General features: G+C 74.7%; 23 protein-coding genes, 1 tRNA gene and 1 pseudogene (1 of these 25 running past the window's edge). 20 read left to right on the forward strand and 5 right to left on the reverse strand.

Features of this window, described 5'->3' with window-relative positions:
• Positions 1-17 precede the first annotated feature (17 nt).
• From AB0J08_RS26930 to AB0J08_RS26990, 13 genes are all read left to right on the forward strand, one after another.
• Complete coding sequence (locus AB0J08_RS26930; RefSeq protein WP_360639500.1) at positions 18-5993, forward strand: SDR family NAD(P)-dependent oxidoreductase; 5976 nt, start codon at positions 18-20, stop codon at positions 5991-5993.
• 11 nt (positions 5994-6004) lie between these two features.
• Entirely contained in the window at positions 6005-15472 is a 9468-nt protein-coding gene (locus tag AB0J08_RS26935; RefSeq protein ID WP_360639503.1) for a type I polyketide synthase, read from the forward strand.
• 45 nt (positions 15473-15517) lie between these two features.
• Positions 15518-35944: a type I polyketide synthase gene (locus AB0J08_RS26940; protein WP_360639506.1), complete on the forward strand. Its 20427-nt coding sequence runs from the start codon at positions 15518-15520 to the stop codon at positions 35942-35944.
• Between the two features lie 16 nt (positions 35945-35960).
• Positions 35961-37295 carry a SidA/IucD/PvdA family monooxygenase gene (locus AB0J08_RS26945; RefSeq protein WP_360639509.1) on the forward strand — a complete coding sequence of 445 codons (1335 nt, stop codon included), beginning with the start codon at positions 35961-35963 and terminating at the stop codon, positions 37293-37295.
• Between the two features lie 56 nt (positions 37296-37351).
• Entirely contained in the window at positions 37352-38173 is an 822-nt protein-coding gene (locus AB0J08_RS26950) for a methyltransferase domain-containing protein (protein WP_360639512.1), read from the forward strand.
• A gap of 207 nt (positions 38174-38380) precedes the next feature.
• The gene (locus AB0J08_RS26955; RefSeq protein WP_360639515.1) at positions 38381-39631 is read left to right on the forward strand and encodes a pyruvate carboxyltransferase; all 1251 of its coding nucleotides are present in this window, start codon (positions 38381-38383) and stop codon (positions 39629-39631) included.
• A gap of 20 nt (positions 39632-39651) precedes the next feature.
• Complete coding sequence (leuC, locus tag AB0J08_RS26960; protein ID WP_360639594.1) at positions 39652-41085, forward strand: 3-isopropylmalate dehydratase large subunit; 1434 nt, start codon at positions 39652-39654, stop codon at positions 41083-41085.
• Between the two features lie 25 nt (positions 41086-41110).
• On the forward strand, positions 41111-41716 hold the full coding sequence (gene leuD / locus AB0J08_RS26965; RefSeq protein ID WP_360639518.1) for a 3-isopropylmalate dehydratase small subunit: 606 nt from the start codon (positions 41111-41113) through the stop codon (positions 41714-41716).
• Between the two features lie 5 nt (positions 41717-41721).
• Positions 41722-42750, forward strand: a complete 1029-nt coding sequence (locus tag AB0J08_RS26970) for an isocitrate/isopropylmalate family dehydrogenase (protein WP_360639521.1) — start codon at positions 41722-41724, stop codon at positions 42748-42750.
• A gap of 54 nt (positions 42751-42804) precedes the next feature.
• Positions 42805-43971, forward strand: coding sequence for a pyridoxal phosphate-dependent aminotransferase (locus AB0J08_RS26975; RefSeq protein ID WP_360639524.1), 1167 nt, complete (start codon positions 42805-42807; stop codon positions 43969-43971).
• Between the two features lie 142 nt (positions 43972-44113).
• Positions 44114-45169, forward strand: coding sequence for a methyltransferase domain-containing protein (locus tag AB0J08_RS26980; RefSeq protein ID WP_360639527.1), 1056 nt, complete (start codon positions 44114-44116; stop codon positions 45167-45169).
• 39 nt (positions 45170-45208) lie between these two features.
• A complete protein-coding gene (locus tag AB0J08_RS26985) occupies positions 45209-46384 on the forward strand; it encodes a cytochrome P450 (protein WP_360639530.1) in 1176 nt (391 codons plus the stop codon).
• Between the two features lie 49 nt (positions 46385-46433).
• Positions 46434-46658, forward strand: coding sequence for an MbtH family NRPS accessory protein (locus tag AB0J08_RS26990; RefSeq protein ID WP_360639533.1), 225 nt, complete (start codon positions 46434-46436; stop codon positions 46656-46658).
• 68 nt (positions 46659-46726) lie between these two features.
• Here the strand turns inward: AB0J08_RS26990 and AB0J08_RS26995 are convergent, their stop codons facing one another.
• Positions 46727-47218, reverse strand: coding sequence for a peptidylprolyl isomerase (locus tag AB0J08_RS26995; RefSeq protein ID WP_360639536.1), 492 nt, complete (start codon positions 47216-47218; stop codon positions 46727-46729).
• Between the two features lie 405 nt (positions 47219-47623).
• On the opposite strand from AB0J08_RS26995, the gene AB0J08_RS27000 reads away from it, so the two are divergent.
• From AB0J08_RS27000 to AB0J08_RS27010, 3 genes are all read left to right on the forward strand, one after another.
• Positions 47624-48559, forward strand: a complete 936-nt coding sequence (locus AB0J08_RS27000) for a GNAT family protein (protein ID WP_360639539.1) — start codon at positions 47624-47626, stop codon at positions 48557-48559.
• A 109-nt stretch (positions 48560-48668) separates the two neighbouring features.
• On the forward strand, positions 48669-49064 hold the full coding sequence (locus tag AB0J08_RS27005) for a hypothetical protein (protein WP_360639542.1): 396 nt from the start codon (positions 48669-48671) through the stop codon (positions 49062-49064).
• Between the two features lie 165 nt (positions 49065-49229).
• Entirely contained in the window at positions 49230-50453 is a 1224-nt protein-coding gene (locus AB0J08_RS27010; RefSeq protein ID WP_360639545.1) for a cytochrome P450, read from the forward strand.
• Positions 50454-50547: 94 nt separating this feature from the next.
• Here AB0J08_RS27010 and AB0J08_RS27015 read toward each other — a convergent pair whose 3' ends face one another.
• Positions 50548-50997, reverse strand: a complete 450-nt coding sequence (locus tag AB0J08_RS27015; RefSeq protein ID WP_360639548.1) for an RICIN domain-containing protein — start codon at positions 50995-50997, stop codon at positions 50548-50550.
• A 1941-nt stretch (positions 50998-52938) separates the two neighbouring features.
• Between AB0J08_RS27015 and AB0J08_RS27020 the strand changes: the two genes are divergently transcribed.
• Positions 52939-53367, forward strand: coding sequence for a peptidase inhibitor family I36 protein (locus AB0J08_RS27020; protein WP_360639551.1), 429 nt, complete (start codon positions 52939-52941; stop codon positions 53365-53367).
• Positions 53368-53524: 157 nt separating this feature from the next.
• Here AB0J08_RS27020 and AB0J08_RS27025 read toward each other — a convergent pair whose 3' ends face one another.
• Positions 53525-53911: a VOC family protein gene (locus tag AB0J08_RS27025; protein WP_360639554.1), complete on the reverse strand. Its 387-nt coding sequence runs from the start codon at positions 53909-53911 to the stop codon at positions 53525-53527.
• Between the two features lie 622 nt (positions 53912-54533).
• Here AB0J08_RS27025 and AB0J08_RS27030 point away from each other — a divergent pair.
• Both AB0J08_RS27030 and AB0J08_RS27035 read left to right on the forward strand, forming a co-directional pair.
• Complete coding sequence (locus AB0J08_RS27030; RefSeq protein ID WP_360639557.1) at positions 54534-55730, forward strand: MFS transporter; 1197 nt, start codon at positions 54534-54536, stop codon at positions 55728-55730.
• A pseudogene (locus AB0J08_RS27035) lies at positions 55730-55875 on the forward strand (antibiotic acetyltransferase); the annotation flags it as partial. The gene AB0J08_RS27030 and the pseudogene AB0J08_RS27035, both read left to right, overlap by 1 nt.
• A 61-nt stretch (positions 55876-55936) precedes the next feature.
• Here AB0J08_RS27035 and AB0J08_RS27040 read toward each other — a convergent pair.
• Entirely contained in the window at positions 55937-56662 is a 726-nt protein-coding gene (locus AB0J08_RS27040; RefSeq protein ID WP_360639560.1) for a hypothetical protein, read from the reverse strand.
• 399 nt (positions 56663-57061) lie between these two features.
• Positions 57062-57135 (reverse strand) — tRNA-Met (locus AB0J08_RS27045).
• Positions 57136-57632: 497 nt separating this feature from the next.
• Between AB0J08_RS27045 and AB0J08_RS27050 the strand changes: the two genes are divergently transcribed.
• On the forward strand, positions 57633-57671 hold the beginning of the coding sequence (locus AB0J08_RS27050; protein WP_360639563.1) for an MFS transporter. It continues 1338 nt past the right edge of the window; 39 of the gene's 1377 nt are visible here — the first part of the coding sequence; it begins with the start codon at positions 57633-57635; its stop codon lies beyond the right edge, outside the window.

Below are 57671 nucleotides of genomic sequence, written 5' to 3' on the forward strand. Positions count from 1 at the left end.
GTCAGGGTGTGCTGGCGTTGGAGACCCGGGACGCCCTGCACCTCCTCGACACCGCACTCGCGACCAAGGAACCGAACCTCGTGGCCGCGCGCCTGGACGCCGCCGTGCTGCGGACCGAGGCGGAGAACGACTCGCTCGCGCCCTTGATGAGGGAGCTCGTACCAGCGTGGGCACGGACGGAACTGCGCGGCAGCCGGCCGGATTCGGGGTATCGGCAGAGGCTGGCGGCGCTGCCGGAGGCCGAGCGCGCTGGCGTGCTGTTGTCGCTCGTGCGGACGGAGATCGCCGGTGTCCTGGGCCATGGAACGGCGGGCGAGGTTCCGGCCGGCCGGGCGTTCACGGAGCTGGGCTTCGATTCGTTGACCGCTGTGGACCTGCGCAATCGGCTCAACAAGGTCACGGGCCTGTCGCTCCCGACAACGCTGATCTTCGACTACCCCAGTCCGGCCGAGCTCGCCGGCTTCCTGCTCCCGCAGCTTGTCGAGGTAGAGACGGAACAGCCGCGGGCCGTGCTCGATTCGGCGTCCTCGCCGGTGAATCCGGCAGCGGACGAGCCGATCGCCATCGTCGGGATGGCCTGCCGCTACCCGGGCGGAATCTCCTCGCCGGAGGACCTCTGGCGCATGGTCGTGGCCGGTGACGAGGGCATCTCGCTGTTCCCGGAGAACCGTGACTGGGATCTCGACGCGCTCTACAGCCCGGACGCCGACCAGCTCGGCACCTTCTACACCAAGGAGGGCGGGTTCCTGCACGACGCGGGCGAGTTCGATGCGGAGTTCTTCGGGATCTCGCCGCGTGAGGCGTTGGCGATGGACCCGCAGCAGCGGTTGTTGCTGGAGACGTCGTGGGAGGTGTTCGAGCGTGCGGGCATCGATCCGACCACGTTGCGCGGCACCGACACCGGTGTCTTCGCGGGGGTGATGTACCACGACTACGCGTCGCGGCTGTCCACCGTGCCGGAGGAGCTGGAGGGATATCTCGGCAACGGCAGCGCGGGCAGCATCGCGTCCGGGCGGTTGTCCTACACGTTCGGTCTCGAAGGTCCCGCGGTCACCGTCGACACGGCGTGTTCGTCGTCGTTGGTGGCGTTGCATCTGGCGGCGCAGTCGTTGCGGCAGGGTGAGTGTTCGCTGGCGTTGGTCGGTGGTGTGACGGTGATGTCGACGCCGGGGGCGTTCGTGGAGTTCAGCCGTCAGCGGGGCCTGGCGGAGGACGGCCGGTGCAAGTCGTACGCGCAGGCGGCGGACGGCACGGGTTGGTCCGAGGGTGTGGGCGTGCTGTTGGTGGAGCGGTTGTCGGACGCGGTGCGCAACGGGCATCGGGTGTTGGCGGTGGTGCGTGGCACTGCGGTGAATCAGGACGGTGCGTCGAACGGTTTGACGGCGCCGAACGGGCCGTCGCAGCAGCGGGTGATCCGGCAGGCGTTGGCGAACGCCCGGTTGTCCGCCGCCGAGGTGGACGCGGTGGAGGGGCACGGGACGGGTACCACGTTGGGTGACCCGATCGAGGCGCAGGCGTTGCTGGCGACCTACGGGCAGGAGCGGCACGAGCCGTTGTGGCTGGGGTCGGTGAAGTCGAATCTCGGTCACACCCAGGCCGCTGCTGGCGTCGCCGGTGTCATCAAGATGGTGATGGCGATGCGCCACGGTGTCCTTCCGGCCACGTTGCATGTGGATGAGCCGTCGTCGCATGTGGACTGGTCGGCGGGCGGGGTGCGGTTGCTGACGGAGCAGACGGCCTGGCCGGAGGTGGAGCGTCCACGCCGTGCGGCGGTGTCCTCGTTCGGGATCAGCGGCACCAACGCGCACGTGATCCTTGAGCAGGGGCCGGCGGAGGAGCCGACGGAACTGCCGGTGCAGGCCGGGCCGGTGCCGGTGGTGCTGTCCGCCGCCGGGGAGGTCGCGCTTCGTGCGCAGGCGGCGCGACTTGCGCCGCTGGTCGACGACAGCCCGGTGGCCGTCCTGGGGCAGGCGTTGGCGAGGACGCGTGCGGCGCTGGACCACCGTGCGGTGGTGGTGGCCGGTGACGCGGCCGAACTGCGGCGGGGCCTGCTGGCGTTGGCGGCGGGGGAGCCCGACGCGGGTGTGGTCACCGGCAGCGCGACGAACGGCGGGTGGGCGTTCCTGTTCGCGGGGCAGGGCGCGCAGCGGGTCGGCATGGGGGGCGAACTGTACGAGCGGTTCACGGTGTTCGCGGATGCGTTGGACGAGGCCCTCGAACGTCTCGGTATCCGTGGGGAGTTCTTCGGTGCGGATGCCGAGGCTCTGGAGGGGACGGGTGTCGCGCAGCCGGCGCTGTTCGCGTTCGAGGTGGCGCTGTTCCGGCTCTGGGAGTCGTGGGGTGTGCGGCCGGATGCGGTGGCGGGTCACTCGGTGGGTGAGATCGCGGCCGCTCATGTGGCGGGTGTGTTGTCGCTGGAGGACGCGTGCACTTTGGTTGCCGCTCGCGGTCGGCTGATGCAGGCGCTTCCGGCCGGTGGGGTGATGGTGGCGGTGGAGGCCTCCGAGGAGGAGGTCCTGCCACTGCTGGGTGACGACGTCTCGCTCGCGGCGGTCAACGGGCCGACGTCGGTGGTGGTTTCGGGCGCCGAGGACGCGGTGGAGCGGATCACAGAGGCCCTGGCGGATCGCCGCTCGCGCCGCCTGCGGGTCAGCCATGCCTTCCACTCACCCCTGATGGACCCGATGCTCGACGACTTCCGCCAGGTACTCGCGGGCCTGTCCTTCCACTCGCCGACGCTGCGCTTCGTCTCCACCGTCACCGGCGCTCCGGTGTCGGAGGAGATCGCCACACCCGAGTACTGGGTGAAGCACGCCCGCCAGGCGGTCCGCTTCGCCGACGCCGTGCAGTCCCTGCACGCCGACGGGGTCGAGACCTTCGTCGAGCTCGGCCCCGACGGCGTCCTGAGCGCCATGGGGCGGGAGGTCGTGGCGGACGGCTGCGCGCTGTTCGTGCCCGCGGTGCGCCGCGACCGCGACGAGTGCGTGGCGGTGCTGACCGCGCTCGCCCACGCCCACGTCCGAGGCGCCACCCTCGCGTGGGACGCGGTGTTCGGCCGGTCCCGGGTCCCCGCCGTCGACCTCCCGACCTACGCGTTCCAGCGGCGGCACTACTGGCTGAAGGAGGGCGCGCAGTCGGCCGGTCAGCCGGCGGCGGGCTTCGGCACCGCCGGTCATCCGCTGCTCGGGGCCGTGGTGGAGCTGCCGGACTCCGGGGGATGCCTGCTCACCGGCACGCTGGCGCTGGACGCGCAGGAGTGGCTCGCCGACCATGTCATCGCGGGCACCGCGCTGGTGCCCGGTACGGCGTTCCTCGAATGTGCCCTCCGCGCGGGCCGCGAGGTGGGTTGTGACCAGGTGGCGGAGCTGGCGCTGGAGGTGCCGCTCGTCCTTCCGGAGCGTGGGGACGTGGCGGTCCAGGTGGCCGTGGCGGCCCAGGACGAGCACGGGGCCCGGCCGTTCAGCGTGTACGCCCGTCGGGGCGAGGACGCCTGGGTGCGGCACGCCACCGGTGTCCTGACCGGAGCCGTGCCCGGGGAGCCGGTGCCGGGCCTGCCCGGTGCCGAGGCCGCCGGGTGGCCGCCCGCGCACGCCGTGCCCGTCGATCTCGCGGACTTCTACCCGCGCCTGGCGGAGGCCGGGTTCGGGTACGGACCCGCCTTCCAGGGGCTGCGGTCGGTGTGGCGGCACGAGGACGAGTTCTGGGCGGAGGTGAGCCTGCCCGAGGACGTCGTCGCGCAGGCCGGCCTCTTCTCCGTGCACCCGGCCCTGCTGGACGCCGTCCTCCACGCCACCGCGCTGATCCGGCCGGAGGCCGGGCTGCCGTTCACCTGGAGCGGCGTGCGGGTGGCGGGGGCGGGTGCGGCGGAGCTGCGGGTGCGGATCGTGCCGGGGGCCGACGGCGCGCTGGCGCTGACGGCCCACGACGCCTCGGGTGCTTTCGTGCTCTCCGTGGATGCTCTGACGTTCCGTCAGGTATCCGAGCGTCAGTTGCGCGCGGCCGGTGGCGGGCGGCAGGCGCTGTTCCGGGTCGACTGGCAGCCTGTCGTCCCCGCCGGCGGGAGCGCGCCCGGGTACGCCGTGCTGGGGCGGGACGCCCTGGGCATCCCGCTCCGGGACACCGACCGCCTCGTCGCCGACCTCGCGTCGCTGTCGGTGGAGCTGCCCCTGGAGGCGCCCGCGGGGGCACCTTCGGGCGCGTCCTCGGAGGCGTCCTCGGGGGACCCGTCGGCGACGTCCGCCGAGGTGCCCGAGCTGGTGGTCCTGCCGTGCTTCGGTGAGCCGGGGCACGCCGGTCCCGCCGGGGAAACCGACCTGCGGCCCACCCTGACAAGGGTCCTGACGATACTTCAGGACTGGGTCGCCGACCCGAGGTTGGAACGGGCGCGACTCGCGGTCGTCACCCGTGGCGCCGTCGCGCCGCACGACGGCGAGGACGTCCCCGACCTCACCGGCGCCGCCGTGTGGGGCCTGGTGCGGGCCGCTCAGGCGGAGTACCCCGGCCGGTTCGTCCTGGTGGACGTCGACACGCCGGACGCGCTGGCCCCGGCGCTGGCCACCGCACTCGCGGCGCGCGAGCCGCAACTCGCCGTGCGCGCCGGTGCCGTGCGCGTGCCCCGGCTGGTCCCCGCCGCCGGGCGGGCGGAGCCGGTCGACTGGGACCGGGACGGCACCGTCCTGATCACCGGCGGTACCGGGGCGCTCGGTACCGAGATCGCCCGGCACCTGGTGACCGCACGCGGCGTGCGGCACCTGCTGCTGGTGAGCCGCAGCGGTGGCGGGGCGGGCGCGGAGGCCCTGGCGGCCGAGCTCGCCGGCCACGGCGCCGAGGTGCGGGCCGTCGCCTGCGACGTGTCCGACGAGGACGATCTGGCCCGCGTGCTGGCCGACGTCCCGGTGGACCACCCGCTCCGCGCGGTGATCCACGCGGCGGGCGTCGTCGACGACGCCGTCCTGCCCTCCCAGAGCGCCGGGCGGCTGGCCACGGTGCTGGCGCCGAAGGCGGACGCGGCGCTGCACCTGCACCGGCTGACGCGGCATCTGCCGCTGGACGCCTTCGTGCTCTTCTCCTCCACCACCAGCCTCTTCGGCGGGCCGGGGCAGGCGAACTACGCGGCGGCCAACGCGCTCCTCAACGGGCTGGCCCAGCACCGGCGCGCGGCCGGCCTCCCGGCCTCCGCGCTGGCGTGGGGGCGGTGGGAGAGCGACGGCGGCATCGTCGGCGGCCTGGCCGAGGCCGATGTGCGCAGGATGGCCCGGGCGGGGATCGGCGCGCTATCCCCGGCCGAGGTGCTGGCACTCTTCGACGCCGCGGTCGGGGCCGGGGAGGCCGAGTTGGCGGCCGTCCTGCTGGACCGGGCCGCCCTGCGCGCCCAGGCCCGCTCGGGCACCCTGGTGCCGCTGCTGCACGGTCTCGTGCCGGCGCCGCGGCGGCCGGAAGGCGGCGCCGCGGGCCAGGGCGGCGCCGCGGACCCGGACGGCGGCGCGGAGCTGCGGACCAGGCTCGCCGGGGCGGCGGAGGCCGACCGCGCCGACCTGGTGCGCCGGGTGGTCGTGCGGGAACTGGCCGGGGTGCTCGGGCACCACGACGCCGGCACGGTCGACGCCGACCGCGGCTTCTTCGAGCTGGGTCTGGACTCGCTGACGGCGATCGACCTGCGGACCCGGCTGGACGCGGCCACCGGGCTGCGGCTGCCCACCGCGGTGCTGTTCGACCACCCCAACGCCACGGCCCTGGCCCGGCACCTGACGGCGGCTCTCGCGCCCGCCGAAGCGGTGGCCGACGGCGATGCCGAGCTGCGGCGGATTGTCGCCGCCATTCCCGTCGACCGCTTGCGCGACGCGGGGGTCCTCGACCTGCTGTTGCGGCTGGCAGGCTCCGAGGACGAACAGAAATCGATGGATCATCACATGGCTGATTCCGGTGGTATTGACGAAATGGCTCTCGACGAATTGATCCAGATGGCACAGGATGATCAGCGAGACCGGGACTGACGGGGGTATCGGTGAACCAGAGCAAAGAGCAGATCATTGAGGTGTTACGGGGTTCGCTGAAGGAGACGGAGCGGCTGCGCCGTCGCAATCGGCAGCTCGTCGACGCGGCGCACGAGCCCATCGCCATCATCGGAATGGCGTGCCGCTACCCCGGTGACGTACGAAGCCCCGAGGACCTCTGGCGCCTGGTCGAGGAGGGCCGCGACGCGGTCGCCGGATTCCCGGCCGACCGCGGCTGGGACCTGGAGTCGCTCTACCACCCGGACCCGGACCGGACCGGCACCAGCTACGCCCGGGAGGGCGGCTTCCTCTACCCGGCGGCCGACTTCGACCCCGAGTTCTTCGGCATCAGCCCCAAGGACGCGCTGGCGATCGACCCGCAGCAGCGGCTGCTGCTGGAGACCTCGTGGGAGGCCGTGGAGCGGGCCGGCATCGACCCGACCACCCTGCGCGGTGAGCAGGTCGGCACGTACGTCGGCGTGATGTACAACGACTACGCCGGCCGCCTGCACCGCGTCCCCGAGGGCTTCGAGGGCTACGTGGGCAACGGCAGTTCGGGCAGCGTGGCCTCCGGGCGGATCGCCTACACCTTCGGCTTCGAGGGCCCGACGGTCACCGTCGACACCGCCTGCTCCTCCTCCCTGGTGGGCCTGCACCTGGCGGTCGGGGCGCTGCGGCAGGGCCAGTGCTCGCTGGCGCTGGCCGGCGGCGTCACGGTGATGTCCTCCCCGGCGGCGTTCATCGAGTTCAGCCGGCAGCGCGGCCTCGCCCCCGACGGCCGCTGCAAGTCCTTCTCCGACCGGGCGGACGGCACCGGCTGGGGCGAGGGCGTCGGCATGCTGCTGCTGGCGCGGCTCTCGGACGCCGTGCGGGACGGGCACCGCGTGCTCGCCGTGGTGCGCGGCACCGCGGTGAACCAGGACGGCGCCTCCAGCGGGCTGACGACCCCCAGCGGGCCCGCCCAGCAGCGCGTGATCCGCGCCGCGCTGGCCGACGCCCGACTGCTCGCCACCGACGTGGACGCCGTGGAGGCGCACGGGACCGGAACGCCGATCGGTGATCCGATCGAGGCGCGGGCCCTGCTGGCCACCTACGGCCAGAACCGTGAGGTACCGCTGGCCCTGGGCTCGGTGAAGTCGAACATCGGCCACACGCAGGCCGCCGCGGGAGTCACCGGCGTCATCAAGATGGTGATGGCGATGCGGCACGGCACTCTGCCGCGCACTCTGCACGTGGACCGGCCGTCCCCGCAGGTCGACTGGTCGGCCGGCGCGGTCGAGCTGCTGACCGCCGCCCGGCCGTGGCCGGAACTGGACCGGCCCCGGCGCGCCGCGGTGTCCGCGTTCGGCGTCAGCGGCACCAACGCGCACGTGGTGCTGGAGCAGGCCCCCGCGGTGGAGCGGCCGGCGCGCACCGGTACCGTGCCGGTCGTGCCGTGGGCGCTCTCCGGCCGGACGGAGGACGCGCTGCGCCACCAGGCCCGCCGGCTCAACGCGCTGGTGCAGGACCACCCGGACCTCGACCCGGTGGACGTCGCACACACGCTGGCGACCGCGCGCACCCGGTTCGACCACCGTGCGGTGGTGCTCGCCGCCGACCGGGCCGGGCTGTGCGCCGCGCTCGCCGGCCTCGCCGCCGGGCGCAGCCTGCCGGACGTCGTCCGCGGGCGGGCCGCGGGCTCGGCCCGGGTGGCGTTCGTCTTCCCCGGCCAGGGCGCCCAGTGGGCCGGCATGGCCGTGCCGCTGCTCGACTCCTCCCCGGTGTTCGCCGCGCGGATGGCGCAGTGCGCGCAGGCCCTCGCCCCCTACCTGGACCGCGACCCGCGCGACCTCCTGCGCGAAGGCGCTCCGCTGGACCGGGTGGACGTCGTGCAGCCGGTGCTGTGGGCGGTGATGGTGTCGCTGGCCGAGGAGTGGCGCTCGCTGGGCGTGCGGCCCGCCGCCGTGGTCGGACACTCCCAGGGCGAGATCGCCGCGGCCTGCGTGGCGGGCGCGCTGTCGCTCGACGACGGCGCGCGGATCGTGGCGCTGCGCAGCCGGGCGCTGCTGGGGCTCGCCGGGCGCGGCGGAATGGTGTCGGTGGCCCTGCCGGTGGACGAGGTGCGGGCGCGGCTCGCGGAGCGGGGCGGGGCGCTGTCCGTCGCGGCGGTGAACGGCCCGTCCTCGGTGGTGGTCTCCGGCGACGACGCGGCGCTGGAGGCCTTCCTCGCCGCGCTCGCCGACGAGGGCGTCCGGGCCCGCCGGATCGAGGTGGACTACGCCTCGCACTCGCACCACGTCGACGCCGTCCGCACCGAGATCGCCGAGGCGCTCGGCGTGGTCGAACCGCGCCCGTCGGAGATCCCGTTCCACTCCACGGTCACCGGCACGCTGCTGGACACCACCGCGCTGGACGCCGGCTACTGGTACCGGAACCTGCGCGAGCCGGTCGGTTTCGAACCGGTGATCAGGGGGCTGCTCGACGACGGGGTGACCTGCTTCGTCGAGGTGAGCCCGCACCCCGTGGTGTCGGTCGGCGTGCAGGAGACGATCGACGCGGCCGGGCGTGACGCCGCCGTGGTCGGGACGCTTCGCCGGGAGTCGGGCGGGCCGGAGCGGATGCTCGCCTCGGCGGCCGAGGCGTACGTCCGCGGCGCGGCCGTGCGGTGGGAGTCGGTCCTCGCCGAGGCCGGACCGCGCCCGGTGGACCTGCCCACGTACGCGTTCCAGCACCGGCGGTACTGGCTCGACGTCCCCGCGCCCAGCGCGGTCGAGAGCGGCCGGGACGCCTGGGAGACGTCGTTCTGGCAGGCCGTCGACTCGGCGGACGGCGCGGCGCTGACCGAGCTGCTGGCGCTGCCCGCGGACGCCCCGCTGGGCTCCGTCGTGTCGACCCTGGCGACCAGGCGCCGCGGCCGCACGGAGCGCGCGGCCCTGGACGAGTGGCGGTACCGGATCGTCTGGCGCCCGCTCGCGCTCGGCTCGGCGCCCGGCGCGTCCGGGACGTGGCTGCTCGTGGTGCCCCCGGAGCACACCGCCGACCGGCGGGTCACCGCGCTCGCCGAGGCCCTGCGGCAGAGGCGCCTGGAGGTGCTGGTCACCGAGGCGGCGGAGCTCGCCGACCACGGCGGGGCCCCGGTGACGGGGGTGCTGTCGCTGCTGGCCCTGGACGAGTCCACCGCGCTGCACGGCACGGCGGACCTGGTCCGGGTGCTGGGCACCACCGGCATCGAGGCACCGCTGTGGTGCGTCACCGAAGGAGCGGTCTCCACCGGCGACGACGACGAGCTGACCAGCGCCGTCCAGGCCGGGCTGTGGGGCCTCGGCCGGGTCGTGGCGCTGGAGCAGCCGCGCCGCTGGGGCGGTCTGGTCGACCTGCCGCCGCACCTGGACGACACCGCGCACGACCGTCTGGTCGCCGTCCTCGGGGGCGTCGACGACGAGTGCGAGGTCGCGATCCGCGAGGCGGCGGTGTTCGTGCGGCGCATCGTCAGGGCGCCGCTGCCCGAGGCCGCCGTGGAGCCGTGGCGCCCGCGCGGCACCGTGCTGATCAGCGGCGGCACCGGACTGATCGGCGCCCACGTGGCCCGCCGGCTCGCGGCCGACGGCGCCGAACACCTCGTGCTGGCCGGACTGCGCGGACCGGACGCCCCGGGCGCGGCCGAGCTGGAGCGGGAGCTGACGGCGCTGGGCGCCCGGGTCAGGATCGTCGCCTGCGACGTGTCGGTCCGGTCCGAGGTCGCGGCGCTGCTCGACTCGCTGCCCGCCGACGCTCCCCTGACGGCGGTGCTGCACGCGGCCGGGGTGCTGGCCGACGGCCTGGTCGACACCCTCACCCCGCAGCGCTTCGCCGAGGTGATGGCGCCGAAGGTGGACGGTGCGCTGCACCTGCACGAACTGACCGGCCATCTGGACCTCGACGCGTTCGTACTGTTCTCCTCGGTCGCCGGCAGCTTCGGCGCCGCCGGCCAGGGCAACTACGCGGCCGCCAACGCCCAGCTGGACGCCCTCGCGCAGCAGCGCCGCCGCAGCGGACTGCCCGCGACCTCGATCGCCTGGGGGTCCTGGGGCGCCGGGATGGCCGAGGACGTCGCCGACCGGCTGGCGCGGCGCGGGTTCCCGGCCCTGGACCCGGACCTCGCGGTCTCCGCCCTGCTCCAGTCGATCGCCCGGGACGAGACCCACCTGGTGGTCACGCACGTCGAGTGGGACCGGGCGGCGCCGGTCTTCACGATGGCCCGCCCCAGCCCGCTGATCCGCGAAGTGCCGCAGGCGCGGAGGGCGCTGGACAGCGCCCGGACGGCCGCGGACGGCACCCGCCCGGACGCCTCGGCGCTGGCGGCGAAGCTCGCGACGGTGCCGGCCGACGCCCGGCCACGGGTCCTCCTCGACCTGGTCCGCACCGAGGCGGCGGTCGTCCTCGGGCATGCCACGCCCGACGCCGTGGACGCGACCCGCGCCTTCCGCGAGCTGGGCTTCGACTCGCTGTCGGCCGTGGAACTGCGCAACCGCCTCTCCGCGGCCACCGGGATCGCGCTGCCCGCCAGCCTGGTCTTCGACCACCCCTCGGCCCGCGCGCTCGCCGACTTCCTGCTCACCCGGGTGACCGGTACCGGGCCGGCCGTCCCGGCGCTCGCCGAGACGGCGGCCGGCGCGGACGACGACCCGATCGCGATCGTCAGCATGGCCTGCCGGTTCCCCGGCGGCGTCACCACACCGGAGCGGTTCTGGGAGCTGCTCGCCGCGGGCGGCGACGCGATCTCGCCCTTCCCCACCAACCGCGGCTGGGACCTCGCCAGGCTCTACGACCCCGACCCGCACCACGACGGGACGACCTATGCCCGCGAGGGCGGGTTCCTGCACGACGCGGGCGACTTCGACGCGGCGTTCTTCGGCATCTCACCGCGCGAGGCGCTGGCGATGGACCCGCAGCAGCGACTGCTGCTGGAGACCTCCTGGGAGGCCGTCGAACGGGCGGGCATCGACCCGACCACCCTGCACGGCACCAGCACCGGCGTCTACGCGGGCGGCATGCACTCCTTCTACGGGGCGGCCACCCCGCCCGGGGAGGGGCTCGAAGCCCACCTCATGACCGGCGTGTTCACCAGCGTCCTGTCCGGGCGGGTGTCCTACACCCTCGGCCTGGAGGGCCCCTCGCTCACCGTCGACACGGCCTGCTCCTCCTCCCTGGTGGCCCTGCACCTGGCCTGCCAGGCGCTGCGCCGCGGCGAGTGCACGCTGGCCCTGGTCGGCGGCGTGGCGGTGATGCCCTCCTCGGGCGGCTTCGCGGGACTGAGCCGGCAGCAGGTGCTGGCGCCGGACGGCCGGTGCAAGCCGTTCGCGGCCGCGGCCGACGGAATGGGCATGTCCGAGGGCGCCGGCGTCCTGGTGGTGGAGCGGCTGTCCGAGGCCCGCCGCAACGGCCACCCCGTCCTGGCGGTCATCCGGGGCAGCGCGATCAACCACGACGGCGCCTCCAACGGGCTGACGGCGCCGAACGGGCCCTCGCAGGAGCGGGTGATCCGGCGCACCCTGCACGCCGCCGGACTCACGGCGCGCGACGTCGACGTGGTGGAGGCGCACGGCACCGGCACCCGGCTGGGTGACCCGATCGAGGCCAACGCCCTGCTCGCGACCTACGGCCGGGACCGGGACCGGCCGCTGTGGCTCGGCTCGGTGAAGTCCAACATCGGCCACACCGCCGCCGCGGCCGCCGTGGCCGGCGTGATGAAGCTCGTCCTGTCGATGCGGCACGGCGTCCTGCCCAGGACCTTGCACGTCGACGCCCCGTCGCCGCACGTGGACTGGGAGTCGGGCGAGATCCGGCTGCTGACCGAGGCCCGGCCCTGGGAACGCCAGGACGGCCCGCGTCGCGCGGCGGTCTCCTCGTTCGGGATCAGCGGTACCAACGCCCACCTCGTCCTGGAGGAGCCCCCGGCGGCCGACCTGGCGGACCTGCCCGAGGCGGCCGACCGGCCCGACCAGGCCGACCGGCCCGAGGCCGCCGAGCAGCCCGCGCCGCCGGCCGTCGTCCCCTGGGTGCTGTCCGCCCGGACCGGCCGGGCCCTCGACGAGCAGCTCCAGCGGCTGCGGAGCAGGCTCGCCGAACAGCCCGACCTCGACCCGGCCGACGTCGGGCACTCCCTGGCGCACGGCCGTGCGCTGTTCGCCCACCGCGCCGTCCTGCTCGGCACCGACACCGCCGGACTGTCCCGCGCGGCCGCCGGGGAGACCGGTGCGGACGTCGTCCGGGGCGTCGCCGGCGGTGAGGCGCGGCCGGTGTTCGTCTTCCCCGGGCAGGGCAGCGAGTGGCCTGCCATGGGGCGTGAACTCCTGGCGACCGCACCCGCCTTCCGCGAGCAGGCCGAGGCCTGCGACGCGCGGATCCGCGCCCTGACCGGCTGGTCCGTGCTCGACGTGCTGCGCGGCGACGCCGTGCCCTCCGAGGACCGCCTGGACGTGTACCAGCCGGTGCTGTTCACCATGATGGTGTCGCTGGCCGCGCTGTGGCGCTCCCATGGGGTGGAACCGGCGGCCGTGGTGGGGCACTCGCAGGGCGAGGTCGCCGCCGCGTACATCGCGGGGGGCCTGTCCCTGGAGGACGCCGCACGGATCATCGTGGTCCGCAGCGACGCCTGGGCCACCCTGGCCGGGAGCGGCGGGATGACCGCCGTCCTGCTGCCGGCCGACGAGGCGGCGCGCCGGATCGAACCCTGGGGCCGGCGACTGTCGGTGGCCGCCGTCAACGGGCCGGGCTCGTGCACGGTCTCCGGCGACGCCGACGCCTGCGACGCGTTCGTGGCCGCCTGCGCGGCGGACGGCATCCGGGCCCGCCGGGTGCCCGGCGTGACGGTGGCCGGACACTCGGCCCATGTGGACGCGCTGCGCGAGCGCCTGCTGCGCGACCTCGCGCCGGTCACGCCCGGGCCGGGCAGGATCCCGATGTACTCCACGGTGACCGGGGACGTGGTCGACACCGCGACCCTCGACGCCGCCTACTGGTACCGCAACGTCCGGGAGACGGTGGCCTTCGAGGCCGCCGTCCGGGCGATGAGCCGCGACGGGTACCGCACCTTCGTCGAGGCCGGTCCGCACCCGCTGCTGGCGCTCTCGATCCAGGAGACCGTCGAGCAGCAGGGCGGCGAACCGGTCGTCGTCCCCACGCTGCGCCGGGACGAGGGCGGCCTGCGGCGGTTCCTGACGTCGGCCGCCGAGGCCCATGTGAGCGGTGTGAGCGTCGACTGGCGGGCCGCGTTCCGGGGGGCGGGCGCCCGCCGGGTCGACCTGCCCACGTATCCGTTCCAGCACGAGACCTTCTGGCTGGACACCCCGGTCGCCGGCACCGTCCCGGTCGCCGGTGCGGGCGGCGCCGCCACCGCGGCCGACCAGGCCTTCTGGGCCGCGGTCGAACAGCAGGACCTCACCGCGCTGACCTCCACGCTGGAGATCGGCACCGACGCCGAGCCGGCGGTGCGAGCGGCGCTGCCCGTCCTCGCGTCCTGGCGCCGGCAGCTGGACCGGCGCTCCGCCGTGGACTCCTGGACGTACCAGGTGACCTGGCAGCCGCTCGCCGCCGCCCCCGCGGCGGTGCCGGGCGGCAGCTGGCTCGCCGTGGTGCCCGAGGCCCTGGCGGACCACCCCACCGTCACCGCGCTGGTGGAGGCCCTCGAACGGGCCGGTGCCGAGGCGGTGCGGGTCGAGGTGGGCGCCGCCGAGCTCGACCGGGAGATCCTGGCGCGGCGCCTGCGGGCCGCCGCCGACGGGGCCGAGGTCACGGGCGTGCTGTCGCTGCTGGCACTCGACGGCTCGCCGAGCCCGGAGCGTCCCACGGTCGCCGCGGCCACCGCGGGCACCCTGGCTCTGGTACAGGCGCTCGGCGACACCGGGACGGCCGCCCGGCTCTGGTGCGTCACCAGCGGTGCGGTGTCGGTGGACGACACCGACCCGCTCCGTGACCCGACCGCCGCCCAGGTCTGGGGCCTGGGCCGGTCCGCCGCGCTGGAACAGCCCGAACGCTGGGGCGGCCTGATCGACCTTCCGCAGGACGTGGACCGACGGGCGCAGGACCGGTTCGTCGAGGCACTGGCCGGCCTGGGCGCGGAGGAGGACCAGCTGGCCGTCCGCGCCACCGGCGTCCTCGGCTGCCGGCTCGTCCGGGCCGCGGCCCCGGGCCCGGACACCGGGTGGCGGCCCACGGGCACCGTGCTCGTCACGGGCGGCACCGGCGCGCTCGGCCGGCACGTGGCCCGGTGGCTCGCCGGCGAGGGCGCGCCGCACCTCGTCCTGGCCGGCCGGCGGGCCACCTCCGCCGCCGGCGCCGACGAACTCGTCGCCGATCTCACCGCCCTGGGCACCCGGGTGACCCTCGCGGACTGCGACGTGGCGGACCGCGCGGCCCTGGCGGAGCTGCTGGCCTCGGTGCCCGGGGACGCCCCGCTGACCGCGGTGATGCACGTCGCCGGCGTGGTCGACGACGGCCCGGTCGACGCGCTGACCCCGGAACGCCTGGAGCGGGTCTTCGCCTCCAAGGTCGCCGCCGTGAACAACCTCCACACGCTGACCGAGGGCCTGGACCTCACGGCGTTCGTGCTGTTCTCGGCGTTCGGCGGCACCGTCGGCAGCGCCGGTCAGGCCAACTACGCGGCGGCCAACGCCTACCTGGACGCCTTCGCCCGCCACCGGCGGGCGCGCGGGCTGCCGGCGACCTCGGTGGCCTGGGGCGCGTGGGGCGGCGGCAGCCTCGACTCGCGTGACGACGCCGAGGCCAGGCTTCGCAGCCGGGGCGTGCGCGCGATGGATCCCGAGCTCGCGATGGACGCGCTCCGTCGCGCGGTACGGCACGACGAAACGTTTCTGCTCGTGGGCGACATCGCGTGGGACCGCTTCGCCCGGGGTCTCGCCTCGCTGCGGCCTAGCCCGCTGCTCAGCACCGTCCCCGAGGCACTGGCGGCCATGGCGGAGGCCGGGACCGGCGGCAACACCGACTCGGTGGACACCCTGTCCGCCCTGCGCGACCGGCTGGCCGCACTCTCCCAACCGGAGGGCGACGACCACGTCCTGACCCTGGTACGCGCCGAGCTCGCCGCGGTGCTCAGGTACGCCACGCCCGACGCGCTCGACGTGGACGGCCCGCTGACCGGGCTCGGCCTCGACTCGGTGACGGCGGTCGAACTGCGCAACCGGCTCAGCCGGCTCAGCGGCATGCGACTGCCGGTCACCCTCGTCTTCGACCACCCGACGGCGCGCGCCGTCACCGCCCACCTGCTGGAGCGGATCCGCGAGGAGTCCGGCAGCCCGGCCGCCGCGCTGCTGGAGGAGCTCGAAACGCGATTGCCCGCAATCGCCTCCGACGACCTCACCCGCAAGGTCGTCATCACCCGGCTGACCTCGCTGCTCGCGCAGCTGACCGAGGAACAGCCGGAGCCCGCGTCCGTCGAACTGGCGGAGGCCACGGACGACGAGTTGATCGAGTACATCGGCAAGGAATTCGGCATCTCCTGACCGTCCGACCGACAGGCTTTCGTTTCTTCGAGGGGCACTCACCGCATGGCGGACAAAGAGAAACTCAGCTATTACCTGAAGCGCGTCACCAACGATCTGCAGGACACCCGCAGGCAATTGCGGGAAATCCAGGAGGAACGGCGCGAGCCGATAGCCGTCGTCGGCATCGGCTGCCGATTCCCCGGCGGTGTTTCGTCGCCGGAGGACCTCTGGCGGCTGCTCGTGTCCGGCGGGAACGCCGTGGCCGATTTCCCCGCCGACCGAGGCTGGGACCTGGAGTCGCTGTTCGACCCGGACCCGGACCGGCGGGGCACCAGCTACACCCGCCGCGGCGCCTTCCTCGCGGACGCCGCCGACTTCGACGCCGAGTTCTTCGGGATCTCGCCGCGCGAGGCGCTCGCGATGGACCCGCAGCAGCGGCACCTGCTGGAGGTCGCCTGGGAGACCCTGGAACGGGCCGGCATCGACCCCGCGACCCTGCGCGGCAGCCGGACCGGCGTCTTCGCCGGCACCAACGGGCAGGACTACGTACGCCTGCTGATGACCTCACTGGAGTCCGAGGCGCTGGAGGGTCACCGCCTCACCGGCAACACCGCCAGCGTGCTCTCCGGCCGGCTGTCGTACACGCTCGGCCTGGAGGGCCCGGCGGTCACCGTCGACACCGCCTGCTCGGCCTCGCTGGTGGCGCTCCACCTGGCCGTGCAGTCGCTGCGACAGGGGGAGTGCTCCCTCGCCCTCGCGGGCGGCGCCACGGTGATGTCGACACCGGGCGCCTTCATCGAGTTCAGCCGGCAGCGCGGCATGGCGCCGGACGGCCTGTGCAAGCCCTTCGCGGACGCGGCGGACGGCACCGGCTGGGGCGAGGGCGTCGGCCTGCTCCTGCTGGAGCGGCTGTCGGACGCGGTGGCCAACGGCCACCGGGTGCTCGCGGTGGTGCGCGGCAGCGCCGTGAACCAGGACGGCGCCAGCAACGGCCTGACCGCGCCGAACGGCCCCTCGCAGGAACGCGTGATCCTCGACGCCCTCGACAACGCCGGGCTCACCCCCGACGAGGTCGACGCCGTCGAGGCGCACGGCACCGGCACCACCCTGGGCGACCCGATCGAGGCCAACGCCGTCCTCGCCACCTACGGCCGCCACCACACGGCGCAGCGCCCGCTGCTCCTGGGCTCGGTCAAGTCCAACCTCGGCCACACCCAGGCCGCCGCGGGCGTCGCCGGCGTCATCAAGGCGGTCCTGGCGGTCCAGCACGCGGTGATGCCGCCCACCCTCAACGTCGACCGGCCGACCACCCACGTCGACTGGTCCGCCGGCTCCGTCCGGCTGCCGACCGAGCCGACGCAGTGGCCCGTCACGGACCGGCCCCGCCGGGTCGGCGTCTCCTCGTTCGGGGTCAGCGGCACCAACGCGCACGTGATCGTGGAGCAGCCGCCCGCCGCCGAGCCGGCCTCCGCCGCCGCTCCCGCGGGGCCGCTCGCCCACGGCACCCTGCCGCTGCCGGTGTCCGGCCACACCCCGCAGGCGCTGCGCGCGCAGGCCGACCGGCTCCTGGCCCACCTGGACGAGCACCCGGAGGCCGACCTCCTGGACCTCGCCCACGCGCTCGCCACCGGCCGCGCCGCACTGCCCTTCCGGGCCGCCGTCGTCGCCGCCGACCGCGAGGGCGCGCTGCGCGGCCTCGGCGCGCTGGCCCGGGGCGCGGCCTCCCCGCACCTGCTCGGCGGCACGGCCCGGGTCAAGGGCGGGCGGACCGCCTTCCTGTTCGGCGGCCAGGGCGCGCAGCGGCCCGGCATGGGGCGTGAACTCTACGACCGCGTCCCGGAGTTCGCCGCCGGCCTGGACGCCGTCGGCGCGGTCCTCGACCCGCTCCTCGGGCGGCCGGTGCGCGAGGTGATGTTCGGCGACGAGGGCCTGCTGGAGAACACCCGGTACGCCCAACCCGCCCTGTTCGCCCTCGAAGTGGCGCTGTTCCGGCTCTGGAAGAGCTGGGGCGTGCGGCCGGACTACCTCCTCGGGCACTCCGTCGGCGAGGTCGCCGCCGCCCACCTGGCCGGCGTGCTGTCCCTGGAGGACGCCTGCGCCCTCGTCACGGCCCGTGGCCGGCTCATGCAGGCGATGGCGCCGGGCGTCATGGTGTCCGTGGCCGCCTCCGAGGCGGAGGTGACACCGCTGCTCACCGACGGCGTCGCCGTCGCGGCGGTCAACGGCCCCGCCTCCGTGGTCCTCTCGGGCGACGAGGACGCGGTGGCGGCCGTGCTGTCGGCCGTGCGGTCGGCCCTGGGGGAGCGCCGGTCCAGGCGGCTCGCCACGAGCCACGCGTTCCACTCGCCGTCCATGGAGCCGATGCTGGCGCAGTTCCGCACCGTCGTGGAGCGGCTGACGTTCCACCCGCCGCGGATCCCGGTCGTCTCCAACGTCACCGGACGGGTCGCCGCGGCCGACGAGATCGCGACACCCGGGTACTGGGTGCGCCATGTCCGCGAACCGGTCCGCTTCCACGACGGGATGGCGGAGCTGCTCGCCCGCGGGGTGACCACGTTCCTCGAACTGGGCCCGGGCGGTGTGCTCACCGGGCTCGGCCGCGACAGCGTGCCCGCGGACCGCACCGACGTACTCCTGACGCCCGCGCTGCGCCACGGAAAGGAGGAGGTCGCCACCACCCTGACCGCGCTGGCCGGCGCCCACGCCAACGGCACCTCCGTCGACTGGCCGGCGGTGTTCGCCGGCAGCGGCGCCGCCCCGGCCGAGCTGCCCACGTACGCCTTCCAGCGTGAGCGTCACTGGCTGAAGAACCCGTTCTCCGCCACCGGCGACGTCACCCGGGTCGGCATCGGCACGGCGAACCACCCGCTGCTCGGCGCGGCCGTCTCGCTCGCGGACGGCGACGGCCTGCTGCTGACCGGTCTGCTGTCCCGGCAGAGCCACCCCTGGCTCGCCGAACCCGCCGACGGCGTGTCCCGCCTCGCCACCGCCCTGCTGGAGCTGGCGCTGCACGCGGGGAGCCAGGTCGGCTGCGGCCGCGTCGCCGAGCTCACCGTGGACGAGCCGCTGACCCTGCCGGAACGCGGCGGCGTCGTGGTCCAGGTCCGGGTGGGCGCGCCGGACGACGCCGGCGGCCGCACCCTCACCGTCCACGCACGCGAGAACCACGACGACGCCCCGTGGACCAGGCACGCCACCGGCGTCCTGGAGCGCGGCGGCCCGACACCGCCCACCGCGACGGATCGCGGCCGCCCGGGCGAGGGCGCCGAGGCGCTCGACCCCGCCGCACTGCGCGCCGGGCCGGTCGCCTCCGGCGGCGCGGAGCTGCTCGCCGCGTGGCGCAGCGGCGACACCGTGTACGCCGAAGTGGGGCCCCTCGCCGACGCGTCCGCCGGCGCCGACCGCTTCGGCCTGCACCCCGCCCTCCTGGCCGCCGTCGCCGAGGCGGCCGGGGCCCTGCTCCCGCCCGTGACCGACCACCGGCTCCGGCGGCTGCCCGCCCACTGGTCCGGGGTCGAACTGTACGCGGCCGGTGCCACCGCGGCGCGGGCCGAGCTCACCCTGACCGGTGAGCACACGGTGTCCCTCCTCCTCGTCGACGAGGACGGCCGCACCCTCGCCCGGGCCGCCGCGGTGACCTTCCACGCGACGGCGGTGCGCGGGCGGCACGGCGACGCCCTGTTCCGGATCGCCTGGGACGAGGTGCCCCTCGCCCACGGGGACGCCCCCGCCGACGGCTGGGCGGTGCTCGGGGACGCCGACGCCGCCGCCCGGTTCGGCGACGCGGCGCCGTACGCCGACCTCGCCGAGCTGTCCCTGGCCGTGCGGGCCGGGGCGCCGGCGCCCGCCGTCGTTCTCGCACCGGTGCCCCCCGGCGGCCCCGGCGCCCTCGGCGAGGAGGTGCGCGCCGCGCTGCGGGGCGTCCTCGCGCTGGCCCGCGAGTGGCTCGCCGACGACGCCTTCGCGGCCTCCCGCCTCGTGGTGGTGACCGAAGGCGCCGTGACCACGGTGCCGGACGCCCGGCCGGACGACCTGGCCACGGCCCCGGTCTGGGGACTCGTCCGGTCCGCCCAGTCCGAGCACCCCGACCGCTTCCTGCTGCTCGACGTGGACGGCACGGCCGCCTCGTACCGCTCGGTCGCCCCGGCGCTCGCCGGCGGCGAGCCGCAGCTGGCGCTGCGCGCGGGCACCGCCCACGCACCGCGGCTGGCCCGGCTCCAGCAGCCCACCGGGCCCGCCGGGCAGCACTTCGACCCCGAGGGGACCGTCCTGGTCACCGGCGCCACCAGCGGCGTCGGCCGGCTCGTCGCCCGCCACCTGGCGCAGCGGCACGGCGTGCGGCACCTGCTGCTGCTCAGCCGGCGGGGCCCGGCCGCCGACGGCGCCGAGGAACTGCGCGCCGAACTGGCCGGGCTGGGCGCCGAGGCGACCCTCGCCGCCTGCGACGTGGGCGACCGCGACCAGCTGGCGGCCTGCCTGGCCGCCGTCCCGGCCGCGCACCCGCTCACGGCCGTGGTGCACAGCGCCGGTGTCGTGCGGGACGGGCTGATCGGCTCGCTCACCGAGGAGCAGGTGGACGGGGTGCTGAGGCCCAAGGTCGACGCGGTGCTCCACCTCGACGACCTGACCCGCGGCCTCGACCTCGCCGCCTTCGTGGTCTTCTCCTCGGCCGCCGCCACCATCGGCGCCGGCGGCCAGGGCAACTACGCGGCGGCGAACACCTTCCTCGACGCGTTCGCCGCCCACCGCAGGGCACAGGGCCTGCCGACGGTCTCCGTGCAGTGGGGGCTGTGGGAAGAGCGCAGCGGCATGACCGAGCAGCTCGGCGAGGCCCACCACACGCGGGCCAGGAGCGCGGGCATCATCCCGATGCCCACCGAGCAGGGCCTCGCCCTGTTCGACGCGGTGCTCGACGTCGACCGCCCCGTCGTGGTGGCCGCACCGGTGGACCTGGAGGCCTGGCGGGCGCGAGCGGCGTCCGGCGCCGTGCCGCCACTGCTGCACGGCCTGGTCCCGCCCCTGGCGCGCGGCGCGGCCGCGGCCGGCCGGCAGGCCGCCGGGGCCCTGCTGGACGTGAGCGCCCTGTCGGACGCGGAGCGCGCCAGGACACTGCTGAACCTGGTCCGCACGCACGCCGCCGCGGTGCTCGGCCACACCTCCGCCGAGCCGGCCGGAGCCGACCGCCTCTTCAGCGAGCTGGGCATCGACTCCCTGACGGCCGTGGAACTGCGCAACCGGCTCACCCACGCGACCGGGCTCCGGCTGCCGGCCACGCTCGTGTTCGACTGCCCGACCCCGGCCGAGCTGGCCCGGTTCCTCGACGAGGAGCTGGCCGCCGCGGCGGGCGCGCAGCCGCGCCGGGCGGCACCGGCCGCGGTCGCGCGGACCGGGGCGTCGGACGAGCCCGTCGCGATCGTGGGGATGGCCTGCCGCTTCCCCGGCGGGGTGCGCTCGCCGGAGGACCTCTGGCGGCTCGTCGCGGAGGGCGGCGAGGGCATCGGTGCCTTCCCCGCCGACCGCGGCTGGGACCTCGAACAGCTGCTCGGCGACGGCCGGTCCAGCGTCGGCAACGGCGGATTCCTGTCCGACGTCGCCGACTTCGACGCGGAGTTCTTCGGGATCTCGCCGCGGGAGGCGCTGGCGATGGACCCGCAGCAGCGGCTGCTGCTGGAGACCTCCTGGGAGGCCTTCGAGCGGGCCGGCATCGACCCGGCCACCCTGCGTGGCAGCGACACCGGCGTCTTCGCCGGTACCAACGGGCAGGACTACGCGCTGCTCCTGCAGGACCTCCCGGAGGAGCTGGAGGGGTTCATCGGCACCGGTAACGGCGGCGCCGTCTTCTCGGGCCGGCTCTCCTACACCTTCGGCCTGGAAGGCCCGGCGGTGACGGTGGACACGGCGTGCTCGGCCTCGCTGGTGGCGCTGCACCTGGCCGTGCAGTCGCTGCGCTCGGGCGAGTGCTCGCTGGCGCTGGTCGGCGGCGCGACGGTGATGTCGACGCCCATGCAGTTCGTGGAGTTCAGCCGCCAGGGCGGGCTCTCGCACGACGGGCGCTGCAAGGCGTTCGCGGCCGCGGCGGACGGCACGGGCTGGTCCGAGGGTGTGGGCATGCTGCTGGTGGAGCGGCTGTCGGACGCCCGGCGCAACGGGCACCGGGTGCTCGCGGTGGTGCGTGGCTCGGCGGTGAACCAGGACGGCGCGTCCAACGGTCTGACGGCGCCGAACGGTCCGTCGCAGCAGCGGGTGGTCCGCCAGGCGCTGGCGAACGCCCGGCTGACCGCCGCCGAGGTGGACGCCGTCGAGGCCCACGGCACGGGCACCACGCTGGGCGACCCGATCGAGGCCCAGGCGCTGCTGGCCACCTACGGCCAGGACCGCTCCCCGGACCGGCCGTTGTGGCTGGGCTCGGTGAAGTCGAACCTCGGCCACACCCAGGCCGCCGCCGGCGTGGCGGGCGTCATCAAGATGGTGATGGCGCTGCGTCACGGCGTGCTGCCCGCCACGCTCCACGTGGACGAGCCGTCCCCGCACGTGGACTGGTCCGTCGGCGCGGTGCGGCTGCTGACCGAGCCGACGGCCTGGCCGGCGGCGGATCGTCCGCGCCGGGCGGGCGTCTCCTCCTTCGGCGTCAGCGGCACCAACGCCCACGTCATCCTCGAAGCCGCGAGCGAGGTGCCGGAGGAGACCGCGCCCGAGGCGGCCACCGGCCCCGCGCCGGTGGTGCCCTGGACACTCTCGGCCGCCACCGACCGGGCGCTGCGCGAGCAGGCCGCCAGGCTGCTGGCCCGGCTCGACGCCGAGCCGGCCCCCGCCACCGACCTGGCGTACTCCCTCGCCACCACCCGGTCGGCGTTGCGCCACCGCGCCGTACTCGTCCCGCGGGACGTCGCGGAGCTGCCGGAGCTGCTGCGGGCACTGGCCGACGACCGGCCGGCCGCCGGCACCGTCCTCGGCACGGTCGGCACCGACCCGCAGATCGCGTTCGTCTTCCCCGGCCAGGGGTCGCAGTGGATCGGCATGGCACGGGAACTCCTGGACTCCGCACCGGTGTTCGCCGAGCGGATGGGCGCCTGCGCGGCCGCGATCGAACCCTTCGTCGACTGGTCGCTCCTGGACGTCGTCCGGGGCGAGCCGGGCGCCCCCGGCCTCGACCGCGTCGACGTGGTCCAGCCGGTGCTGTTCGCGGTCATGGTCTCGCTCGCCGAACTGTGGCGTGCGCACGGCGTCGAACCGGACGCCGTCCTCGGACACAGCCAGGGTGAGATCGCCGCCGCCCACGTCGCCGGCGGACTCTCGCTCTCCGACGCCGCGCGCGTGGTGACCCTGCGCAGCCAGGCCCTGACCGCGCTGTCGGGCCGGGGCGGCATGGTCTGGGTGCCCGAAGCCCCCGAGCCGGTCGCCGAACGGCTCCGGGCCTGGGACGGACAGCTCGCGGTCGCCGCCGTCAACGGCCCCACCGCCGTGGTGGTGTCCGGTGAGAGCACGGCCCTGGAGGCGTTCCTGGCCGCCTGCCTCGCCGACGGCGTCCGGGCGAAGCGGATCGACGTCGACTACGCCTCGCACTCCCCGCAGGTCGAGGAGATCCGGGAGCGGCTCGCCGAGGCCCTCGCCCCGATCCGGCCGCGCTCCGGCCGCACGCCGTTCTACTCCGCCGTGACCGGCGAACTGCTGGACACGGCCCGGCTGGACGCCGCCTACTGGTACGAGAACCTGCGCCGCACCGTCGACTTCGAGCGGGTCACCAGGCAGGCCGTCGAGCACGGGCACACCGTGTTCGTCGAGGTCAGCCCGCACCCCGTGCTCACCCCCGCCGTGCAGGAGACCGCCGACGCACTGGAGCGGACGGTCTCCGCACTCGGCACACTGCACCGGGACGAGGGCGGCCCGGCCCGCTTCGTGACGGCCCTCGCCGAGGCGCACGTCCGCGGTGTCGCGGTGGACTGGCGGCCGGTGTTCCCCGCCGCCCGCCCGGTCGACCTGCCGACGTACGCCTTCCAGCGGCGCCGGTTCTGGCCCGACGACTACCTCGCCCGCGCGGGCGACGCCTCCGGCCTCGGCCTGGCCGACGCCGGGCACCCGCTGCTCGGCGCCGTCGTCACGCCGGCCGGGTCCGACACCTGCCTGCTCACCGGGCGGCTGTCCACCCGGACCCATCCGTGGCTGGCCGACCACCGCGTGCGGGACACCGTCGTGCTGCCCGGCACCGCCTACGTCGACCTGGCGATCCGCGCCGGCGACGAGGTGGGCTGCCCGCAGATCGAGGAACTCACGCTCCACGCCCCGCTGGTGGTGCCGCCGCACGGTGACGTCCACCTTCAGGTGACCGTCGCCGCCGCGGACGCGCAGGGCCGCCGCGAACTCACCGTCCACGCCCGCCCGGACGGCGCGGACTGGACCAGGCACGCCACCGGCGTGCTCGGTCCGGAGCAGCCGCAGCCCGCGCGCGGCCGGCTTCCGGACACCCCGGCCGCGTGGCCGCCGCCGGGCGCCGTCCCGGTGCCCCTGGACGGCTTCTACCCGCGCTTCGCGCAGTCCGGGCTGGGCTACGGGCCGGCCTTCCAGGGGCTGCGCGCCGCCTGGCTGGACGGCCCCGACGTCCTCGCCGAGGTCCGGCTGCCCGAGGAACAGCGCACCACGGCCGGCCGGTTCGGCCTGCACCCCGCACTCCTCGACGCGGCCCTGCACGCGCTCGCCGTCGACACCGGACGGACCGAGGACGCGGCGCCGCGGCTGCCGTTCTCCTGGTCGGACGTCACCCTGCACGCCACCGGCGCGGCCGCCGTGCGGGTCCGGCTCTCCCCGACCGGGGCGGACACCGTGGCGCTGCTGGTCACCGACGAGACCGGGGCGCCGGTCGCCACGGTCGGCGCCCTGGCGGTCCGGCCGCTGACCGCGGCGCAGCCCGTCACCCGGAGCCCGCTGCACGGCCTCGACTGGGCCGAGGCACCCGCCCCGGCCGTGACGGGCGCCGTCCGGACGGCCGAGCTCGGCGACCCGGGTCTGCGACTCGCCCCGGACGGCGAGCACCACCCGGACCTGGCCGCACTGCTCGCCGCCCTCGACGCGGGCGTGGACCGCCCCGACGCCGTGTTCGCCGCGCTCCCGGCGCCCTCGCCGGGCGAGGACGTCGTCCGGGCCGCCCACACGATCGCGCGGACCACCCTGGACCTGCTGCACGGCTGGCTCGCCGACGACCGCCTCGCCGACAGCCGGCTGGTACTGGTGACCCGAGGCGCCGTCGGCGAGGCGCCCAACGGCCCGGCGGGCGCCACCGCCTGGGGGCTGGTGCGCTCCGCCCAGTCGGAACACCCCGGTGTGTTCGGTCTCCTCGACACCGACGGATCCTCCCTACCGCACGAGGCACTCGCCCTCGCCGCGACCGGCGACGAACCGCAACTGCGCTGGGACGGCGGTGGACTGCGGGTGCCGCGGCTGTCGCGGCTGGGAGCGGGGGCCGCGTCCGAGGGGCCGGTGTTCGATCCCGGCGGCACGGTGGTGATCACCGGGGGTACGGGTGTGCTGGGCCGGTTGGTGGCGCGGCATCTGGTGGAGGTGCACGGGGTGCGGCACCTGTTGCTGCTGAGCCGCAGTGGTGGCGAGGTCCCGGAGCTGGCGGCCGAGGTGCGGGTGCTGGCCTGCGACGTGGCGGTGCGCGAGGAGGTGGCGCGGGCGCTGGCCTCGGTGCCGGTGGAGCACCCGGTCCGCGCGGTCGTCCACGCGGCGGGTGTGCTCGACGACGCCCTGATCGGCTCCCTCACCCCGGAGCGCGTCTCCGAGGTGCTGCGCCCCAAGGTCGACGCGGCCTGGCACCTGCACGAGCTGACCCGCGATCTGGACCTCACCGCGTTCGTCCTGTTCTCCTCGGCGGCCGGCACCCTGGGCAGCGCCGGCCAGGGCAACTACGCGGCGGGCAACGTCTTCCTGGACACCCTCGCCGCGCACCGCCGGGCCCGGGGACTGCCGGCGCACGCGCTGGCCTGGGGCCTGTGGGCGGACCGCTCCGCCCTCACCGGGCGGCTCGACGGCCACGACCTGGACCGCGTCTCCCGCAGCGGCATCCGTCCGCTGTCCGCGGCCGAGGGCCTGGCGATGTTCGACGAGGCGCTGCGGCGCCACGAGCCGCTCGTCCTGCCGGTCGCCTTCACGGCCGCCGGGCTCGGCGCCCGCGCCCAGGCCGTACCGCCGCTGCTGCGCGGACTGGTCCGCACCCCGCAGCGCCGGACGGCCGACGCCGTGGCCGAGGGCGGCGAGACGCTGCGGGGCCGGCTCGCCGGCCTGGGGGAGCGGGACCGCCATGAGACGGTCCTGGACCTGGTGCGCGCCCACACGGGCGTCGTCCTCGGTCACGGCGCCGGGGGCGAGGTCTCCGCCGAACGGGCCTTCAAGGACATGGGCTTCAGCTCGCTGTCCGCCGTCGAACTGCGCAACCGGCTCGGCGCGGCCACCGGCCTCAAACTCCCCGCCACACTGGTCTTCGACTACCCGAACGTGGCGGCCCTCACCGACTTCCTGCTGACGAGGCTCCTCGGTGACCGGTCCGCGGCGGCCCGCCCCGCGATCACCGCGCCCCGCGAGGCGGCCGACGAACCCCTCGCGATCGTGGGCATGAGCTGCCGCTACCCGGGCGGCGTCCGGTCCCCCGAGGACCTGTGGCGCGTGGTGTCCGGCGGCCTCGACGTCGTCTCCGCCTTCCCGACCGACCGCGGCTGGGACCTGAACCGCCTCTTCGACACCCGCCAGAGCGTCAGGTCCGCCGCGCGCGAAGGCGGATTCCTGTACGACGTCGCCGACTTCGACGCGGAGTTCTTCGGGATCTCACCGCGGGAGGCGCTGGCGATGGACCCGCAGCAGCGGCTGCTGCTGGAGACCTCCTGGGAGGCCGTCGAGCGCGCCGGGATCGACCCGGCCACGCTGCGCGGCAGCGACACCGGCGTGTTCGCCGGGGTGATGTACCACGACTACGCGGCCCGGCTGCACGACGTCGTCCCCGGCGACCTGGTCGGCTACCTCGGCAACGGCAGCGCGGGCAGCGTAGCCTCCGGCCGGCTCTCCTACACCTTCGGCTTCGAGGGCCCGGCGGTGACGGTGGACACGGCGTGCTCGTCCTCGCTGGTGGCGCTGCATCTCGCGGCGCAGTCGCTGCGCTCGGGCGAGTGCTCGCTGGCGCTGGTCGGCGGGGTGACGGTGATGTCGACACCGGCGGCGTTCGTGGAGTTCAGCCGCCAGGGCGGGCTCTCCCACGACGGGCGCTGCAAGGCCTTCGCGGCCGCGGCGGACGGCACGGGCTGGTCCGAGGGCGTGGGCATGCTGCTGGTGGAGCGGCTGTCGGACGCCCGGCGCAACGGGCACCAGGTGCTGGCGGTGGTGCGTGGCAGTGCGGTGAACCAGGACGGTGCGTCCAACGGTCTGACGGCGCCCAACGGTCCGTCGCAGCAGCGGGTGATCCGCCAGGCGCTGGCGAACGCCCGGCTGACCGCCGCCGACGTGGACGCCGTCGAGGCCCACGGCACGGGCACCACACTGGGCGACCCGATCGAGGCCCAGGCACTGCTCGCCACCTACGGCCAGGACCGTTCCCCGGACCGGCCGTTGTGGCTGGGCACGGTGAAGTCGAACCTCGGCCACACCCAGGCCGCCGCCGGCGTCGCCGGTGTCATCAAGATGGTGATGGCGCTGCGCCACGGCGTGCTGCCCGCCACGCTCCACGTGGACGAGCCGTCGCCCCACATCGACTGGTCCGCCGGCGCGGTGCGGCTGCTGACCGAGCAGACGACCTGGCCGGCGGCGGATCGTCCGCGCCGGGCGGGCGTCTCCTCCTTCGGCGTCAGCGGCACCAACGCCCACGTCATCCTCGAAGCCGCGAGCGACCCGGCGGCGCAGACCCGGCCCGAGACCGGCCCCGGTCCCGCCGTCCCCTGGTTCCTCTCGGCCCGCAGCCCCGCCGCGCTCCGCGCCCGCGCCGCCCAGCTGCTGGCCCGCACCGGGAACGACCCGGTGGACGTCGCCTACTCCCTGGCCACCACCCGCACGGCCCTGGAGCACCGGGCGGCCCTCGTCGCCCCGGACGGCGAGACGCCGGCCGCCGCCCTGACCGCGCTCGCCACCGGCGACCGCACGCCGGGCGTCGTCACCGGCACGGTCGTCCCCGACAACCGGCTCGCCTACCTGTTCTCCGGACAGGGCGCCCAGTACGCCGGCATGGGCCGCGCGCTCCACGCCGCGTACCCGGCCTTCGCCCGAGCCTTCGACGCGGTGTGCGCGCGGTTCGACGCCCACCTGGAGGCGCCGCTGCGTGCGGTCGTCCTCGACGGCGCCGCGTCGCTCGACGAGACCGGCTGGACCCAGCCCGCCCTGTTCGCCGTGGAGGTCGCGCTGGCCCGGCTGTTCGAGCACTGGGGAATCAGGCCCGACCGGCTGATCGGCCACTCCGTCGGTGAGATCGCCGCAGCCCACATCGCCGGCGTGTTCACCCTGGAGGACGCCTGCGCGCTGGTCGCCGCGCGCGCCCGCCTGATGGGGCGACTCCCCGCCGGTGGGGCGATGGTGTCGGTGCGGGCCACACCGGAGGAGGTGCTGGCCTCGCTGTCCGGGGCGGAGCACCTGGCCGGCATCGCCGCCGTCAACGGGCCGTCGGCCACCGTCCTCTCGGGCGACGGCGACACCGTCGACCGGATCGCCCGGCACTGGGCCGAGCAGGGCCGCAAGACCAGGAGGCTGGCCGTCAGCCACGCCTTCCACTCGCCGCTGATGGATCCGGTGCTCCAGGAGTTCGAGCAGGTCGTCCGGGGGCTGCGCCCCGCGCCGCCCACGATCGCGGTGGTGTCCACGGTGACCGGCGAGACCCTCACCGCCGAGCAGGCCTGCTCGACGGAGTACTGGGTGGGCCACATCCGGTCGACCGTGCGGTACCTCGACGGTGTGCGGACCCTGGACCGGCTCGGCGTGACGACCTACCTCGAACTGGGGCCCGGCGGCGTCCTGACCCCGATGACGCGGGACTGCCTCGCGGACCGCGCCGACGACGCCGCCGTGCTGCCCACCCTGCGCGCCGACCGCGACGAGGTCGGCGCCGTCCTGGCGGCCCTCGCCGCCCTGTACGTCCGGGGCACCGAGCCGGATCACACGGCGCTGTTCGCCGGTACCGGCGCGCGCCGGGTGGAACTGCCCACCTACCCGTTCCAGCGCCGGCGGTACTGGCTGGACCCGGCCGAGCCGCCCGCACCCGGGGGCGACGCGGCCGACACCGAGTTCTGGGCGGCGGTGGAGCGCTCCGACGTCGAATCCCTCGCCGGGACGCTGCTGGTCGACGCGGACGCGCTCGCCCCGGTCGTACCCGCGCTCGGCTCGTGGCGTCGGCGCCGGACGGACCGCCGCGCGGTCGACGCCCTGCGCTACCGGGAGTCCTGGCGCCCGCTGCCCGAACCGGCACCGGCCGTCCTGACCGGGACCTGGCTGGTGGTCGGCCCCGAGAACGGGCCGGTCGGCGCCGGGGTCGCCGAGGCGCTGGCGGCCCACGGCGCGCTGGTCCGGGCGCTGCCGCTCGACGACCTCGCGGCCCGGCTGCGCGAGCCGGCGGCGGACGGCGACCCGGTCGCCGGCGTGGTCTGCCTGACCGCGCCCGACGACCGGCCGTCGGCGGACCACCCCCAGGTGCCGGCCGGCGTCGAGGCGACCCTGACGGTGCTCACCGCCCTCGCCGAGGCGGGGATCCGGGCGCCGCTGTGGTGCCTGACCCGGGGCGCCGTGTCCACCCACCCCGGGGACGGTCCCGTCAGCCCCGCCCAGAGCCAGCTGTGGGGCCTGGGCCGGGTGCTCGCCCTTGAGCATCCCGACCGCTGGGGCGGGCTCGTCGACCTCCCGGCGGAGTTGGACGAGCACGCCCGCACCCGCCTCGCCGGCGTGCTCGCGAGCCGTGCCGAGGACCAGGTCGCGCTGCGGCCGGCCGGCGTGTCCGCCCGCCGGGTGCTCCGCGCGCTGCCCCGGAACGGCGGCGAACGCCGGCCGTGGACCCCGCGCGGCACCGTGCTGATCACCGGCGGCAGCGGAGCCCTCGCCGGGCAGGTCGCCCGGCACCTCGCGGCCCGGGGCGCCGAGCACCTCCTGCTGCTCAGCCGCCGCGGTCCGGACGCACCCGGTGCCGAGGCGCTCACGGCCGAACTCACCGGCCTCGGTGCCACGGTGACCACCGTCGCCTGCGACGTCCGCGACCGCGAGGCGCTCGCCGAGGTGCTGTCGGCCGTGCCGGCGGCCCACCCGCTCACGGCGGTGGTGCACACGGCCGGGGTCAGCGAGGTGCGCGCCGCGGCCGACACCGACCCGGCCCACTACGCCGCCGTCACCGCGGCGAAGGTCGCGGGCGCCGACCACCTGGACGCGCTGCTCGGCGACCGGCCGCTCGACGCCTTCGTGCTGTTCTCCTCGATCGCCGCCACCTGGGGCGCCGGCGGACAGGGCGCGTACGCGGCGGGCAACGCCCACCTGGACGCACTGGCCCTCGACCGGGCGGCGCGCGGCCTCGCCGCGACCTCGATCGCCTGGGGGGCGTGGGCCGGCGACGGCATGGCCGACCCGGACGGCCTGACCAGGCGCGGCGTCCTGCCGATGGACCCGGCCCTCGCGCTGGAAGCCATGACGCGGGCGGTGGAGCACGCGGAGACGACGGTCACCGTCGCCGACGTCGACTGGTCCCGGTTCGCCCCGCTGTTCGCCGCGCTCCGCCCGGCCCCGCTCCTCGCGGACCTGCCGGACGCCCGCGAGGCGCTCGCCGGTCCCGGCGCCGGGACACCGCAGCCGGGCGGGCCGGTCGCCGAACTCGCCGCGCTCGCGGGCCTCGCGGGTGCGCAGCGGCGCCGGGTCGTGCTCGATCTGGTCCGGGCCGAGGCGGGCGGAGTGCTCGGCCACACCGAGGCCGACGCCGTGGCGGCGGACCGGGCCTTCCAGGACCTCGGCTTCGACTCGCTGACCGCGCTGGAACTGCGCGACCGGCTCGCGACGGCCACCGGCCTGCGCCTGCCGGCGACGCTGGTCTTCGACTACCCGTCGCCCGCCGCGCTCGCGGACCACCTGACGGCGCTGCTGGCGGGTGACGCCGCCCCGGACGGCGACCCGGCCGACGACGGCCCGGCGCGGGCCGCCGACGCGGACGAGCCGATCGCGATCGTGGGCATGGCCTGCCGCTTCCCCGGCGGCGTGCGCACCCCGGGCGACCTGTGGCGCCTGGTGCGCGACGGCGGCGACGCGATCACCGGGTTCCCGGACGACCGCGGCTGGGACCTCGCCGCGCTGCACGACCCCGACCCCGAGCGGTCGGGCACCTCCTACACCAGGGAAGGCGGATTCCTCACCGGCGCCGGGGACTTCGACGCCGAGTTCTTCCGGATCAGCCCCCGCGAGGCGCTGGCCATGGACCCGCAGCAGCGGCTGCTGCTGGAGACGTCCTGGGAGGCCGTCGAACGCGCCGGCATCGCCCCCGACGCGCTGCGCGGCAGCCGGACCGGGGTGTTCGTCGGCACGAACGGCCAGGACTACGCGCTGCTGCTGCACGCCGCCGCCGAGGACCTCGGCGGGTACGTGGGCACCGGCAACAGCGCCGCCGCGGTGTCCGGCCGGATCGCGTACACCTTCGGGCTGGAAGGCCCCGCGATCACCGTCGACACCGCCTGCTCCTCCTCACTGGTGTCGCTGCACCTGGCCTGCAAGGCGCTGCTGCGCTCGGAGTGCTCCCTCGCGCTGGCCGGCGGCGCCGCCGTGATGGCGACCCCGGCGGCCTTCGTCGAGTTCAGCCGTCAGCGCGCCCTGGCGCCGGACGGCCGCTGCAAGCCGTTCGCCGACGGGGCGGACGGCACCGGCTGGGGCGAGGGCGTCGGCATGCTCCTGCTGGAGCGGCTGTCCGACGCCCGCCGCAACGGCCACCGGGTGCTCGCCGTCGTGCGGGGCTCCGCCGTCAACCAGGACGGCGCGAGCAGCGGCTTCTCCGCCCCCAACGGCCCCGCCCAGCAGCGGGTCGTCCGCCGGGCCCTGGCCGAGGCGGGGCTCCGTGGCCGGGACGTGGACGCCGTGGAGGCCCACGGCACCGGTACCGCGCTCGGCGACCCGATCGAGGCGCAGGCGCTGCTGGCCACGTACGGGCAGGACCGGGACGCGCAGCGGCCGCTGCTGCTGGGCTCGGTCAAGTCCAACATCGGCCACACCCAGGCGGCCGCCGGCGTGGCCGGGGTGATCAAGATGGTGGAGGCGATGCGTCACGGCGTGCTGCCCGCCACCCTGCACGTCGACGAGCCGACCACCCATGTCGACTGGTCGACGGGCGCGGTACGGGTGCTGGCCGACGCGGTCGCGTGGCCCGAGACGGGCCGGCCCCGCCGGGCGGGCGTGTCCGCGTTCGGCGTGACCGGGACGAACGCCCACGTGATCCTGGAGCGGCCGGCCGAGGCCGAGGCCGCGTCGGACGGAGCCGGAGCCGACGGGCCCCGGACCCTGCCGGTGGTGCCCTGGGTGCTCTCGGCACGCTCCGAGGGCGCGCTGCGCGACCAGGCCCGCCGGCTGCTGTCCGCCCTGACGGACGGCGCCGCGGACGGCGCGGCCGAGCCGGGGACCGCCGGGACCACCGGCACCCCCGCTCCGAGCGCCGTGGACGTCGGCCACACCCTGGCGACGGCCCGGGCGGCCCTGGAGCACCGCGCGGTACTGCTCGGTGCCGACCGGGCGGAGCTGCTGCGCGGCCTGACCGAGGGCGCGACCGTGGTCGGCCGGGCCGTGACCGACCCGAGGGTGGTGTTCGTCTTCCCGGGCCAGGGGGCCCAATGGGTCGGCATGGCCGACGCGTTGATGGCCGAGTCGCCGGTCTTCGCCGCCCGGATGCGGGAATGCGCGGCCGCGCTGAGGCCGTACGTCGAGTGGTCGCTGCTCGACGTCCTCGGGGACGCCGAGGCGCTGGCCCGGGTCGACGTGGTGCAGCCCGCACTGTTCGCCGTGATGGTCTCGCTGGCGGAGGTCTGGCGCTCGCTCGGCGTCGAACCGGCCGCCGTGGTGGGCCATTCGCAGGGCGAGATCGCGGCCGCGTGCGTCGCGGGAGCGCTGTCCCTGCAGGACGCCGCCCGGGTGGTGGCGCTGCGCAGCCGCGCGCTGCTGCGGCTGGCCGGCAGCGGCGGCATGGTGTCGCTGGCCCTGCCCGCCGAGGGCGCCGAGGCGCTGCTGGCGGGCCTGGCCGGCCGGCTGTCCCTGGCGGCGGTCAACGGCCCGTCGACGGTGGTCGTGTCGGGCCCGGGGCAGGCCCTGGACGAACTGCTCGCCGAGGCCGCCCGGCAGGGCGTGCGGGCCCGCAGGATCGAGGTGGACTACGCCTCCCACTCGGCCGAGGTCGAGCGGGTCCGGGGCGAGCTGCTCGACGCCCTGCGGGACATCCGCCCCCGGGCCGCGAGCGTCCCGGTGTACTCCACCGTGACCGGCGAGGCCATGGACACCACGGAATGGGGGCCCGACTACTGGTACCGCAACCTGCGGGGCACGGTCCGCTTCGACACGGCCGTGCGGGCCGCGCTGGCGGCGGGCGCCACCTGCTTCGTCGAGGTCGGCCCGCACCCGGTGCTCTCGGGCAGCGTGCAGGAGACCGTCGACGACACCGGACGGGGCGCCGTCGCCCTGGGCACCCTGCGACGGGACGACGGCGGCACCCGCCGCCTGCTCACCTCCGTCGCCGAGGCGTTCACGCACGGCGTGCCGGTGCGCTGGCCGGAGGTGTTCGAGGAGAGCGGCGCCCGCCCGGCGGACCTGCCGACCTACGCCTTCCAGCACGAGCGGTACTGGCTGCGCCCCGCCGCGCGGCCCACGGGCGCCCCCGACGGGCTCGGCCTGGCCGTCCCCGGCCACCCGTTCCTCGGCGCCGCCGTGGAACTGCCGGGAACGGACGGGTACGTGTGCGTCGGCCGGATCACCCGGCACAGCACGCCGTGGCTCGCAGACCACGAACGCCGCGGCGACACGGTGCTGCCGGACGGCGCCTTCGTCGAGCTGGCCCTGCGCGCCGGCGCCGACGTGGCCGCCGACCACCTGCGGGAGTTCACCGGCGAGGCACCGCTGGTCCTGGCGGACGACGGCGCCGTGCACCTCCAGGTAGCCGTCGGTGGCCCGGACGACACCGGCGCCCGCACGGTCACCGTGCACGCGCGGCCGGACGCGGACCCGGCCGGCTGGACGCTGCACGCCCGGGGGCTGCTGGCGGCCGCGCCGCCCGGTGGCCCCGCTCCGGCTGGGCCGTGGCCGTCGGCCGACGCGCCGGGGGTCGAGCCGGCCGGCCTGTACGACCGGTTCGCCTCGCTCGGTGTGGGGTACGGGCCCGCCTTCCAGGCCCTGCGGTCGGTGTGGCACTCCGGCGCCGAGGTGTTCGCGGAGGTCGCCCTGCCCGAGGACGTCGCCGTGGACGGGTTCGGGACGCACCCCGTCCTGCTGGAGGCGGCGCTGCAGGCCGTCCGGCTCACGGACGCCGGCTCCGGCGTCCTGACGCCGGTGTCGTGGCGCGGGGTGACCTGCCATGCGGTCGGTGCCGGCGAACTGCGCGTGCGGCTGACGCCCACCGGCTCCGACGCGTACGCGCTGCTGGCGGTGGACGCGGCGGGCGACACCGTCCTGACCGCCGAGGAGATCACCCTGCGGCCGCTGCCCGACGCCCGGCCGGACACCGGCGGGGCGCTGCGGCGCAACGGCCTGTTCCGGCTCGACTGGGTCCCGGTGGCCGCACCCGCCGCCTCCGCCGCATCCTCCGCCGGCGCGCCGGGCGCCTGGGCGCTGCTCGGCGACGGTGTCGGTGACCTCGGACGGGACTTCGCGGACCTCCCGGCCCACCGGGACGTCACGGCCCTCGGTACGGCTCCCGCCGCCCCCGCCGTCGTCCTGGCCCCCTGGGCGCGTCACGACGACGTCCACGCGGCCACCGGGCGGGCGCTGGAGCTGGTGCGGTCGTGGCTGGCCGACGACCGGACCGCCGGCGCCAAGCTCGTCCTGGTCACCCGGGGAGCGGTCGCCGCGTCCCCGGAGGAGGACGTGACGGACCTCGCGGGCGCGGCGGTCTGGGGCCTGGTGCGCTCCGCGCAGTCGGAGGAGCCGGACCGGATCGTGCTCGTCGACGCCACCGAACCGCCGACCAGGGACGTCCTCACCGCGGCACTGGCCTGCGGTGAGCCCCAGATCGCGGTCCGCGGCGGTGGACTGCGGGTGCCGCGGCTGTCGCGGCTGGGAGCGGGGGCCGCGTCCGAGGGGCCGGTGTTCGATCCCGGGGGCACGGTGGTGATCACCGGGGGTACGGGTGTGCTGGGCCGGTTGGTGGCGCGGCATCTGGTGGAGGTGCACGGGGTGCGGCACCTGTTGTTGCTGAGCCGCAGTGGTGGCGAGGTCCCGGAGCTGGCGGCCGAGGTGCGGGTGCTGGCCTGCGACGTGGCGGTGCGTGAGGAGGTGGCGCGGGCGCTGGCCTCGGTGCCGGTGGAGCACCCGGTCCGCGCGGTCGTCCACGCGGCGGGTGTGCTCGACGACGCCCTGATCGGCTCGCTGACGCCGGACCGGCTCGCCCGGGTGCTCCGGCCGAAGGTCGACGGGGCCCGGCACCTGCACGAGCTGACCCGCGATCTGGACCTCACCGCGTTCGTCCTGTTCTCCGCCGCGGCCGGCACCCTGGGCAACCCGGGCCAGGGCAACTACGCGGCCGCCAACGCCTATCTGGACGCCCTGGCCCACCACCGCCGGGCCCGGGGACTGCCCGCGCAGTCCCTGGCCTGGGGGCTGTGGGCGGAGGCCACCGGCATGACCGGCCACCTCGACACCGCCGAGCTGGCCCGGATCGCCCGCGCCGGTGTGCTCCCGCTCTCCTCGGAGCAGGGCCTGCGGCTGTTCGACCTGGCGTGCGCGGCCGGTGCCGCGGCCGTGCTGCCGATCCTGCTGGACACGGCCGCGCTGCGGGCCAGGTCGGGCCACGAGCCGCTGCACCCGCTGTTCGGCGGCCTCGTCCGCCGGCCGGTCCGGCGCGCGGCGGGCCCCGTCCCGCAGGAGAGCACGGAATCCCTCGCCGAGCGGCTGGCCAGGGCTCCGCAGGACCAGCGCGACCAGGTGGTCTTCGAGCTGGTGCGGTCGGCGACGGCCGCGCTGCTCGGGCACACCGACCCGGAGAAGGTCGAACCGGACCGCACGTTCGTCGAGTTGGGCATGGACTCGCTCGGCTCGGTGCGGCTGCGCAACCAGTTGGCGGCCGTCTCCGGGGTGCGGCTGCCGGCGGGCCTGATCTTCGACCACCCGACGCCCATGGACCTGGCCGTCCACCTGCGGTCGCTGGTCATGCCGGCGACCGACGACGACGTGCCCGAGGACGTCGCCACCGCACTCCTGGTACTGGAGGAACTGAACAAACTGCCGGGCACCATCGCGACGCTGCCCACCGACAGTGCGCCGCGCGTCCGCATCAACACGCTGCTTCGCACGCTGTCCTCGAAGTGGGGGACCGACTGACATGGGAGGAGAACACATGGCATCGCAGGAGACGTCCCGGACTCTCGACGTGGCCGGGATCGGCTTCGGCCCGTCCAACCTGGCCCTGGCCATCGCGCTGCGCGAACGGGGCCGGGAGGCGCCGAGCGCGGCCTTCTTCGAACGCAGTACCTCGTTCGGCTGGCACCGCGGGATGCTCATCGACGACGCGACGATGCAGATCTCGTTCCTGAAGGACCTCGTCACGCTGCGCGATCCTCGAAGCTCGTTCAGCTTCCTGTGCTACCTCCAGGAGCACGGCCGGCTGGTCGACTTCATCAACCACCAGATCCTCGTGCCCTCCCGGGCCGAGTTCCACGACTACCTCGCCTGGGCCGCGGCCCGGATCCCCGAGGCGGTGAGCTACGGCAGCGAGGTGGTCGCGGTGCGCCCCGTGCCGGGGGACCACGCCGTCGACTGCGTCGAACTGGTGATCAGGGACGTCGCCGAGCCCGGCCGGACACGCACCCGGCTGGCCCGCAACCTCGTGCTGGCCACCGGCCTGCGACCGGCCCTGCCGGACGGCGTCGAGCCGTCCGAACGGGTCTGGCACAGCTCCGAGTTCCTGCACCGGCTGGCCGAGCTGCCGCCGGCCCCGGAGCGCACCTTCACGGTGGTGGGGGCCGGACAGAGCGCGGCGGAGATCACCAACCACCTGCTGGGCACGTTCCCCGACGCCCGGGTGCACGCGGTGTTCTCGCGCTACGGCTACAGCGTCGCCGACGACAGTCCGTTCGCCAACCGGATCTTCGACCCGGCCGCCGTGGACGACTACTACCTGGCGTCGCCCGCCGTGCGGGAGTCCCTGATGCGGTACCACGGCAACGCCAACTACTCGGTGGTCGACCTCGACCTCATCAAGGAGATCTACCGCCGGCAGTACCAGGAGAAGGTGGCCGGCATCCACCGGCTGCGGATCGCCAACGTCTCCCGGGTCCGCGCGGTCACCCCGGCCGCGGGCGGTGTGGACGGTGTGGAGGTACAGATCGAATTCCTGCCGAACGGCGATGTCGAGACGGTGAATTCGGATATCGTCATCTTCGCCACGGGTTACCGCCCGGCCGACCCGCTGCCGTTGCTCGGAGAGCTGGCGGACTTCATCGAGCTTGACGATGAAGGTATGCTCCGAGTGGACCGCAACTATCGGGTCGTCACCTCCGAGAAACTCACCTGCGGCATCTATCTGCAGGGTGCGACCGAGCACACGCACGGCATCTCGTCGAGCCTTCTTTCCATGACGGCCGTGCGCTCCGGGGAAATCGCCGAATCGCTCTGCGCCGACCTCCGCCACGCGCCCGCACGGACCGTCACCGGCGTACTCCGCACACCCTGACGGGAAATCACCGGAACACCCCAGGCCCTGACGGGCAGAACCGGAAGGAAGACGACATGCAGTCGGACGAGAACGTGCCCGGCACCAGCCTGCCGCAACTGGACTACTACGAACTGGTCGGCCCGATGCTGCGCCGGGAGTGGGACGACAACTTCCACTTCGCCTACTGGCTGGGGCCGGACGACACGGCCACCGTCGAGGAGGCGACCGACCGGTTCACCGACCTGCTGATCCCCAAGCTCGGGGTCGGCGCCGGCGACCGGGTGCTGGACGTGGGCTGCGGCCTCGGCAAGCCGGCCGTCCGGCTGGCCGCCGCGACCGGTGCCACCGTGCTCGGCATCACCATCAGCTCGTACCAGATCGGGATCGCCACCGAGCGGGCGGCCGCCGAGGGCCTCGCCGACCGGGTGGGCTTCCAGCAGGCGGACGGCACGGCCATGCCCTTCGAGGACGCCTCGTTCGACGCCGCGCTCGCCTTCGAGTCGATCGTCCACATGGACCGACGCCGGGCGCTCGCCGAGATGGGCCGGGTCGTCGTGCCGGGCGGGCGCGTGGTGCTGACCGACCTCTTCGACCGGGAGGACATCACCGCGCAGGAGGCGGCCGCACGGGCCGGCGCCCCCGGCGCGCTGCCGCGCCTCGCGGACTACCCGGCGCTGCTCGAAGCGGCCGGGCTGGTCGCCGACGAGATCTCCGACATCTCGGAGAACGTGAGCCCCTCGTTCACGATGATGAACGACATCACCGTCGCGAACAAGGACGAGCTGGCCAAGCTCTTCAATTTCACCCCCGAACAGTCGGAGGAGGCGGAGAGCATGGTCGGCCAGATGACCGGTGAACTCGGCTGTGTGCTGATCGTGGCGCACCGAAAGCCCTGAACATCGCGGCGCGCGAGGCGTCGAGGAATACCGGAACCGGTGCGCCGGGCACGACGGGCGGGCCGGGCGCGCCGGTACGACGGGAAAGCCGAGTACGAGGTGTGCGGCGCATACGCCGGGCACGGGGAGTGCGCCGGGCACGAGAAGCGCGGCGAATTCCTCGCGCATCGATCCAGGTTTGGCTGAACGGGAGACGGAGAGGGACCAATGGCACGTCAGGAAAGCCCTCCGCAGCGCAGAATATCCATCTTCGACGCCACCTTACGAGACGGTGAGCAGGCACCGGGGAACGCGATGACCACGGAGCAGAAGAAAGTGCTCGCGCTCAGGGCGGAGGCCTACGGCGCGGACACCATCGAGGCGGGCTTCCCCGGCTCCTCGCCGGAGGACTTCGCGGCCACCCGGCTCGTCGCCGAGTCGCTGGCCCCCACCACACGGTTCGCCACGTTCAACCGGGCCTCCCGGGAGGACGTCCGGCTGTCCATGGAGGCCGGGGGAGCACGCCCCAACCACCAGGTGCAGATCTGCGGCACGGGCAGCGACCTGCACCTGAGGTACAAGCGGGGCATCAGCCGCCAGGAGGCGGTGCGGGAGACCGGGGACGCGATCCGGTACGCCCACTCCCTCGGGGCGCAGGACGTCTCCTTCGGCGTCGAGGACGCCAGCCGCGGCGAGAAGGACCTGATCGAGGCCCTCGTCACGGAGGCCCTGGCCGCCGGCGTCAGCACCGTGATCCTCGCCGACACGACCGGCTGCGCGACCCCGCAGGAGTACGGCGATCTGTGCGCGATGGTCCGCTCCTGGCTCCCGGACGACATCACGCTCGCCACCCACTGCCACGACGACCTCGGACTGTCGCTGGCCAACGCCCTGGCGGGCATCCAGGCGGGCGCGAACGAGGTCCAGGCCACCCTGGCCGGGATCGGCGAGCGCGCGGGCAACACCCCGCTGGAGGAGATCGCGGCGACGCTGGCCTACAAGGGCGAGCAGTTCGGCGCCACCACCGGCATCCGGCTCGACCACCTCTACGGCGCCTTCCAGGAGCTGGCCACGGTGATCTCCATGCCGGCGCCCCGCAACAAGGCGATCTTCGGCGACAACGCCTTCGCCACCGAGGCCGGCATCCACCAGGACGGCATCCTCAAGAACCCGGCCACGTACGAGTTCATCAACCCCTACCGGTTCGCCCGGCAGCGCTCGCTGCTGGTCGGCCGTCACTCCGGCCGGGCCGTCTTCCGCCACGTGCTCCAGCAGCTCGGCATGGAGCCCGACGACGCCCTGGTGGAACGGCTGTACACCGAGTACGTGACCGAACGTCCCGACGGCCGGTGCGACGAACTCGACGTGGTGCGGGACAGGCTGGCGGCCGAGTTCGGCCCGCCCGGCGGCGACCACGGGCCGAGCGACCGCACGGCCGCCGGCGCCGGCACACCCACGGGGGAGGAGAACCACGGATGACGGACCCGATGAGGGACCCGATGACGGACGGCCCGGCGACGGACCCGGCGACGGGACCGAGGACCCTGGTCGATAAGGTCTGGGACGCCCACCGCGTGGGCGAGGCCACGGACGGACCGGACCTGCTCTACATCGACCTGCACCTGGTCCACGAGGCGACCTCGGCCCAGGCCTTCGACGGGCTGCTGCTCGCCCGGCGCCCCGTGCACCGGCCCGAGCTGACCCTGGCCGTCGAGGACCACAACGTCCCCACCGACAGCCTGGTCATCACGGACCCGGTCAGCGTGGAACAGGTCACCACGCTGCGCCGCAACTGCGCCGCGCACGGCATCGAACTGTTCCGCCACGGCGACGGACGGCAGGGCATCGTCCATGTCGTCGGACCCGAACTCGGCGCGGTGCAGCCCGGGATGACCGTGGTGTGCGGCGACAGCCACACCTCCACGCACGGCGCGTTCGGCGCCCTCGCCTTCGGCATCGGCACCAGCGACGTCGAGCACGTGCTGGCCACCCAGACCCTGGCCCTGCAACGCCCGCGGACCATGGCGGTCGAGTTCACCGGCGTACCCGCGCCGGGCGTGACCGCCAAGGACCTCATGCTCACCCTGATCGCCCGGATCGGCGCCAACGGCGCGCACGGCCACGTCCTGGAGTACCGCGGCGAGGCGGTCCGCAGGCTCTCGATGGAGGGCCGGATGACCATGTGCAACCTCTCCATCGAGGCCGGGGCCCGAGCCGGCCTCGTCGCACCGGACGAGACCACCGTCGCCTACCTCGCCGACCGTCCGCGGCGCCCGGTCGGCGAGGCGTGGGAGCGCGCGCTCGCCCACTGGGAGACGCTGCGCACCGACCCCGGGGCGGTGTTCGACCGTACCGTCACCATCGACGTCGCCGACCTGACCCCGGTGGTGACCTGGGGCACCAACCCGGGACAGGCCGTGCCCCTCGCCGGCAGCGTGCCGGACCCGGACGACTGCACCGACCCCGCCGAGCGGGCCGCGGCCCGCCGCGCCCTGGACTACATGGGACTGGTCCCGGGCACCGCGATGCGCGACATCGAGGTCGACACCGTCTTCCTCGGCTCCTGCACCAACGGCCGGGTCGAGGACCTGCGTTCGGCGGCCGAGGTGCTCCGCGGCCGCAAGGTCTCACCGGACGTCCGGATGCTGGTCGTGCCCGGCTCCATGCAGGTGCGCGAGCAGGCCGAGCGGGAGGGGCTGCACGAGGTCTTCCTGGCCGCCGGCGCCGAATGGCGCTTCTCCGGCTGTTCGATGTGCCTCGGCATGAACTCCGACCGGCTCCCCGGCCGTCAGCGCTGCGCCTCGACGTCCAACCGCAACTACGAGGGACGGCAGGGACGCACCGCCCGTACGCACCTCGTCTCGCCGGCCGTCGCGGCGGCGACCGCGGTCGCCGGCCGTCTCGCCGCGCCGTCCGACCTGGACCGCGGGTGACCGACCAGAGCGAGGAGGTACCGGGATGGAACCGCTGACCAGCCACACCGGCACGGTGCTGCCACTGCGGCGCACCGACGTGGACACCGACCAGATCATTCCCAGCGAGTACTGCCGCCGGCTGACCAGGACGGGGTACCAGGACGCCCTGTTCGCCCGCTGGCGGGAGCAGCCGGACTTCGTCCTCAACGACCCGGCGCGGGCCGCGGGCACCGTGCTGGTCGCCGGCGCGAACTTCGGCACGGGAAGCTCCCGCGAGCACGCCGTGTGGGCCCTGCGGGACTGGGGCGTCGCCGCGGTGATCGCCCCCAGCTTCGGCGACATCTTCCGCCGCAACGCCCTGAAGAACGGCCTGCTGGTGGCCCAGCTGCCCGAAGCGGACGTGGCGCACCTGATGGCGGCGGCCGAGCAGGACGCGACGTACGCGGTCACCGTCGACCTCGCCGGGTGCGTCGTGCGCTGGCCCGGGGGCAGCCGCCCCTTCGAGATCGACGGCAGGGCGCGCCGCCTGCTCCTCGGCGGCCTGGACGACATCGCGGTGACGCTGGAGAGGCTGGACGACATCGCCGCCTACGAACAGGGCCGGCCCGACTGGCTGCCCGCCTTCGCGCCGACGGGCGGGGTGAACTGAGCACCATGTCCCTCATCACCGTCGTCCCCGGGGACGGCATCGGCCCCGAGGTGACCGAGCAGGCCCTCGCCCTCCTCGACGGCTTCGGCCTGGACCTCACCTTCGACGTGCTCGACCACGTCAACGCCGACACCTTCCTCGCCACCGGCACGGCGCTGTCCGACGACGACCTCGCCCGGATCCGCCGCAGCTCCGGCACCCTGCTCGGCGCGATCGGCGACGCGCGCGCCGCGGGCACCCGGTATGCCAGGGACGTCCTGCTGCGCCTGCGCTTCGAACTCGACCTGTACGCCAACTACCGCCCGGCGACGCTGCTGCACGACCGCCTCAGCCCGCTGCGCGACCCCGACCGGCGCGCCATCGACTGTGTGATCGTCCGGGAGAACACCGAGGGCCTCTACACCGACATCGGCGGCGCGCTGCGGCCGGGCTCGGCGGCCGAGGTCGCCATCGACACCGAGGTGAGCACCCACCTCGGCGTCACCCGGGTGATCGACTTCGCGCTGGCCTCGGCGACCCGCGCGGTCTGCATGGTCGACAAGTCCAACGCGGTGCCCAACGGCGGCCGGCTCTGGCAGCAGTGCTGGCGCGACGCCGCCGCGGCCCGCCCCGACCTGGCCACCTCGCACCTCTACGTCGACGTCGCCGCCATGCGGCTGGTCGCGGACCCGACCGCGTTCGACGTCATCGTCACCAACAACTCCTACGGCGACATCCTGTCCGACCTCGCCGCCGAACTGGCCGGCGGCCTCGGCACCGCGGCCTCGGTCAACCTCAACCCGGAGACCGGATTCGGCCTGTACGAACCGGTGCACGGCAGCGCGCCGGACATCGCCGGCACGGACACCGCCAACCCGATCGGGGCGATCCTCTCCGCCGCGCTGCTCCTGGAGCGCCTCGGCCACCCGGCCGAGGCCGCCGCCGTCCGCACGGCCGTCAGGACCGCCGTCGCCCACCTGCGCTGCACCGTCGACCTCGGCGGCCGGCTCGGGACGAAGGCGACGGGGGAGGCGATCCGTGCCGCACTCCACTGAACCACGCGGCCCACGGCCCTTCCGGCCGTCGCCGGACACCCGGGAGGTGACCTCATGAAGCCCACCACCAGCCGGCTCTCCCGCCGGGTGGCGGGAATCGGCGCGATGGAGCTGGCCGGTCTGATGCGGCTGGCCCACGACGTCGGCGCGATCGACATCGCCCTCGGCATCCCGCCGGGCGACCCGCCCGCCGCGGCGATCGCGGCGGCGACCGCCGCCCTCGCCGACGGACGGAACCAGTACGCGCCGCCGGAGGGCCTCCTCCCGCTGCGGCAGCTGATCGCCGCCGAACTCCTGCGGACCAGGGGCGTCGTGGTCGACCCCGTCGACGAGGTCACCGTCACCTGCGGGGCCACCGAGGGCGTGCTGGACGCCGTCCTCACCGTCACCGACCCGGGGGACGAGGTGATCCTGCCCGAGCCGTTCTACGAGAACTACCCGGGCGTGATCCGGCTGGCCGCGGCGGTACCCCGCCCGGTCCCGCTCGCGGGCCCCGACTGGCGCCTCGACCTGGACGCGGTACGGGCCGCGATCACCGGGCGCACCCGCGCCGTCCTGCTCAACACCCCGCACAACCCGACGGGGCGGGCCTTCGACGAGGCCGAGGTGTCGGGTCTGCTCGACCTGTGCGTCGAGCACGGTCTGGTCCTCATCACCGACGAGGTCTACGAGCGCTACGTCTACGACGGCCGCCGGCACGTCTCGCCCCTGGGCATGCCGGGGGCCGCGAACCACGTGATCACCGTCGGCAGTCTGTCGAAGTCGCTACAGATGTCCGGCTGGCGGATGGGCTACTGCGTCGCCTCCCCGGAGCTCACCGCGGGACTGCGACGGGTGCACGAGCGCACCACGGTGGGCGCCGCCCGGCCGCTGCAGGAGGGCGTGTCCGCCCTCGGCGCCGCCGACTTCACGGACGACCGGGCGCTGTTCCAGGAGCGCCGGGACCACCTCGTGACGCACCTGGAGGCCCTGGGCTTCGACGTGCGCACACCGGAGGGCGGCTGGTTCGTGCTGGCGGGCACCGCCCGGCTGGCGGCCCGCAGCGACAAGCTGGTCGCCGAACTGGTGGAGTCCGCCGGGGTCCTGCTCGCCCCCGGCACGAGCTTCTTCACCGACCGCGCCGACGGCCTGAGCTGGGTGCGCACCACCTTCGTGCGCGACCGGGAGCGCACGGTCGAAGCACTGGAACGGATGCGCCGCTTCCTCCCCGAGCGGGGCTGAACCCGCTCACCAGAACGAACCGAACCGACCCGACCGGACCCGCGCCGAACCGACCCGAACCGGCCCGACCCGAACCGGCCCGACCCGAACCGACCCGACCCGAGCAAGAGAACCCGACCGGACTCACAGGAAGAACACGAACATGACCGCTGAGAACAAGTCCGTGGAGGTCCTGGACGACGAAGTCCAGCAGACCTGGAAGTCCGTGGCCGAGGCCGGCGCCGGCGAGCTGGCGTCCTCGTACGTCCTGACCACCGCGATCGTCGGCCTGTCCAACTCCGGTGTCGCCGACCGCCTCTCGGCCGAGTGGACGCCGCTCGCCGAGCTGGCTCCCAAGCCCGAACTGGCCGACCGGATCGGCAAGGTGCTGCGCTTCCTGGAGCTGCGCGGCATCGTGGAGTCCCAGGGCGACACCTGGCGCACCACCCGGCGCGGCGCCCAACTCCTGGACGAGGTCGCGGAGTCGCTGCTCGGCTACTACGTCGACGCCTACGGGCCGGTCCTGCACGAGATCGGCGCCCTGCTGGACGGCAGCAAGGCCTACGGCACCGACGTCACCCGCGACACGGAGGCGCTCGGCCTGCGCTGCGAGACCCTGTTCAACAGCTTCGGCGGCAACCTGGTGCGCGATCTGGTCCGCGAGCGCGGCGCCCGCGGTGTGCTCGACCTCGGCTGCGGCACCGGCGGTCTGGTGCTCGACCTGGTGCGCGAGAACCCCGAACTGCGCGGCTTCGGACTGGACATCGCCCAGGACGCGATCGACTACGCGGGGCGCCGGGCCGCCGAGCAGGGGGTCGCCGACCGGCTCTCCTTCCTGGTCGCCGACGCCTTCCGGCCGCAGGACTGGCCGGCCGAGGTCGTCGAGGGAGCCGACTTCTACGTGGCGGTCGGAGCGCTGCACGAGCACTTCCGGGACGGCGAGGCCGCCGTGGTCGACATGCTCGGCCGCTACGCCGACCTGCTGCGCGCCGCCCCGAACCGCACGCTGCTGCTGTGCGAGCCGGAACTGCTCGTGGACAGCGAGGACGCCAACTTCTACCTGATCCACGTCCTGACCGAGCAGGGCTTCCCGCGGCCGCGCGACGGCTGGCTGAAGGTCATCGAGGCGGCCGGCCTGACCTGCAAGCGGGTCTTCTCCGCGCCCAACACCGCCTTCAGGTTCGCCTACTACGAGATCGTCGCCGAACCGTCGTCCTGACCGGGCCCCGGGCCCCCACCGACCCAAGGAGAGACCCCCATGCCGACCACGCCGGACGGTCCGTCCGACCCGCGTCCCGGTCTAGAGATGCTCGACCTCTGCCGCACCATGCGCGACACCAGCCCGGTGGTGCGTGACCCCGCGAGCGGCGCCTACCAGGTCTTCCGCTACGACGACGCCGTCTCCGTCCTCTCGGACCACGACACGTTCTCCTCGGACTTCAGCGCCGTCTTCCCCGAGGCCACCGGGCTCATGGAGGGGCACATCGGGACCCTCGACCCGCCCCGCCACCAGCAGCTTCGCCGGCTCGTCAGCCAGGCGTTCACGCCCCGCGCGGTCGCCCAGCTCGAAGAGCGGGTGGAGCGGATCGCCGAGGAGCTGCTGGACCGCGTTCCGGAGAAGACCGAGCTCGAACTCGTCGAGGACATCGCCTACGCACTGCCGTTGACCGTGATCACGGAGATGCTCGGGGTCCCCGCCGAGGACCGGCCGCTGTTCAAGCAGTGGGCCGACCAGCTGTACGCCAACGGCGCGTTCGACACCAAGAGCGAGTCGTCCGTCGGCGCGGCGAAGGCGTTCCACGACTACCTGCTCGACCTGGTCGTCCAGCGCAGGAAACACCCCAGCCCCGGCCTGCTCGCCGACCTGGTGGCGGCCGAGGTGGACGGCGAGCGGCTGACCGACCGGGAGATCGCCGGGTTCGCGACCGTGCTCCTGCTCGCCGGCCACGTGACGGTGACCCTCTGGCTGGGGAACACCTTCCTCTGCCTCCTGGAGCACCCGGACGCCGAGCGGGCACTGCGCGCCGACCCCGACGCCATTCCCGCCGCACTGGAGGAGGTCCTGCGCTTCCGCAGCCCCGTGGGCATCGTCCCGCGCGTCACGAAGAAGCAGGTCGAGCTGCGCGGCACCACCATCGAGGCCGGCCAGGTCGTGGTGTGCGCGGTCCTCTCGGCCAACCACGACGAGCGGCAGTTCGACCGCCCCGACGAATTCCTGATCGACCGGAACCCGAACCCCCACATCGCGTTCAGCAAGGGCATCCACTTCTGCTTCGGAGCCCCGTTGGCCCGGCTGGAGGCACGGGTCGCGCTGCGCGTGCTGCTGCGCCGCTTCCGTTCCTTCCGGCTCGACCCGGACCGGCCGATGCTGTGGCACCCGGACCCGACGATGAGCGGCCCGAAGAGCCTGCCCCTGCTGGTCGAACCCGCCTGACAAGCCCTGGTGCGACCCCGTCTCCGTCCCCGTCCCCGGAAAGGTGACCATGCCCGCGAACGAAGCATCCGACACCGAGCTCTTCCGCGTCCTCGTCAACGACGAAGGGCAGCACTCGCTCTGGCCGGCCGGCCTCCAGGTGCCCGCCGGCTGGCACACCGTCGGTCCCACCGGGACCAAGGAGGAGTGCATGACCTACGTCGACGAGCACTGGACGGACCTGCGCCCGCTGAGCCTGCGGCGGGCGACGGGCGGGGAGGAGCGGGCCGCCTGAGCCGGCGGCGGACAGGCAGTGACCGTCCGACGTCACCGGCCGGTGACGTCGGACGGTTCGCCGGCCGGTCAGGCCGAAGCGGCCACCACCTCGGCGGACTTGATGACGATCTGCTCCCGGGGCACGTCCTGTGCCCCTGTCGGGACCTGCGCGATCCGGTCCACGACGTCGTGCCCCTCCACGACCTGGCCGAAGACCGCGTAGCCCCAGCCGTCCTGGCCCGGGTAGTCGAGGAAGCCGTTGTCGACCGTGTTGATGAAGAACTGCGCGCTGGCCGACTGCGGGTCGGAGGTCCGGGCCATCGCCACGCTGTACTTGACGTTCTTCAGCCCGTTGCGCGCCTCGTTCTCCACCCGGCGCGGAGCGGGCTTGATGCGCATACTGGTGTCGACGCCGCCGCACTGGATCATGAAGCCGCTGATGACCCGGTGGAACACCGTCTCCGCGTAGTGCCCCTCGTCGAGGTAGGTCAGGAAGTTCGCGACCGACTTCGGCGCCTTGGCCTCGTCAAGGGAAAGGACGATGTCGCCCATCGTCGTCGAAAGGCGGACGTTGGTCATGACTTCTCCACTCGGCGTACGTGATCAGTTCCGACGTCAGCGGTGCGCAGAAGGCGTCCCGGTTGGCGGGCACCGTGCGCGGGCCACGCACCTGGGACGCGAATCCGGCCCCGCTGAGCGACGCCAGTCTCTCACAGCGTCCTGGTCACCACCCGGGCAAAAGCCTACTTGGCGCCGCCGCAGGGCAGTTGACCTGGCCCCTGATCAGGGGATGACGGTCCGTCAAGCCGTCCGCCGTGGCGGAGCTCCGGCGCCCGGGTATCCGTGGGTGGTCCGGTCACGCCTCCACCGGCGCGGTGTGCCCGTACGGCCCTGGACCTCGCTCGCGTGCGGGGCGAGGGCCGGGGTGGCGGTCCTCGTCGAACAGGGTGGCACGGCCGGCCGATCTTCTGTGATCATCATCAGATGATCTTCCGTGCCGCTACCGCAGACCCCACCGACCTCGACCGCGCCCTCGCCTACCCGGCCGACGGCCCCGTCCCCGCCCTGACCGCCGAGAAGGTCCGCGAGGAGCTCGCCGAGAACCGGATCCGCCCCGAGTGGATCTGGTTCGCCCAGGACGAGGACGGCGAGATCCTGGCCCGGGCCCTGTGGTGGGGCCGCGCCGACAGCGAGCGGCCCATCGCGCTGGACTGCCTCCAGGTCCGGGCGGGCGTGGCCGATCCGGCTACCGTCGCCACCGCCCTGCTGGAGGCCGGCCACGCCGCCTTCGGGAACCTTCCGGGCTACAACATGTCGCTTCCGCGCGGCTGGCGGGACCAACCGGAGCTGGCCGAGGCGGTCGCGTGGCGTCGGCGGGCCGCGGAGCGTGCCGGTCTGACCCGTGAGATCGAGCGGCTCCGCTACGAGTGGACGCCGGAGAGCGGAACCGCCGAACCGACCGGGCGACTGGTCTTCCGGGAGGGCACCGACGAGGAGTTCCTGGACGCCTTCGCGCGCCTCTCGCAGGACAGCCTCGACCTGGCGACGCAGAACGAGCTGCTCACCATGGACGCCGAGCAGCTGGCTCGCGAGGACTTCGACTTCTACCTGAGCTGCCCCGGCGAGCGCTCGTGGTGGCGCCTGGCGCACCTGCCGGACGGGACGCCGGCGGGCATGGCGATTCCCTCCGCGACGCCCTACCACCGCAACGTCGGCTACCTGGGCGTCGTGCCGGAGCAGCGCGGCCGGGGCCTGATCGACGAGATCCTGGCCGAGATCACCCGCTTCCACGCGACGGCGGGCGCCGAGCGCATCACCGCGACCACGGACACCGTCAACGCCCCGATGGCGGCGGCCTTCGACCGCGCCGGCTACGAGGTCACGGAGATCCGCCTCGTCCTGGAGTGCCCCCCGCAGTAGTCCGGCGCCCCGGCCGCCCGTGCCGCGGGCGGGTGGCGCAGGATTCGGGTTCTCGGGAGGAATGGGCGAACAGCGAACGGGCGGCCGGGTTCTGGGACATGATCGGCAGGTGCCGACCGAGAACCCGTCGCCCCGCGCGACCGCCTCCACCGTCTTGTGGGCGGGGCGCTGCGACGCCCACGCCCGCTCCGTCGAAATGGAGTTGGCGTCGTGGGGGCACCGCTTCCCCGACGGCCCACCGGATGCCGAGGACGCGCTGATCCTCCTGCGCCGCACGGTGGGCGAGGTCAGGGCCGCCGGTCCGGGGCTTCCCGCCCGAACGGCGGACCTCCTCGAACGCGCCACCGTGCCGCTGGAGGCGGCGAGACTGCTCACGGCGCGCACGCTCACCCCGGCCGTCCTGCCGCTGGTCTCCCATCACCTGCGCGTCGCGGCCGCCGCCCTGGCCGCGGCCCGCGCCCACCTCGCCGCCGCCGGGGCGGTGCCGTCGGCGTCCGCCGGGTGACGTCGACGGTGTGACGGGGGTGGACGCGACCCGCCGCGACGGTCGGGTCGACCTGGGTGCGCGGTTCGCCGAACCACCCTAGTGGGGATGCTTCCCCGTTTCCTGGTATGGTCCGACCAAGAAACGGGGACCAATGCCCGTTTTACCCGCTGGGAGGGAACCGCCGTGAGCGCTCCGACACTTCAGGATCTGGCCCCCGAAGGCCTGGACGTCACCGTCGACCCGTACCCCGTCTACGCCGCGCTGCGCGCGCAGGGGCCGGTGCACCGCATCCTCGTCCCCGAATCCGGCGAGGCATGGCTGATCGTGGCCCGCGACGAGGCCCGCGCCGCCCTCACCGATCCCCGGCTGCGCAACGACATCCGCTTCTCCTCCTCGTGGACGGACGACGGCGGCCACGCCATCGGCCTCAACATGCTCCAGACCGACGCGCCCCAGCACACCCGCCTGCGGGCGCTGGTCGCCCGCGAGTTCACCCCCGGACGGATCGCGGCGCTGGCCCCCCGGATCGAGAAGCTCGCCGACCGCCTGCTCGACGGCCTGCTCGACACGGTCGCCACCGACGGGTCCGCCGACCTCGTGAGCGCGTTCGCGCTGCCGCTGCCCCTGACCGTCATCTGCGACCTGCTCGGGGTGCCGTCGGCCGACCACGGCGACTTCCACGACTGGTCCGGCGAGATCGTCGCACCCACCTCGCCAGAGGCGGCCGGTGCCGCGGCCGCCGCGATGACCGCCTACTTCGCCGCCCTCATCGAGGACAAGCGGGCCGATCCGGGTAGCGACCTGCTCAGCGCCCTCGTCGCCGCCACAGGGTCCCGTGGCGGGGCGCCGGGCGCGGGGCCGGCGCCGCTGTCGGCCGAGGAACTCCTCGGCATGGCCTTCCTGTTGCTCGTCGCGGGTCACGAGACGACGGTCAACCTCATCTCGGGCGGTGTGCTCGCGTTGCTCACCCACCCCGACCAGCTCGCCGCCCTGCGCGGCGACCCGGGCCTCGTCGACGGCGCGATCGAGGAGATGCTCCGGTACGACGGGCCGGTCGGCGCCGCCGCCTTCCGGTTCGCGGCCGAGGCCGTGGAGATCGGCGGCACCCGTATCGCGGCCGGCGACTCCGTCCTCGTCTCGCTCGCCGCCGCGTCCCGCGACCCGCGGCACTTCCCCGACCCCGACCGGTTCGACGTCCGGCGCAGGCCGGCCGGCCAGCTCGGCTTCGGCCACGGCATCCACCACTGCCTCGGCGCCCCGCTCGCCCGCACCGAGGCCGCGGCCGCCCTGCGCGCCCTACTCGCACGCTGCCCCGGTCTCGCCCTGGCCGCCGACCCGGCCCGCATCGAACGCCGGCCGAGCGTCATGCTCAGGGGCGTGCGCAGCCTGCCGGTACGAATCGCCTGATGACATGTCAGGTCGCCCGAGCGACGACGGGGCCGGCGCCGGCGTCACCCACCTACTGAGCGCGGGCGTGACCGGTCGTACGGAGGTCGGGCCGCTACCGGCGCGGGCCGTAGTCCCAGTAGTGGTCCGGGTAGTCTCCGCACGGGTACTGCATCAGGGGAGCCTGCGGGGCGGTGCTGCCGTAGGAGACGGCCAGACACTGCTGACTGTTCCCGTTGACGAAGCGGATGCCGCGCGGCCACTTCTCGATCTTCCACGACTGTCCGGGGTTGTCCTTGCACGCCGACTGGACGACCTGGGCGGTGGCCTCGGTGCTGGAGTCCCGGACGGAGAGGCACAGGGCGCTGTTGTAGCTGACGATCCGGTAGTAGGTGTCGCCTTCGGTGTCCGTGTAGGTCTTCTGGGCGTTCCAGAAGTGATCGGGGAAGTCCCCGCAGGGGAACTGCTGGACTTGCTGGCCCTCGTCCCGACTGCCACCGGGCGTGGCCACGCACTGCAGGGACTTGCCGTTCTTGATCTCGACCGACCCCGCCGGCGGAGCCATCGGGGCTCCGCCGAGCCGGTCGAGCATCGGGGGCCCGACGCCGTCCTCGATGCCGACGAGGACGGGATCGGTGACGACGCCGGCCTCTCGCTTCCGCCCGAAGGCGAGGGGGCGGCAGGGTCCGACCGGGCGCCGGCCTCTGCGCTCCGAACCGCGGTGTCCGCCGGTACGGACATCGGCGGTACGGACACTGCCGGTACGGACACCGCCGGCACGGGCTCTGTTCCCACGGCCCGGGGGGACGTACCGCTCGGCGGGGGAGAGGGCGACGAGGTGGCCGGCCTCCCACTGGGGACCGACGCCGAGGGGTTCTCCCCTACCGGGGAGGGGGAGCCGCCGATCGCACCCACCTCTGATCCGGCCTGGATGCCGGCCGCCTGGGGGGCCGCACCGACGGGTGCGGGCGCGGGTGGGGGCGCGAGGTGCGTGCCCACCACGACTCCGACCAGCACCAACACACCGGCCAGCACCGCGGCCGCTCCCATGGCCACGCCGGTCCCGGCCGTACGGCGACGCGCACCGGCGGGCTCGCTCCGCGGCGGACCGATGAACGCCGGAGCAAGGGTGAGCGCGCCGGTCAGGCGATTGTCCGAGGACCGGACCAGCTCGCCACGGACAATCCCGCGGTCGACGCGGGCGGGGGCCATGCGGGCCAGCTCCCGGTACCGGCCGGCCAAGGCCACCCGCATCTCCACGAGGTCGGTGCCCAGACGCCGCAGCGCCGGCAGGTGGGCGTGTACCCCGTCGGTCACCGCCGGCTCGGTCCCCGGCTGCTGGACGCAGGCCGTCCCGGCCTGCGTCTGCTCCCGGTCGACCAGGAGCCCGATGGCGTCCTGTCGCCGCTCCGCCGTCCAGTGCGCCTCGCGCGCTCTCTCCCGGATGCGCCGCACCTCGGCCAGGCAACACGTCGCCTCCCGCAGCCGGGTCCGCCGCAGCTCCGCCGACTCCCCGTCGGCCGGCAGCCATGGGGCGGTACCGGTGCCATCCGCCGCACCGGCGCCCAGTTCACCCCGCAGCTCGGCCACGATCGCCACCAGCACGCGGATCAGCTCCTCCGCCTCCGCCATGCCCGCCTCGGCCTGCTGCTGCGCCTGTCGGGCAAGGTCGAACGCCTGCTGCGCGGCAGACCGGCGCGCAGCGGGCGGCCGGGCTCCGTCGGCTGCCCGGCTGGCTTCTTCGTGCAGGTGGGCAGCTCGTGTCAGCAGCACCGTCCGGGCCCGTGGGTCTGCTACGCGGTCGTGGATCAGCTTCTGGAGCAGGTGCCACGGAATGTCCTTCTCCGCCGAGCGGTACTCGCTCCAGCTGGTCTTTCCGGCCGGATACCGCTGAGCGAGCTCACGAACAGTGACCCCGGACGTCACCTCCTGGACGAAGCGGGCCAGGGCGTCCGCCTGCTCGGTCTCGCCCTTCAACCGCCCCTGCGGACGTCCAGCACGACCCATCCCCTGCCCCCTCCGGTGCCCACGGCCCAACCGGATCGACCAATCCCGCACTGGCCGAACCGGGAGATTGTCGATGGGCAGTCAAACACACCTCGCCGCAGGACCTCCACCGGTTCCGCTCCATCGCCGACGAGCAGGACCGCGTGGGTGGGGTCGGTGCGGCCAGTGGTGCATCCCGGGTGCTGGAAGCACCGGCCATTCGTCCTGTCCGCGGCCAAACCGGATTGTCCGCCGCCCACCTGGCCTTCGACCGGATTCTTGTGGACGGACAAACGGGCGGGCCGCACCGCGGAGTCTCCACCGGTTCTGCGGGCGACTCGGACGGGGAGCCGCTCCGGCCACCCCGTGAACAGCGCGGCGCTGCGGGTGGGACGGGCGCCGACGGCCGGGCGTAGTGGTGAAACCGTTCGGCAGGGGCCAAGCGTCTCTCGCGAATTGTCCGGAGTGCTTCGTGTGGAAAGTAACGCAGACCGCAAGACCGACGAGAAAGAGGAATAGCATGCGCAGTCAATTCGCTCTGGCCGCGGCCGGCGCCGTCCTGATGATCGCGTCCGCGGCCGGCACCGCCTCGGCCCAGGCGGCCGTCAGCGAGGGGAGCGGCGGTCCTGCCGTGATCCAGCCGATCGCCGTCAGCAGCGAGTCCCTGGCGACGGTGTGGGACAACTGCCTCCACGGCCAGGCGTGCCTGTTCTCGGACACCAACGGCGGTGGCCAGCTCTGGGTGGTGCCCAGCGCGGGATCCTTCAAGCTCGCCAACTACGGCATGGACAACCGGACAAGCGCCTTCTGGAACCGCAGTGGCGGCACCCTGAGCCTGTTCGACGGCTCCGGCTACACCGGATACCTGATCGGCGGCGGCCCCTACGGCCCGCCGGTGAACGTCCCGTGGGGAGTCAACGACAAGGCGAGCTCGATCACGCTCTACTAAGCGGTCGCCGTGCGCCGGTGGCACGAGCCGGTCGAACGACCCGTGTCACGGCGCGGCACCCGTGGAAGCCGGCTGGGCCCCTCGGATCGCGAGGGGCCCAGCCTCCCGCGGGCCGGCCCGCGCTTCGCATGACCGCTGTCGCGCCGGACCGGGGCCGTCAGCTGCCGTGCACGATCTGGATGAGATTGCCGCAGGTGTCGTCCAGCACCGCCGTGGTGACCGGGCCCACCTCCCGCGGCTCCTGGGTGAAGTGGACGCCGAGCTCGCGCAGCCGGTCGAACTCCGCCCGCACGTCGTCCACGGCGAAGGAGGCGGCCGGGATGCCGTCCTTCACCAGCGCCGCCTTGTACGGCTTCACCGCCGGGTGGCCGTCGGGCTCCAGCAGCAGCTCGGTCCCCTCGGGCTGCTCCGGCGAGACCACGGTCAGCCACCGGTCCTTGCCGATCGGGACTTCGGTCTTCTTCACGAAGCCCAGCACGTCGGTGTAGAAGCGCAGGGCCTTTTCCTGGTCATCGACGAAAACGCTGGACAGGTGGATCCTCATGACGTGCTCTCCGGTGCGTCGGGCCTGAGCCACCGGGGCGCGATGTGCTCAGGGGGGTTCGGTGTCCGCATCGTGGAACGGGCGACGTTCCTGGCGCCGGGCAAGAGGCCCCGACCGTCCCGTTTCTACCAGAAGCATCCCCGCCCGCGCGGTGTCGCGACTGCTCCGAGCTCGCCGCCACGCCGAACGGGCGACCGCGGCCGGCGACCGGTCCGCGCGCGTGGGTGCGGCCGGCCGATGACCTCCCGGCGCGCCGGGAGGTCCGCAGTCGGGTTGGCCGGTGTTTGTCCGGTCGGATCCGGGTGAGAAGAGGAGCGGGTGGGCAGAGCGTGGTCCGGGCGGTGGGTACCCCCACTCCCCGCCGTCCGGGCCCGTCCCACCACTGCTCAGAGCCCGGCCACCGTGACGTCCTCTCCCGGCGGCCGGGCGGCACGGGGCCCCCGCCCTGGCGCTCCTGACGTCCTGACCCACCGTCGCGGGCTGGCAGCGGGTGGCGGACGAGCCGGTCGAGGACCGGTGCGGGCCCTGCGGGGCACCCCCTCCTGCGGCGGACGACGGCCATTCGGCGCAGCCGGGTCCGCGCGTCGCGGGCCCGCCGAGAGCGGGCGCCTACCGTGGGCGAATGACCGACCGTCGGAACGCGAGGCCTGCCGGAGGCCGGCTCGACTACCTCGGGGCCGCCGCCGCCTTCGCCGTCTGCATGGCGGGTACCACCCTGCCCACCCCGCTGTACGGGCGCTACCAGGAGGAGATCGGCTTCTCCGAACTGATGGTGACGGTGGTGTTCGCGGTCTACGCCTTCGGGGTGATCGGCGTCCTGCTGCTCGTGGGTGACGTCTCCGACTCCGTCGGCCGCCGGCCCGTGCTGCTCTGCGGGCTGGCACTCGCCGCCTGCAGCGCCGTCGCCTTCCTCGCCGAGGGCGGGCTGCCGCTGCTCTGCCTGGGTCGCTTGCTGTCCGGCCTGTCGGCGGGCCTGTTCACCGGCACCGCCACCGCGTACGTGCTGGAGCTCGCCCCGCCCGGGCGCCGGGCCCGCGCCGGCTTCGTGGCGACCGCCGCCAACATGGGCGGCCTGGGCTGCGGACCGCTGCTGTCGGGAGTGCTCGCCGAGTACGCGCCCGAGCCCCTGGTACTGCCGTTCGTCGTGCACCTGGTGCTGCTCGCCGGGTCGTTCACCGTGACCTGGTTCCTGCCAGAGACGGTCGCCGGGGCGCGTCGGCTGCGCACCGCCCGGCCGCGCCGGCCGTCCCTGCCGCCGGAGGTCCGCGGGGTGTTCGTCCCGGCCGGGATCGCCGCGTTCGCCGGCTTCTCCCTGCTGGGCCTCTTCACCTCGGTCAGCCCGGCCTTCCTCGCCGAGAGCCTGGACGTCCACAACTCCGCGGTCGTCGGCCTCATCGTCTTCACGGCGTTCTTCGCCTCCACCCTGGGCCAGCTGCTGGTGCCCCGGATCGGTACCGCACGGGCGATCCCGCTGGGCTGCCTGGTGCTCATCGCCGGGCTGGCCCTGCTGGCCGCCTCGCTCGCGTGGACCACCCTCCCGCCCCTGGTGCTCAGCGCCGTGGTGGGCGGCGTGGGTCAGGGGATGGGCCTGCGCGGTGCGGTGGGCGAGGTCGCCGCGGCCGCTCCCGCCGAGCACCGGGGCGGCGCGCTCTCGGCGCTCTTCGTGGTCGCCTACTTCGGCATCTCGATCCCGGTGATCGGGGTCGGCCTGCTCGCCGAGCCGCTCGGCCTGGCCGACGCCGGCCTGGTCTTCGCCGGCTGCATGGCCCTCCTCGCCGGCGCCTCCGCGGTGTACCTGCTGCGCCGGGCCGGTGCGTGAACGCTGCCGACCACTGAGTGGACGGCCCCTCGACCTTCCCCTTCCCCACCATGGGCGGCTCGTGGTCCGAGCACGTCGATCTGCTCACCGGCTGCCGGACCGGGGTGACACCGTCGTCGGCGACGACGTCTGGTTCGGCCACGGCGTGATCATCGGTGCCGCCCGCCGACCGCCCCCGCCCGGCGCCCACCGGCTCCCCGGGGGCGTCAGCGGCGCGGGACGCCGCCGACGAAGTCCTTGAGGGCGTCGAGGCGGGTCCGACGGTCGGGCGGGTAGCGGCGCAGGGCGCGTTCGGCCTTGCGCGAGCCCGGTCGGTAGCGCCAACGCGCCCAGGGAGAGGCCGGTTTGGCCAGTCGCAGGACGCCGACCAGCCCGACCACGAGGGGGACCAGCAGACCGATCACACCGAGCGCCGTCTTGCCCTTGAGGATCGTGCCGACGCACAGGGCCAGGTTGACGAGCATCAGCCCGGCGAAGACGAGATGGTCGGCCGTGCCCCCGCCGATGTCGGAGAACGGGTTGAACCCGGCGACCAGCAGCAGGCCGACCGCCACCGCCAGGAACGCCGCATCGACGGACTTGCGGCCCTCCTCGGCCCAGTAGACGTCCTCCAGGTGCAGCCAGAGCGCGAACTCGTCCACGGTCAGGGCGGCGCCTGCCCCGAAGAGCACGGCCAGGAGCTGCGCCCCGGGGCTTCCCGGGCGGTACGAGAACTCGATCGCGCCCGCCACCAGCATCGCGAGGATGCCGTACACCTGGTGGTGCACGTGGGTGCCGCCGACCTCGACGTTGCGGAACGGCCCACGGCCCGCCCTGATCAGCCGGGTGACCACCCGGGTGCCCCCGAAGGTGAGCACGAACGCGCCGAGCATCCAGAGTCCGATGCCCTGGTTGGGGACGGTGACGACGAACTCGACTGTCGCGTGCTGCACGGCGGTCCCGTCCCGTCAGCCGTGGTGCGCGGGGTAGCGCGGCTGGAACTTCGCCTCGAAGGAGCGCGGCGAGCGGAAGCCACGGGACGGCCGCACAGCGGCCCCCAAGCGTCGTAGGGCGGTGGTGACCGCGGGCAGGGCGGCGCGCCGCCACCGCGGCTCTGATTCTCCCGGCACCTCGCACCTCCGCACGGCGTGGCCGACTTCACCCCCACCTCGGGCCCGGAGCCTCTTTGCTCAGCGTATCCGGATTCGGCCGCCAGGGCCGGGCGAGCCGGGCTGTCCGGCGCGGAGGACTACCCGCGAGTACGTCCGGCGGCCGCTTACCCGGCCTTCGCGGGCCGGCGCACCGACCTCATGACAATGGCCCCGGCGCGTTGAGCGCCGGGGCCATGGCAGTAGCGGGGACAGGATTTGAACCTGCGACCTCTGGGTTATGAGCCCAGCGAGCTACCGAGCTGCTCCACCCCGCGTCGATGTCTCAACTCTACGGCATCGGCGGCGGCCGGCCGACCACTTTCCGTATGACCCGGGTTCGGGCGCGCGCCGGCGCTGCCGGTCGCGCCCCACCGGGCCGCCCGCCGTGGCGAAACCACGTCATCGGACCGCTTGACGGTCTGTGGGAGCCTCCGATTACCGCCAATACAGGACAAATAGGATATTCGGGGCTGCTCGGGTGAGAAGCGTCACCCGGTGCCTGCGGTGGACCCGGGAAGAGCGGGGGATCCCCGGCATGACAGGCCGGGGCGTTCGCCGCACGGGTCGCAGGACCCGTCCGCTTCGGGACCAAGGGCCCGAATCCGGTGGACCTTCGCCCTCGTCGGGACCGGCCCGGAGGGGGCAACCGTGGACGGTCACCCGGTGAGTCCCGGGTGACGGGGCCACCCGTCCGGGTGGCCCCGACTTCTGCCGTCTACCAGGCGCACGGTGTGCGGGAGCACCGCCGTCCGCCCCGGAGGACCCGAATTCCATGTCCCGAACCATCGACAACGCCCCGTATACCGGCTTC

Source organism: Kitasatospora sp. NPDC050463 (assembly GCF_040655255.1).
Classification (GTDB): domain Bacteria; phylum Actinomycetota; class Actinomycetes; order Streptomycetales; family Streptomycetaceae; genus Kitasatospora.

Bases quoted from the DNA above. Each gene is read 5' to 3' on its own strand.
- AB0J08_RS26940 (WP_360639506.1), top strand. From the start codon at position 15,518: ATGGCGGACAAAGAGAAACTCAGCTATTACCTGAAGCGCGTCACCAAC.
- AB0J08_RS26945 (WP_360639509.1), top strand. From the start codon at position 35,961: ATGGCATCGCAGGAGACGTCCCGGACTCTCGACGTGGCCGGGATCGGC.
- AB0J08_RS26950 (WP_360639512.1), top strand. From the start codon at position 37,352: ATGCAGTCGGACGAGAACGTGCCCGGCACCAGCCTGCCGCAACTGGAC.
- AB0J08_RS26955 (WP_360639515.1), top strand. From the start codon at position 38,381: ATGGCACGTCAGGAAAGCCCTCCGCAGCGCAGAATATCCATCTTCGAC.
- leuC (WP_360639594.1), top strand. From the start codon at position 39,652: ATGACGGACGGCCCGGCGACGGACCCGGCGACGGGACCGAGGACCCTG.
- leuD (WP_360639518.1), top strand. From the start codon at position 41,111: ATGGAACCGCTGACCAGCCACACCGGCACGGTGCTGCCACTGCGGCGC.
- AB0J08_RS26970 (WP_360639521.1), top strand. From the start codon at position 41,722: ATGTCCCTCATCACCGTCGTCCCCGGGGACGGCATCGGCCCCGAGGTG.
- AB0J08_RS26975 (WP_360639524.1), top strand. From the start codon at position 42,805: ATGAAGCCCACCACCAGCCGGCTCTCCCGCCGGGTGGCGGGAATCGGC.
- AB0J08_RS26980 (WP_360639527.1), top strand. From the start codon at position 44,114: ATGACCGCTGAGAACAAGTCCGTGGAGGTCCTGGACGACGAAGTCCAG.
- AB0J08_RS26985 (WP_360639530.1), top strand. From the start codon at position 45,209: ATGCCGACCACGCCGGACGGTCCGTCCGACCCGCGTCCCGGTCTAGAG.
- AB0J08_RS26990 (WP_360639533.1), top strand. From the start codon at position 46,434: ATGCCCGCGAACGAAGCATCCGACACCGAGCTCTTCCGCGTCCTCGTC.
- AB0J08_RS26995 (WP_360639536.1), bottom strand. From the start codon at position 47,218: ATGACCAACGTCCGCCTTTCGACGACGATGGGCGACATCGTCCTTTCC.
- AB0J08_RS27000 (WP_360639539.1), top strand. From the start codon at position 47,624: ATGATCTTCCGTGCCGCTACCGCAGACCCCACCGACCTCGACCGCGCC.
- AB0J08_RS27015 (WP_360639548.1), bottom strand. From the start codon at position 50,997: ATGGCTCCGCCGGCGGGGTCGGTCGAGATCAAGAACGGCAAGTCCCTG.
- AB0J08_RS27020 (WP_360639551.1), top strand. From the start codon at position 52,939: ATGCGCAGTCAATTCGCTCTGGCCGCGGCCGGCGCCGTCCTGATGATC.
- AB0J08_RS27025 (WP_360639554.1), bottom strand. From the start codon at position 53,911: ATGAGGATCCACCTGTCCAGCGTTTTCGTCGATGACCAGGAAAAGGCC.
- AB0J08_RS27030 (WP_360639557.1), top strand. From the start codon at position 54,534: ATGACCGACCGTCGGAACGCGAGGCCTGCCGGAGGCCGGCTCGACTAC.